Source organism: Isoptericola hypogeus (assembly GCF_039531145.1).
GTDB lineage: Bacteria > Actinomycetota > Actinomycetes > Actinomycetales > Cellulomonadaceae > Isoptericola > Isoptericola hypogeus.
Genome location: NZ_BAAAPM010000008.1, coordinates 212384 through 253939, shown reverse-complemented (window position 1 = coordinate 253939; position 41556 = coordinate 212384). Strand labels below are relative to the sequence as shown.

The 41556-nt window shown below is 73.8% G+C and carries 32 protein-coding genes and 1 pseudogene (1 of these 33 running past the window's edge); 21 read left to right on the top strand and 12 right to left on the bottom strand.

From position 1 onward, the window contains the following. Nucleotides 1–589: GAF and ANTAR domain-containing protein (locus ABD254_RS16830; RefSeq protein WP_344249766.1), on the top strand; the 589-nt coding region annotated here is incomplete at its 5' end. Between the two features lie 15 nt (nucleotides 590–604). On the opposite strand, the gene ABD254_RS16825 is transcribed toward ABD254_RS16830, so the two are convergent. From ABD254_RS16825 to ABD254_RS16815, 3 genes are all read right to left on the bottom strand, one after another. Then, nucleotides 605–2674 (bottom strand): CocE/NonD family hydrolase, encoded by a 2070-nt coding sequence (locus ABD254_RS16825; protein ID WP_344249765.1) that lies wholly within the window; start codon nucleotides 2672–2674, stop codon nucleotides 605–607. Then, the gene (locus tag ABD254_RS16820; protein WP_344249763.1) at nucleotides 2671–3990 is read right to left on the bottom strand and encodes an ATP-binding protein; all 1320 of its coding nucleotides are present in this window, start codon (nucleotides 3988–3990) and stop codon (nucleotides 2671–2673) included. Before ABD254_RS16820 ends, ABD254_RS16825 begins: the two co-directional genes overlap by 4 nt. Before the next feature lie 146 nt (nucleotides 3991–4136). After that, nucleotides 4137–5714 carry an NAD-dependent epimerase/dehydratase family protein gene (locus ABD254_RS16815; protein ID WP_344249762.1) on the bottom strand — a complete coding sequence of 526 codons (1578 nt, stop codon included), beginning with the start codon at nucleotides 5712–5714 and terminating at the stop codon, nucleotides 4137–4139. A gap of 252 nt (nucleotides 5715–5966) precedes the next feature. On the opposite strand from ABD254_RS16815, the gene ABD254_RS16810 reads away from it, so the two are divergent. The 8 genes and pseudogenes from ABD254_RS16810 (at nucleotide 5967) to ABD254_RS16775 (ending at nucleotide 12686) form a co-directional block, all read left to right on the top strand. Beyond that, a complete protein-coding gene (locus tag ABD254_RS16810) occupies nucleotides 5967–6386 on the top strand; it encodes a YybH family protein (RefSeq protein WP_344249760.1) in 420 nt (139 codons plus the stop codon). Nucleotides 6387–6616: 230 nt separating this feature from the next. Continuing rightward, on the top strand, nucleotides 6617–7282 hold the full coding sequence (locus ABD254_RS16805) for a fasciclin domain-containing protein (protein WP_344249758.1): 666 nt from the start codon (nucleotides 6617–6619) through the stop codon (nucleotides 7280–7282). Nucleotides 7283–7480: 198 nt separating this feature from the next. Then, nucleotides 7481–8383, top strand: coding sequence for a DUF4397 domain-containing protein (locus ABD254_RS16800; RefSeq protein ID WP_344249757.1), 903 nt, complete (start codon nucleotides 7481–7483; stop codon nucleotides 8381–8383). After that, nucleotides 8380–9084: a class F sortase gene (locus tag ABD254_RS16795; RefSeq protein WP_344249756.1), complete on the top strand. Its 705-nt coding sequence runs from the start codon at nucleotides 8380–8382 to the stop codon at nucleotides 9082–9084. The genes ABD254_RS16800 and ABD254_RS16795 overlap by 4 nt, the downstream gene beginning before the upstream one ends. 153 nt (nucleotides 9085–9237) lie before the next feature. Beyond that, nucleotides 9238–9786, top strand: a complete 549-nt coding sequence (locus ABD254_RS16790) for an RNA polymerase sigma factor (RefSeq protein WP_344249755.1) — start codon at nucleotides 9238–9240, stop codon at nucleotides 9784–9786. Beyond that, on the top strand, nucleotides 9770–10543 hold the full coding sequence (locus ABD254_RS16785) for an anti-sigma factor (RefSeq protein ID WP_344249754.1): 774 nt from the start codon (nucleotides 9770–9772) through the stop codon (nucleotides 10541–10543). The genes ABD254_RS16790 and ABD254_RS16785 overlap by 17 nt, the downstream gene beginning before the upstream one ends. Before the next feature lie 220 nt (nucleotides 10544–10763). Beyond that, nucleotides 10764–11195 (top strand): Hsp20/alpha crystallin family protein, encoded by a 432-nt coding sequence (locus ABD254_RS16780; protein ID WP_344249753.1) that lies wholly within the window; start codon nucleotides 10764–10766, stop codon nucleotides 11193–11195. A 154-nt stretch (nucleotides 11196–11349) separates the two neighbouring features. Next, nucleotides 11350–12686: pseudogene (locus ABD254_RS16775) on the top strand (APC family permease). A gap of 81 nt (nucleotides 12687–12767) precedes the next feature. Here the strand turns inward: ABD254_RS16775 and ABD254_RS16770 are convergent. From ABD254_RS16770 to ABD254_RS16750, 5 genes are read right to left on the bottom strand one after another with little or no spacing between them, the layout of a single operon-like run. Then, nucleotides 12768–14885 carry an alpha-galactosidase gene (locus ABD254_RS16770; protein ID WP_344249752.1) on the bottom strand — a complete coding sequence of 706 codons (2118 nt, stop codon included), beginning with the start codon at nucleotides 14883–14885 and terminating at the stop codon, nucleotides 12768–12770. 7 nt (nucleotides 14886–14892) lie between these two features. Then, entirely contained in the window at nucleotides 14893–16236 is a 1344-nt protein-coding gene (locus ABD254_RS16765) for an extracellular solute-binding protein (protein WP_344249751.1), read from the bottom strand. A gap of 49 nt (nucleotides 16237–16285) precedes the next feature. Next, complete coding sequence (locus ABD254_RS16760; protein WP_344249750.1) at nucleotides 16286–17188, bottom strand: carbohydrate ABC transporter permease; 903 nt, start codon at nucleotides 17186–17188, stop codon at nucleotides 16286–16288. Further along, entirely contained in the window at nucleotides 17185–18117 is a 933-nt protein-coding gene (locus tag ABD254_RS16755) for a carbohydrate ABC transporter permease (protein ID WP_344249749.1), read from the bottom strand. The genes ABD254_RS16760 and ABD254_RS16755 overlap by 4 nt, the downstream gene beginning before the upstream one ends. Continuing rightward, nucleotides 18114–20180, bottom strand: coding sequence for a beta-galactosidase (locus ABD254_RS16750; RefSeq protein WP_344249748.1), 2067 nt, complete (start codon nucleotides 20178–20180; stop codon nucleotides 18114–18116). Before ABD254_RS16750 ends, ABD254_RS16755 begins: the two co-directional genes overlap by 4 nt. Before the next feature lie 105 nt (nucleotides 20181–20285). Between ABD254_RS16750 and ABD254_RS16745 the strand changes: the two genes are divergently transcribed. The 11 genes from ABD254_RS16745 (at nucleotide 20286) to ABD254_RS16695 (ending at nucleotide 35579) form a co-directional block, all read left to right on the top strand. Beyond that, complete coding sequence (locus ABD254_RS16745; protein ID WP_344249747.1) at nucleotides 20286–21299, top strand: LacI family DNA-binding transcriptional regulator; 1014 nt, start codon at nucleotides 20286–20288, stop codon at nucleotides 21297–21299. A gap of 162 nt (nucleotides 21300–21461) precedes the next feature. Beyond that, entirely contained in the window at nucleotides 21462–22781 is a 1320-nt protein-coding gene (locus tag ABD254_RS16740; RefSeq protein WP_344249746.1) for an ABC transporter substrate-binding protein, read from the top strand. Between the two features lie 62 nt (nucleotides 22782–22843). After that, a complete protein-coding gene (locus ABD254_RS16735) occupies nucleotides 22844–23719 on the top strand; it encodes a carbohydrate ABC transporter permease (RefSeq protein WP_344249744.1) in 876 nt (291 codons plus the stop codon). Beyond that, nucleotides 23716–24603: a carbohydrate ABC transporter permease gene (locus ABD254_RS16730; RefSeq protein WP_344249743.1), complete on the top strand. Its 888-nt coding sequence runs from the start codon at nucleotides 23716–23718 to the stop codon at nucleotides 24601–24603. Before ABD254_RS16735 ends, ABD254_RS16730 begins: the two co-directional genes overlap by 4 nt. Then, nucleotides 24600–25325 (top strand): GntR family transcriptional regulator, encoded by a 726-nt coding sequence (locus ABD254_RS16725; protein WP_344249742.1) that lies wholly within the window; start codon nucleotides 24600–24602, stop codon nucleotides 25323–25325. Before ABD254_RS16730 ends, ABD254_RS16725 begins: the two co-directional genes overlap by 4 nt. Beyond that, nucleotides 25322–26302 (top strand): ROK family protein, encoded by a 981-nt coding sequence (locus ABD254_RS16720; RefSeq protein ID WP_344249741.1) that lies wholly within the window; start codon nucleotides 25322–25324, stop codon nucleotides 26300–26302. The genes ABD254_RS16725 and ABD254_RS16720 overlap by 4 nt, the downstream gene beginning before the upstream one ends. Beyond that, nucleotides 26290–27816 carry a DUF4127 family protein gene (locus tag ABD254_RS16715; protein WP_344249740.1) on the top strand — a complete coding sequence of 509 codons (1527 nt, stop codon included), beginning with the start codon at nucleotides 26290–26292 and terminating at the stop codon, nucleotides 27814–27816. Before ABD254_RS16720 ends, ABD254_RS16715 begins: the two co-directional genes overlap by 13 nt. Further along, nucleotides 27813–29612: an FAD-dependent oxidoreductase gene (locus ABD254_RS16710; RefSeq protein WP_344249739.1), complete on the top strand. Its 1800-nt coding sequence runs from the start codon at nucleotides 27813–27815 to the stop codon at nucleotides 29610–29612. Before ABD254_RS16715 ends, ABD254_RS16710 begins: the two co-directional genes overlap by 4 nt. Further along, nucleotides 29609–30349 carry an N-acetylmannosamine-6-phosphate 2-epimerase gene (locus tag ABD254_RS16705; RefSeq protein ID WP_344249738.1) on the top strand — a complete coding sequence of 247 codons (741 nt, stop codon included), beginning with the start codon at nucleotides 29609–29611 and terminating at the stop codon, nucleotides 30347–30349. The genes ABD254_RS16710 and ABD254_RS16705 overlap by 4 nt, the downstream gene beginning before the upstream one ends. Then, nucleotides 30346–33042, top strand: coding sequence for a glycoside hydrolase family 38 N-terminal domain-containing protein (locus ABD254_RS16700; RefSeq protein ID WP_344249736.1), 2697 nt, complete (start codon nucleotides 30346–30348; stop codon nucleotides 33040–33042). Before ABD254_RS16705 ends, ABD254_RS16700 begins: the two co-directional genes overlap by 4 nt. A gap of 83 nt (nucleotides 33043–33125) precedes the next feature. Then, nucleotides 33126–35579, top strand: a complete 2454-nt coding sequence (locus ABD254_RS16695) for a glycoside hydrolase family 10-like protein (protein ID WP_344249735.1) — start codon at nucleotides 33126–33128, stop codon at nucleotides 35577–35579. An 81-nt stretch (nucleotides 35580–35660) separates the two neighbouring features. Here ABD254_RS16695 and ABD254_RS16690 read toward each other — a convergent pair whose 3' ends face one another. The 4 genes from ABD254_RS16690 to ABD254_RS16675 are packed head-to-tail and all read right to left on the bottom strand — an operon-like array spanning nucleotide 35661 to nucleotide 39900. After that, a complete protein-coding gene (locus ABD254_RS16690) occupies nucleotides 35661–36497 on the bottom strand; it encodes a carbohydrate ABC transporter permease (RefSeq protein ID WP_344249734.1) in 837 nt (278 codons plus the stop codon). Then, nucleotides 36494–37600: a carbohydrate ABC transporter permease gene (locus ABD254_RS16685; RefSeq protein WP_344249732.1), complete on the bottom strand. Its 1107-nt coding sequence runs from the start codon at nucleotides 37598–37600 to the stop codon at nucleotides 36494–36496. The genes ABD254_RS16690 and ABD254_RS16685 overlap by 4 nt, the downstream gene beginning before the upstream one ends. Continuing rightward, nucleotides 37597–38835, bottom strand: a complete 1239-nt coding sequence (locus ABD254_RS16680; protein WP_344249731.1) for a sugar ABC transporter substrate-binding protein — start codon at nucleotides 38833–38835, stop codon at nucleotides 37597–37599. The genes ABD254_RS16685 and ABD254_RS16680 overlap by 4 nt, the downstream gene beginning before the upstream one ends. Nucleotides 38836–38871: 36 nt before the next feature. Then, nucleotides 38872–39900, bottom strand: coding sequence for a LacI family DNA-binding transcriptional regulator (locus ABD254_RS16675; RefSeq protein WP_344249730.1), 1029 nt, complete (start codon nucleotides 39898–39900; stop codon nucleotides 38872–38874). A gap of 122 nt (nucleotides 39901–40022) precedes the next feature. Here ABD254_RS16675 and ABD254_RS16670 point away from each other — a divergent pair, with 122 nt between their 5' ends. After that, a protein-coding gene (locus ABD254_RS16670) for an amylo-alpha-1,6-glucosidase (RefSeq protein ID WP_344249729.1) crosses the window boundary here: on the top strand, nucleotides 40023–41556 show its 5' portion. The gene runs 485 nt beyond the window's last position; only the first 1534 of its 2019 coding nucleotides appear in the window; the start codon lies at nucleotides 40023–40025; its stop codon lies beyond the right edge, outside the window.

Sequence of the window (41556 nt, the reverse complement as noted above, 5' to 3'; positions counted from 1 at the left end):
GGACGGCGCCGCCGCTGGGCTGCTGGTGCGGCCGTCCGACGACGCCCCTCTCGAGGTGCTGGCCGCGACCGACCACGTCACGACGCACCTCGAGATCTACCAGGCCCAGCGCGACGAGGGGCCGTGCGTGGACGTGTGCACCACCGGCCGGCCCGTGGTCGCGGTCGGTTCCTCGACGATCCTCGAGCGCTGGCCCGTCGTCGGTCGCGCGATCGTGGACGCCGGCTTCCGGCGCGTGCACGCCTACCCTCTCGCTTGGCAGGGCCGGGCCCTCGGCGGTCTCAACCTCTTCGGCCGCGAGGCGCGCACCCTCGACGAGGCGAGCGGACGCGCGGCACGCGCGATCGCGGACATGCTCACGCTCGTCGTCGCGCAGCCCGAGCGGGTCCTGGACGACGAGATCACCCGCCGCCTGACGCGGGTCCTCGAGGGCCGGGTAGTGATCGAGCAGGCCAAGGGTGTGCTTGCCCAGAGCATGGGCGTCGACACGGCCGACGCCTACGCCGTCCTGCTCGCCATGCGCGACCGGGACGGCACGACACTGAGTGCGACCGCGCGCTCCGTGATCAAGGCCGCGCACCGGCGCTGAGGGCGACCGGTCGGCTCAGGCGAGGTCGCGGGCGATCCGCCGCCGCCAGTTCTGCGAGTAGACCCGCGGGTTCCCCTGCTCCTCGTCCAGCTCGTACGCGTCGAGCTGCGCGTTGATCAGGAACTCGGACGCCGTGCACGTCATGACGGTGCGCGTGACGACCTCGACGCGCCAGTCGTCGCCGTTGTCCAGCCGGCGGACCGTGCGGGTCTCGCCGCGCGCGGACGTGACGTCGTTCCAGCGGAAGCTGTACCACTCACGCGTGTCGCGGTGGATCACGGTCCCGGTTTCCTCGAGCCGGAAGGTCCCCTGGTCGTTGACGATCTGCAACGTCGAGACGTCGCTGGCGAGGTCTCGGGTGACACGCCACGAGTGCTGGCCGGTGGCGAGCACCGTCGTCTCCTCCTCCGGCGCGGCCTCCGGTGGGCCGAGGGGCGAGAGGCGCTCGTCCTCGGGCCGGGGACGGCGGACCGGCAGGTACAGCGCGCTGCTGCCGGTCGTGATCGTCACGGTCACCGGCTCGGGGGCCGGCCAGACCAACGGCCAGTACGACGTCGAGATCGACACCCGCAGCCGGTGCCCGGCCGGCAGGGACTGGGCGATGCCGTTGAGCTGGACGGTGACCGGGTAGGTGCGGCCCGGCTCGAGCGCCCGCGGGTGCTCGCTGCCCTCGCGGTGGGTGAGGTTCAGCACCCCGTACGTCACGCGCGTCGCCTCCCCGTCAGGAGCGACGTCGGACAGCCGGACCGCAAGCTGGGCCACCGGACGGTCGGCGGAGACCTCGAGCTCCACGCGGGGCAGACCGAGGATCTCCAGGGGCTCGGTCAGCGGCTCGGTGTCGAACACGAGGGCGCCGCCGTCCTCCTCACGCTGGTCGTACGGCAGGTCGGGCACTGCGGAGTAGGACGCCCACTTGCCCGCGAACATCCCGACGCTGAGCGGCGAGCTCAGGCTCACCCGGTGCTCGCCGGCCTCGTCCTCGTCGCCGCTGGGCGCGGCGGGCCCGGCGCCCGCCGGCACGAGGCGATGGGGCGTGAACCGGTACTCGTGGTCGGCGATCTCGGGCGCCGGCCAGCTCGGCTCGGCGACCCAGCGGCCGGGACGGTCCTCGTACGAGGCGCTGGGCGGGACGCTGTCCTGCATCCACGCACGCAGCATCGGCTCCTCGTCGAGGCCGGTGTCGCGGCCCTTGAGCCAGTGGTCCCACCAGCGCACGACCTCCTGGAGGAAGCCGACGGCCGGGCCCGGCACGCCGAGGTGCGGGTAGCGGTGCCCCCAGGGGCCGATGAGGCCCTTGCGGGGGACGTCGAGGTGCTCCAGGAGCCGGAAGATCGCGTTGGTGTACCCGTCGGCCCAGCCGCCGACGGCCATCACCGGGCACCGCACCCGGGAGTAGTCCTCGCAGACCGACGCCGGCTTCCAGTAGTCGTCGCGGCGCTGGTGCCGGAGCCAGGTGTCCAGCCAGAGCCCGCTGCCCTCGAGGCGTTCGCGCCACATCTCGCGCCAGCGGTCCCCGACGACGGCAGGGTCGGGCGGCAGGCTGTTGAACGCGAACATGACCGTGGCCTCGGACAGGTTGTCCGCGAGCAGGCAGCCGCCCATGTAGTGCATGTTGTCGACGTACAGGTCGTCGGTCGCCGACGCGCTGATGACCGCCTTGAGCGCGGGTGGTGCGGCGGCCGCCACCTGCAGGCCGTTGAAGCCTCCCCAGGAGATGCCCATCATCCCGACGTTGCCGTCGCACCACGGCTGCTCCGCGATCCAGGCGATGACGTCCTCCGCGTCGCGGAGCTCCTGCGGGCGGTACTCGTCCACCAGCACGCCGTCGGAGTCGCCGCTGCCGCGCAGGTCCACCCGCAGGCAGGCGTACCCGTGGCCGGCGATGTAGGGATGGTTGGCCGCGTCCCGGCCGCGGGTCGCGTCCCGTTTGCGGTACGGGATGTACTCCACGACGGCCGGCACCGGACGCGTCGCGGCGTCGACGGGCGCCCACATCCGTGCGGCGACCCGCTGACCGTCGCGGACGGGGATGAACACGTTCTCGACGGTCTCGACCTGGTGGGGCAGGTCGGTGACGGTCCTCATCCAGGGACCTCCTTCTCCTCGGGGACGGGATCGAGCTCGAAGGGCAGCAGCTCCATCGCCTGGCGGAACCGGTCGGCGAGCTGGGCGTGGTCGTCGGCCCCGAGGTAGACGCTGCCCAGCTTGAACCGGTAGCTGTCCTGGTGCGGCAGGTCGGCCAGGCGGTCGCCGGGCGCCACCTGCAGCGTGACCTTGGTGTCGGGGAGGGCACGCTCGAGCGCGGCCAGGTGCTCCTTCCCGGGGACGCTGCGCACGATCGCGTCCGCGTCGTGGAAGACGTGCCACTGGCCGGCGACGGCGAACCGGCCCTCCCGGTGCGGCATCTGCGGGGCCTCGCCCAGCGCGACGTCGATGGCCACCTCGTGGTTGGACGTGCCGTCGACCTTGAGGAAGAGCTCGGTGTGGGACTGGGAGATGCGGGTGTTGACCTCGATGAGCCGCAGGAGGTCGGTCTCGCGGTCCCACATGTACTCGACGTTGAAGGCGCCGTCGTCGTAGCCGATGTGGTGCAGGAAGCGCTCCGCCGTGTCGACCATCCGCTGCTGCACCTCCGCCGGGACCGTCACGGCGGGATAGTCCAGGTGGTCGATGCTGTGCCCGTCCCTGTGCATGTCGACGATGCCGTGCACGCTGAACCTGCCGCGGGCGACCACGCCCTCGGGAGCGACCTGGATCCCGGTGATGACCTCCTCCGCGAGGCAGGTGTTCCCGCCCGCTCCTCGGAGGCTCTCCGGCAGCTCCACCCGGCGCAGCACCTGGTTGAAGGCGTCACCGACGTCGGTGATCTCTGCCCGGATCTCGTCGAGGGCCGCCGTGAACTCCGTCTCGTCGTGGATCTCGAACCCCAGGTTCGACGAGTGCGCCTTGACCGGCTTCACCCAGAACGGGAAGGGCAGGTCGACCTGGCCCAGGGCGTCGTCGGCGAACGGGTCGAACGCGGCGAAGCCGGGAACCACCTCGGGCACCGCCCGCCGCTGCTCCAACCGGCTCCAGTACTTGTGCTCGCACCTGAGGACGCTCGTGACGGACGGGGCCGGGATGCCGTGCTCGTGGGCCAGGATCGGGGCCAGCAGCGAGCTCGGGAAGTCCCAGTGGCACACGATGGCGTCGACCGGGCTCGGGAAGTCGGCGAGCTGTGCGCGCGCCGCCTCGAGCAGGGCGTCGAAGTCGGGGTCCGTGTCGCGGACGAGCGTTCCGTAGTCGAGCAGCGGGTGGAACGCGTAGCGCGAGGCGCGCCGCATCCGCCCCAGCTCCTGGCGCTGCAGGTCGGTCATGCCGAGCACGAACACGTTGCGTGTCCGGTCCTCGGGGGCGCTCATGTGGTCCTCCCTGGTCGTGGTGCACCGCCACTGCTCGACGCGAGACCGTCCAGGCTCCGCCGGAACCAGCGTGCCCGCACGTCCGGCAGGAGACGTCGGGCGTGGCGGACCCGGAGCGGCCGCCGGGCAGCACGGGGCCGGCGGCGTCATGCCGGGTCGCGGAAGGCGCGCCGTCTGGCGTACTCGTGGAAGCGGTCGAGCGTCGCGAGCTGGCGCTGGACGAGCTCGGCGAGCTCGCGGAAACGCACCGGGTCCAGGCCGAGGGCGTCGGCATGCTCCTCGAGCGTCTGCCAGCCACCCAGCTTGCCGACCACCGCGGACCGCATGAGCTCGGTCTCCAGCACCACCGACATCGGCGACCGCCGCACGACGCGCCCGTTGAGCTTGAGGCGGCCGAGCCGCTCCGCCACCCCGGCGGCGAGCTGGCGGTGCCGGCGCGGCGGCAGCCCGAGCGTCTGAAGGAGCCCGCGATACAGCTCGCGCTCGCCGCGGACCTGCTCGGCCAGCTCGACGAGCTCGGCGTGCAGCGGCAGGTCGCCGTAGTCGCCGACCATCCGCTCCGCGCGGCCGAGGCCGGCCGTGGCGCCGGTCAGGTGGTCGGACAAGTACAGCCCGAGCAGCTCCCGGTCGATCTCCGGGGGCACCGACGCCCCGCCCGGCGCCCGCACCGGCACGACGGACCCGTCCGGCGGCCGCGTGGGCGCCGGACGCAGCGGGGCCGAGCCGATCCCCCGGCCCTCCGCCATCCCGCGCACGACCTCCTCGAGCGCCTCGGCCGCCGTGAACCGGGGCTGCCAGCCGAGCTCGGTCGTCAGCCGGGCGGTGTCCATGACCGGCACGGCCATCCCCATGTCGAGCCAGCCCGGGTCGGACGCCACCACCCGCGCGTCGTAGGCGAGCCGGAGGGCGGCCCGCACGAGCCGGGGCGGCAGCTCGACGACACTGCCGTGGTCGACCACGCGGGCGATGTCGTGCCCCCGCAGCTGGTCGGGCGCGGCGACGTTGAACGCACCGCCCGCCCGGTGCAGCAGCACCCGCAGGTAGGCGTCCGCCGCGTCGTCGGCGTGCACCGCCTGGAGGCGCAGCCCCGCCGGGAGCGGGACGAGGGGAGGTCGTACGTGGCGCAGCAGCCCGACGGGCAGGACCGGACCGACGAACAGCCGCGTCACCTCCGCCCCGGCGTCGTCCTGGAACACCAGCGCCATGCGCATCCGCGCGACGACCACCTCCCGGTGGTCGCGCTCGAGCTCGTCCAGCACGTCCTCCTGGGCGGCCTTGTCGACGCTGTAGTGCGACGTGGGGATGCCTCGTGCCGGCCAGTCCTCGGCCCGCGGCACGTCGCCGCCGCCGGGCGAGTAGGCGCCTACGGACGACGCGACGACGAGGTGCGGGACGCCGGCGCGCACCACAGCCCGCGCGACCCGGCGGGTGCCCTCCACGTTCGTCACGCGCAGCAGGTCGCGGTCGCGGTTGGGCTGGATCAGCCAGGCGAGGTGCACGACGGCGTCGGCCCCGCGGAACAGCGTCGAGAGCCGCTCGACCACCTCGGTCTCGTCCCCCGCCAGGTCGAGGGCCGCCCACTCGGCGTCCCGGTACGGCTGGGCGGCTCGGTCCGGAAGGCGGCGGGCGACCCCCAGGACGGAGGTGATCTCCGGTGCGGCCGCCAACGCCCTGAGGACGGCGGTGCCGACGTTCCCGGTCTGTCCGACGACGACGATGCGCATGCCTCACCGTGGCATCGAGAGCGGATGCACGCAGGCGAGACCCAGGGCGGCGACGCCACCGGCGACCATGACGACCACCACCACGACGGAGCACGGCGGGGCTGACCGCGGCGCGCCCCACGCCGAGGACCTCGACCCCACCCTGGCCCCCTCACGGTCGACGAGGTGCTCGACGCCGGCGGGAGCCCTGTCGAACGGGACTACCGTGACGACACGGCCGACTACCGGACGAACGACGAAGGAGGCTCCGCGATGGACCGCGAGCAGGTCATGAGCTGGGTGGAGGGCTACGAGCGCGCGTGGCGCGACGGCGACGCCTCGGCAGTCCCGAGGTTGTTCACCGAGGAGGCGAGCTACGCCCGCTCGCCCTACGACCAGGCGTTGCAGGGGCACGCGGCGATCGAGGACTTCTGGACCGTCGACGCCGGGTCGACGTTCACCATGACGGCGGAGCCGGTGGCGGTCGAGGGCCGTTCTGCCGTCGTCCGCGTGGGGGTGCAGTACACGGCGCCCGAGGCCCAGGAGTACAAGGACCTCTGGGTGCTGCGGTTCGACGAGGACGGACGGGTCGAGGACTTCGAGGAATGGGCCTACTGGCCCGGCAAGCCGTACACGGCCGCGAGCACGCCGGCGTGGCCCCCGGCCGCCCAGGGGCCCACCTCGGAGATCTGACCGGCGGCGGGCCCGCCGGTCAGCGCGCGGGCGGCGCCGGCAGTCCGTCCGTCGGGACGGCGACGCCCCACGCCTCCCAGCCCTGGGCGCCGCGCTCGAGCAGCCCGGCTGCCGGTGAGACCGGGTGCATCCGCGACGGCCCCGCGGGCCGAAGAGTGGATGGGCGTCGACGTACGCCCCGCGGCCCGTGCGGGCCGTGACCCAGGTGATCCACGAAGGAGTCGACGACGATGAAGCTTCGACAGTTCCTCCGGACCTCGGTAGCTGCCACGAGCGCCGTGGGACTCGCCGCGGTCGGCATGGCCCTGGCCGCCCCGGCCGCCTCTGCGGCACCCGCCGCACCGCCGTCCGGGACGACGAGCCTCGCCGAGGTGCTGGCGGCCGACGGCGACACGTTCGACCGCCACTGGTACGACTTCGACGTGGCCGACCAGGCGGTCGCCGCGGTGCTCGCCGCCAAGCCGGACAGCCCGGTCGCCGTGCTCGCCGACGGGTCCGTGCCGCTGACCGCGTTCCTGCCCAACGACCGCGCCTTCCAGCTGCTGGCGTTCGACCTCACGCACCGGTGGGAACGCACCGAGCGGGGCGTCCTGAACCGGATCGCCGGGGCGGTGGGCATCGACGCCGTCGAGCAGGTGCTGCTCTACCACGTCGTCCCCGGCGCCACGATCACGGCGCGCCAGGCGCTGCGGTCGGACGACGCCGAGCTGACGACCGCCCAGGGTGCGACGTTCCGGGTGGACGTGCTGAGCAGGTGGTTCCCGCTGGTCCGTCTCGTGGACCAGGACCGCGACGACTTCAACCCGTTCCTCGTCGCCAGCAAGCTCGACCTCAACAAGGGCAACGCGCAGATCGCGCACGGCATCACCGCCGTGCTCCGGCCGCTCGACCTCTGAGGATCACGACGGAGGGCCCCGGCGATCGCCGGGGACCTCCGTCGTGCCGCCCGCTCGGTGGCCGCCACGACGAGAGACGCTAGCCAGGCGACTTTTCCGGGTTTCAACTTTCTTGCATCCGTCCGGCCGCCGCGGGGCGAAGAGGGGGTGTCAGGACACGCAGGTCCTGGCGGAGGACGTCGAGACCCGGAGGACACCATGGAACGCACCCCACGACGCAGCGCAGCGCTGGTGGGCGCATCGGCCGCCGCCCTGATCGGCCTCACGGCGCTGGCAGCGGCACCCTCGGCAGCGGCGGACACCGCCGACGGCGCCGTCCTGTCCGTCATGCACGGCGTCCCCGACACCCCGGTGGACGTGTGGGTGGACGACGAGCTCACCGTCGACGACTTCGAGCCGGGTGACATGGCGGGGCCGCTGGACCTTCCCGCCGGGACCTACGCCGTCGCCGTGACGGCCGCGGACGCCGAGGACGCGAGCGACCCGGTGATCGGGCCGATCGACCTCGAGCTCGAGGCCGGCGGGAACTACACCGCCGTCGCGCACCTGGACGCGGACGGGCAGCCGACCGCGACGCTGTTCACGAACGACATCTCCGCCACCGCCGCGGGCGAGGGGCGGCTCACGGTCCGACACGTGGCTGCCGCACCGGCCGTGGACGTGCTCGCCGGCGGCGACGCCGTGATCTCCGGCCTGGAGAACCCGGACGAGGAGGCCCTCGACCTGCCCGCCGGCACGGTCTCGGCGTCGGTCGCCGCTGCGGGCACCACCGAACCGGTCCTCGGGCCGGCGGACGTCGAGGTCGCCGACGGCGTCAGCACGATCGCATACGCCTGGGGCAGCCTGGAGGACGACAACCTGGCGCTGGCCACCCAGACCATCGAGGGCCTGCACTCGTCGCCCGGCGGCGTGCCTGCCGGGACGTCCGGGCTCGCCGCCGGTGTCGAGGCGCCGAGCAGCGGGTTCAGCACGGGGGCGATCGCGGTCGGCCTCTCGATCGTCGGGTTCTTCCTCGTCGCGTCGGTCGCGATGCTCTTCGGGGCGCGTCGTGAGCGCGCGCGGCAGGCGGCCGGCGGTTCGCGCCACACGCGGCGCGGATGACGCCGCTTCCTCGCACGATCGTGGCGCGGGCGGCCTGCAAGGGTGCCGTCCGCGCCGCGGTCGTGGCGGCCGCCCTGGCGCTGGCCGGTTGCGCGGCCGACGACGCGGCGCCCACGTCGCGCGCCGGGGACGGTCCTGCGCACGGCGTCGGTGCCGCACCGCAGCGCACCCCGGGCGCGACGGAGGGCCGGCGCGCCGCCACCCCCGCGGCCGACGTCCCGGTCCGACCCGCCAAGGACTCCCCCGACCCGGCACCGCCCGCTCCCGTGCGCGTCGAGGTGCCCGCGCTCGGGATCACCGTGCCGGTCCGGGCCACCGGCGTGGACGACCGGGGCGCCATGGCCCTGCCCGGCTCGGCCGACGTCGCGGGCTGGTACAGGTTCGGCGCCGCGCCCGCGAGCCCCGCCGGCACCACCGTCGTCGCCGCGCACGTGGACGACGAGGACAGCGTCGGCCCGTTCGCGCGGCTGAACGGTGCCGAGACCGGCACCGTCGTGCGCGTCCGCACCGAGGACGGCACCACGCACAACTACACAGTGACGAACCTCCGCGCGACCGCGAAGCACGAGCTGTCGCCCGACGCGGTCTTCGACCGCTCCGGGCCGTCGCGGCTCGTCCTCGTGACGTGCGGCGGCGAGTGGGACGCAGAGGCGCGCTCGTACGCGCAGAACGTCGTGGTGACGGCGGTCCCTGCGCGCTGACCACGCCGGACCGTCCGCGCGGGTGGTCCGGACGGGCGCCCTCCCCCTACGATCGGCACTAACCGACCGCGGTGTCGCCTACCGGCCGCCGCCAGAGCCCGAGGACGAGCCCTGAACGCCGACGACGCCACGCTCGACGACGCCGAGCTCGACGTGCGGGAGCTGGGGCGGCGCTTCGCCGACGGGGACGAGTCCGCGCTCGCCGAGGCCTATGCACGCTGGTCGGCCCTCGTGCACACGATGGCGCTGCGGTCGCTCGGGTCGCGTGCCGACGCTGAGGACGTGACGCAGCAGGTCTTCGTCGCCGCCTGGCGCAGCCGCACCCGGTACGACCCCGACCGGTCCCGGCTGCCGGCCTGGCTGGTCGGCGTCACCCGCCACGCCGTCGCCGACGCCCACCAGGCCCGAGCCCGGGCCCACCGTGCCGAGGACGCGGCGACCGCCCTGGCCGCGACCGCCCCCGCGCCCGGCCCGGACCCCTCGGTGGAGCGGGTCGCCGACCAGGTCCTCATCGAGGACGAGCTGCGCCGCCTCGGCGACCCCGCGCGTACCATCCTGCGCCTGGCCTTCTTCCGCGACCTCACGCACGTCCAGATCGCGGAAGAGCTCGACCTGCCGCTCGGCACGGTCAAGAGTCACGTCCGACGAAGCCTGATCAGGCTCCGCGACCGATTGGAGGTGGACGGTGCCCCACATCGATGACGAGACGCTCGCACTCCGCGCGCTCGGCGAGGACGTGCTCGACCCCGGGCAGCGCCTCCACCTCGACGACTGCCCGGCGTGCGCCCGCACGGTCGCGGACCTCGCGCGCGCGGTCGACAGCGCCCGGTCGCCGTCCGCGGCGCCGGAGCTGGTCCCCCCGGCTCCCGAGGTCTGGTCGCGCGTGCACCGCGAGCTGGGGCTCACCGAGGTTCCGGACACGCTCGCGCCGGGCGGTGCGAGCGGGGCGTCGGAGCACGCCGACGCCGGCGGGGACGACGAGGCGCCGCGGGCCGACGTGGTCGAGCTCGCCCCCGCACGGGAGCGGCGCGCGTGGTGGCCGGCGCTCGTGGCGGCGTGCGCGGCGCTGGTCCTCGGGATCGCCGGGGGTGTGCTCTGGGAGCGCCGGTCCGTCGAGCCGGCGGAGACCACGGTCGCCAGCGCGGTGCTGGATCCCCTGCCGGCATGGCCCGACGCGTCGGGCGAGGCCGTCGTGCAGGAGACGGCGGACGGGCGACGGCAGATCGTCGTCTCCGTCGACGCGCCTGCGCCCGAGGGCACGTACCGGGAGGTGTGGCTCCTGAGGGCCGACGTGAGCGGTCTGGTCAGCCTCGGCATCCTCGAGGGCACCGAAGGGCGGTTCGACGTCCCCGACGGGCTCGACCTGGCCGCCTACCCCGTCGTCGACGTCTCCGAGGAGCCCCTGGACGGCGACCCGGCCCACTCGGGCGACTCCGTGGTGCGCGGCCCGCTCGCCTGAGAACGGGCCGCGCTCCGCGCCGAGGCCGTGCACGCGGCGGACCAGCGGGTGCCCCTCGTTGAACGCGTGCCCGCGGCGTTCGCCCACGGCGATCGGGATGGGCTGGCACTCTCGGGGGCCGAGTGCTAAAACCATGGTGTAGCCAGCGTGCCGGAAGGCCCGGCACGTCGCTCGCGGACAGGGCCGCGCGTCGCGGCCCTCATCGAGGAGGTGATGCGCGATGGCTACCTACTGGGACCCGTTCCAGGAGATGGATCGACTGTTCGGCTCGTTGGCGCTCAACACCCGCAACGCGCCCGCCATGCCGATGGACCTCTTCCGAGAGGGCGACCACTACGTCCTCGCGGTCGACCTGCCCGGCATCGATCCCGGCAGCGTCGACGTCTCGTGCGAGGACCGCACGCTGACGATCCGGGCCGAGCGCACGCCCCGGTCCGCCGAGGGTCAGTGGCTCCTGCGAGAGCGCCCGTCGGGCACCGTGGCCCGCCAGCTCACCCTCGGACGCGGCCTGGCGCTCGACCGGATCAGCGCTTCGTACGCGGACGGGGTGCTCACCCTCACCATCCCGGTGTCGGAGGAGGCCAAGCCGCGTCGGATCGAGGTCAGCCACGCCGCCGGCTCGCCGACGGCGATCGAGGCCGGCGGCAGCTGATCGTTGCCGCGAGCCGGTGATGCCCGCGGACGGCGACCTGCGGGCGTCGCCGGCTCACCCGCCTCGTCGGCCTCCCGCACGGACCCGGAAGGACCCGACCGTGTCGACGAACGCCCGCCGGGCGAGAAGGCGCCTCCGACCCCAGACTCGGCAGATGTCCGACACCGACACCGACACCAGGTCCATGCCATTGCGTCGCGCCGTGACCGGGCGGCTGCTCTTCCTGTTCATCCTGGGCGACGTGCTCGGCGCCGGCGTCTACGCGCTCATCGGCGAGATGGCGGGCTCGGCGGGCGGGCTCGTGTGGCTGTCTTCGCGGCCGCTCTCGCGATGGCGCTGCTGACCGCGTTCTCGTACGCGGAGCTCGTCACCAAGTACCCACGCGCGGGAGGGTCGGCGGTGTATGCCGAGAAGGCGTTCCGCAGCCCGCTCGTCGCCTTCCTGGTCGGTTTCTGCATGCTTGCCGCGGGCGTGGTGAGCGCCGCGGGCCTCTCTCTGGCGTTCACGGGTGACTACCTGACCGCGTTCCTCGACGTCCCCCAGATCCCCGCCGCAGTCGTGTTCCTGGTGGTGGTGGCGCTCGTCAACGCGTGGGGCATCAAGGAGTCGTTGCGGGCCAACGTCGTGATGACGGTCATCGAGTCCGCCGGCCTGGTGCTCGTCATCGTGCTGGGCGCGTGGGTGATCGGACGCGGCGACGCCGACCTCGGCGGGGCGTTCACCCCGCCAGAGGGCACGTCCGCCGGGCTCGCCGTCCTGAGCAGCGCGCTGGTCGCGTTCTACTCGTTCGTCGGCTTCGAGACGTCGGCCAACCTGGCCGAGGAGATCCGCGACGTCTCCCGCGTCTACCCGCGCGCGCTCTTCGCCGCGCTCGCCACCGCCGGCGTCGCCTACATGCTGCTCGGCTTCGTCGCGCCGGCGGTCGTGCCGCCGGACGAGCTCGCCGAGTCCTCGGGCCCGCTGCTGGAGGTCGTGCGGGCCGCGGGCTTCGTGGCACCCGAGATGTTCGCAGCCGTCGCGCTCGTCGCCGTCGCCAACGGTGCGCTCCTGACGATGATCATGGCGAGCCGCCTCGCGTACGGCATGGCCCGCCAGCGCCTGCTGCCGTCGTCGCTCGCCCGCGTGCTCCCGGGTCGCCGCACCCCGGGCGTGGCGATCGCGGTGACCACCGTCCTCGCCGTCGTGCTCGCCGTCACCGGGGAGCTGGTCGACCTGGCCTCGACGGTGGTGCTGCTCCTGCTCTTCGTGTTCCTGTCGACCAACGTCGCGGCGCTCGTGCTGCGCCGCGACCACGTCGAGCACGATCATTTCCGGTCCCCTACGGCGATGCCGGTGCTCGCCGTCCTCACCTGCCTCGTGCTGCTGACCCAGCAGGAGCCGCAGCACTGGCTGCTCGCCGCCGTGCTGCTGGCCGTCGGGGTCGTCGTCCACCTCCTGACCCGGTGGACCTCGCGCGCCGGGCACGCCGCGCACACCGACGAGGAGGCCTGACGGCGTGCCGAGCCCTGACGGCTGATCGTCGTACCCGTCGATGCGCCGGCGCGGGACCGCGCCCGGAGCCCCGCCGGGACGTCAGCGGACCCGGACCCTGATCAACGTGGCCTGCTCCGGCGCGAGCGGCGGCAGGGGCAGGCCGACTTCGGCCAGCACTGAGCCAGGGAGCTCGGCGCCGCCTCCGGTCCACCACGGGGGCGGGACGTCGCCGACCACCATCGGCGGGCCGGCGAGGTCGACCCGCTCGACCCGGTAGGTCTGCCGCGGGTCGAGGCCCGGCAGCAGCAGGGGCGACGGGACCGCGGCGGGCGACGAGGACGTGGTGACGACGGCGTAAATCGCCTCGCTCGCGTCCGGCGCGACGAGCCCGTGCACCCAGCAGTCGTCGGAGCGGTCGGCGCGGACGGTGGTTCCCGTGCTCACGAGCCTCCGCACGTCCTTGACCGTACGCACCCAGCGGGCGAGGGCGTCGAGCACCTCGGGGGACGCGCGGGTGAGGTCGGCCTCGATGCCGCTGTGCCCGAACGTGGCGGTGACGAGCCGGACCGCCAGGTCGTGCGTCCGACCCGTGGTGTGCGAGCGGGTGTCGCCGACGTGCGACCCGACCAGCTCGGGCGGCACGAGGAGCCCGGTCCAGCGCTGGATCGACTGGCGCTCCAGCGCGTCGTTGGTGTCCGAGGCCCACACCCGGTCGGCGCGGTCCAGCACGTCGAGGTCCACCTTGCCGCCGCCGGACGAGCAGGACTCGATCTCCAGCGCCGGGAAGCGGGCGCGCAGCTCGTCCATGAGACGACGGGTCGCGAGCACCTGGGGGCGCGACGGCGCGTCGATCACGTCGCGGTTCTGGTCCCACTTCAGGGAGGCGACCGGGTACTCGTCGAGCAGCGCGACCAGAGCGTCGCGCACGTGCGCGTAGGCGTCAGGGTTGGCCAGGTCGAGCACCTGCTGGTGTCGCCACCCGACCGGGTCGCGGCCCGGCGCGCCACGCAGGACCCATTCCGGGTGCCGGCGCGCGACCTCGGAGTCGAGGTTCACCATCTCGGGCTCCACCCACAGCCCGAACTCCATCCCGAGCCCCGTGACGTGGCGGATCAGCGGGTGCAGCCCGTCCGGCCAGACGTCGCGGTCGACCGTCCAGTCGCCGAGCCCGCGGCGGTCGTCGCGGCGTCCGCGGAACCAACCGTCGTCGAGCACGAACCGTTCGACGCCGGCCCGCGCGGCCGCGTCGGCCAGCGCCCGCAACCGATCGAGGTCGTGCGCGAAGTAGACGGCCTCCCACGTGTTCAGGGTGACGGGCCGCGGCCGGGTCGCGCGCCCGGGGCGGCCACGCACCCAGCGGTGGAAGCGCTCGGAGACGCCGTCGAGCCCGCGGTCCGACCAGCACGCGAGGGTGCGGGGCGACTCGTACGTCTCCCCCGGCTCCAGGACCACGTCTCCCGGCCCCCACAGCTCTCCGGCGCCCGTGAGCGTGTGTCCGGTGGCCAGCCGTTCGACGCGGACGGCGGCGTCGCCGCTCCACGCGTGATGGAGCGCCCAGACCTCGCCGGTGCGGAACGCGAACCCCGAGGTTCCCGTGACGGTCACGAAGGGCGCGTCGTGGCCCGGGCGGCCGTGGCGGGTCTCCCGCGACCAGGTGCCGTCACGCAGGCTCGAGCGCTGCGGCCGGCGCTCCCCCGACCAGCGGCCCGAGAGGTCGAGGATCTCCGTGGCACGTGCCGGGAGCGGCAGCGACGACACGACGCGCTCGAGCAAGTAGGGCGTCGTGCCGAGGTTCGTCACCGACGTCCGGCTCTCGAGCACGCCGTGGCCGCCGAGCGCCAGGGCGACGACGACGCGCAGCCCGGCGTCGGGATCGGTCAGCTCGACCCGCAGCGTGCCGGACGTCGCGACGGTCCGCGCGTGGCGCAGGGCCGGTCGACGGTCGGCCCCGCCGGACGCCGCCTCGGGCCGCCATCCGGCGAGGCCGGACAGCCCCGGCCACCCGTCGGCCGCCGACGGCACGAGCGTCGCGTGCAGCGGCACGTCGATCGAGCTCGCGGTCACCGCCGGCACCTGCACGTCGGCCAAGTCCTCGAGCTGACGGTCGGTCAGCGCACCGAGGTCGGCACCCCAGTGCAGGACGGTGGGTACCGCGGTGCCGCGGGCGTCGAGCACGAGGCTCGAGCCCGCGGCACGCAGGTGGTGGACCCGGTTCACCGACGGATCACTCGTTCACCGGGATCGACTGCGACGTCAGCGTCTCCTTGGTGGCGTCCTCGCCGGCCTGGAGCGCGTCGAGGAGCGTCCCCGACCCGCCGAGCGCGGTGCCGAAGCCGTCGGCCACGTCGTTGTAGGTCTGCGCCATCGTCGGGCCCCAGGTGAAGCTCGGGTCGGTCGCGGCGGCGGCCTCGGCGAACACGTCGAAGATCGGCTGCCCGCCGTAGAACTCGAGGCCCTCCTTCAGCGCGGGCAGCTCGAGGCCGGCGGTCGTGGCCGGGTACAGCCCGCCGCCCTTGTTGAGCGCGGTCAGCGCCTCCTCGGAGGTGTTCAGCCACAGCGCGAACTGCGCGGCCTCGTACGGGTGCTCGCTGCCCTTGAGCACCGCGACGGACGACCCGCCCCAGTTGCCCGCGGCGTTCTGCCCGGCCTCCCACTGCGGCATCGGCGCCACGGCCCATTTCCCGGACGTGTCGGGCGCGCCGGACGAGATCGAGTTGCTGCCCCAGACCGCACTGACCCAGGTCCACAGCTCACCGGTGTTGAGCTCGTTGTTCCACTCGTCGGAGAAGCCGGGGGTGTCCTTGACGAGGCCCTCGTCGATCAGGCCCTGCCAGTACTCGGCCACCTCGGTGGACTCCGGGCCCGTCAGGTCGACCGTCCACGCCTCGCCGTCGTTGGCGAACCAGCGGCCCTGGTCCTGCCAGACGAGCCCGGCGAACCAGTTGACGTCCGTGCGCGGGAAGTGGGTGATGTACGCGCCCTCCTCCCTGATGGTGCGCGCCGCGTCGGCGTACTCGTCCCAGGTGGACGGAACATCGATGCCGGCCTTGGCGAACAGGTCCTTGCGGTAGAACATCGCCATCGGGCCGGTGTCCTGTGGGATCGCGTAGACCGCGTCCTGCTCGCCGAAGGTGACCTGCTGCCAGGTCCAGTCGACGAACTGCTCGCCCGACTCCATGACGCCCTCGCACCCGGCGATGTTCACCAGTCCGTCCTGGACGCGGAAGTTCGGCAGCGTGTCGTACTCGATCTGGCCGAGGTCGGGGGCCTCCCCCGCCTCGAGCTGGTTGAAGAAGTCCTGATAGGTGCCGGCGTTGCCCGACGGGCCGGTGTTGTAGGTGACCTGGACGTCGGGGTTCGCCTCGTTCCACATCGCGATGGCGTCCTCCATCCCGGGGACCCAGCCGGTGTACGTGAGCTCGACGGGGCCCTCGGACGGTGCGCAGGCGGCGGCCTCGGGCGCGGCGCCCTCGCCGTCCTCGGCCGCGCCGGAGCAGCCGGCGAGGACGGCGGTCCCGGCGAGAGCGACGGCGACGGCGCCCGCGCGGACCTGGGTGTGGCGACTCATGGTGTTCCTCCTTGAACGGGGTGGGTCGTGCTTCCGAGAGCCGGGGGCGTCATGCCTTGACGCCCCCGGCGGCGAGGCCGCCGCGCCAGAAGCGCTGGAGGCCGAGGAAGGCGAGGATCAGCGGCACGATCGCGACGAAGGCCCCCACGACGACGGCCGTGCGCAGCTCCGGCACGGCGTTCGTCTGGGAATTCCACGCGTACAGACCGAGCGTGACGGGGTAGAGCTTGTCGTTCGACAGCATCACCAGGGGCAGGAAGAAGTTGTTCCAGATGGTGACGAACTGGAACAGGAAGATCGTCACGAGCGCCGGCGCCATGAGCCGCACCGAGACGGTGAAGAACGTGCGCACCTCTCCCGAGCCGTCGAGCCGCGCGGCCTCGAGGAGCTCGGCGGGCACGCTGGCCGCGGCGTAGATCCGGGCGAGGTAGACGCCGAACGGGCTCACCAGGCTGGGCAGGAAGACGGACCAGTAGGAGTTGGTGAGGTTGGCGGCGCTGAAGATCAGGAACAGGGGCAGCGCGAGCGCGGTGACCGGCACGAGGACGCCGCCGAGGATGACGTTGAAGAGCGCGTCGCGCCCCCGGAACGCGTACTTGGCGAGCGCGTAGCCGCACATCGACGCGAGCAGCGTGCCCAGGAGCGCGCCGACGCCCGCGTAGAGCACGGCGTTGCCGAGCCACCGCAGGTAGACGCCTCCGTCGTAGGTGAAGACGAACCCAAGGTTCTCCCACAGGTTCCAGTCCGCGAACCACAGCCCTGCGGTCGACGCGATCTGTCCCCGCGACTTGGTGGACGCGACGAACAGCCACCAGATCGGCACCAGGAAGTAGAGGGTGAAGGCGCCCATGACGACGAACGCCACCAGCCGCGACATCGGGTGCTCGCGCACGCCCCGCCGCTCACGGGCCGTGGTCGGGCCGTACCCGTCGGTCCGGGTCAGGATGCTCACGCGAAGGCCCTCCTGTTCGTCAGGCGCAGGAAGACGAACGACAGCGCGAACGTCAGCAGCGCGAGCACCACGGAGAACGCCGCGGCGAGGTTGAAGTTGGGCACCGTCGACGTCGTGTAGACGACGAGGTTCGGCGTGAAGGTCGAGCTGATCGACGTCGTGAACGAGCGGAACACCTGGGGCTCGGTCAGCAGCTGCAGCGTGCCGATGATCGAGAAGACCCCGGTCAGCACCAGGGCCGGCACGACGAGCGGGATCTTGACCGACCAGGCGATGCGGAGCTGTCCGGCGCCGTCGATGCGCGCGGCCTCGTAGATCTCGCCGGGGATGGCCTGCAGCGCCGAGTAGATGATCAGCATGTTGTAGCCGGCGTAGACCCAGGTCACGACGTTCGCGATCGACCACAGGACCGCGCCGCTGCCCAGCAGGTCGACGTTGCCGGTCACGAACGTGAACGGCGAGAGGCCCGGCGAGTAGAGGAAGCCCCACATGATGGCGGCGATGACGCCGGGCACGGCGTACGGGGCGAAGAAGGCGAGGCGGTAGAACCTCTTGCCCTTGACCAGCGGCGAGTCGATCAGCAGCGCGAACAGCAGCGCGAGACCGAGCATGACCGGCACCTGCACGGCGCCGAAGGCCAGCACGCGACCGAGCGACGACCAGAAGGCCTCCGAGGCGAACACCTGCTCGTACTGCGTGAGACCGCCGAACACCTCGGTGGCGGGCCCGAACGTGCCCTCCCGCTCGACCGTGCGGAACGACCGGAACACGGCGTAGCCGATCGGCAGCAGGTAGAAGAGGGCGAACAGGAGGAAGAACGGGACGACGAAGACCGTGATCGCCCCGCCGTGGCGGGATCGTCGCCGCCCGGACGACGCCGCCTCCCGCGTCGTCGGGGCAGCACGCCCCGAGCCGGTCGTGGTGCTCATGCCGGTGCCTCCTCGCTGGGTCGCCGTCGACCCGTCGGCTGCTCCCGGACGACGGCGACACCGCCGGCCGGTACCTCGTGCGCGTCCGCGCGCCGGCCCGTGACCAGGTCGACGCCCGGCGCTCGGGCGACGAAGGCGTCGTCGCCGTGGTTCACGACGAACAGGTAGGACCCCGCGTCGCCGTCGCGGCGCACGACGTCGACGTCGCCGCCCGCCCCGGGCAGGACCGGGCGCACCCCGGCGCCCTCCAGGACGTCGGTCACCAGGGCGTCGCGCCCCCCGGTCCCGAGCCGCGTCGCGACGTACCACGCGGCGCCGCGGCCGTGCTCGTGCCGGGTCACCGCGGCACCGCCCGCGACGGGTCCGTCCGTGAACCGGGCCCGCACGGTCGCGCCTCGTGGCTCGAGCCGCTCCGTCCACACCCGGCCGACGCCGCCGTCGTCGAGCGCGACGCTCTCGCCGTCGTCGAGCGGGAAGAACTCGTCGGACCGCGCGCCGAGCACCTCGCGGAACGCGCCGGGATAGCCGCCGAGGCGGACGTGGTCGTTCTCGTCGACGATCCCGGAGAAGTACGTGACGAGGAGATGCCCGCCGCCGACGACGAACCGTTCGACGCTGCGCGCCGCCTCGTCCGAGACGAGGTACAGGGTGGGCACGACGACGAGCCGATACCCGGAGAGGTCGGTGTCCGGGGATACGACGTCCACCCCGACGCCGGCGCGCCGCAGCGCGGCGTGCATGGCGTGGACCTCGTCGAGGTAGCGGACGTCCTGCGTGGGATGGCCGCCGGCGTCGACCGCCCACCACGCCTGCCAGTCGAAGACCACGGCGACGTCGCTGGTCGGCCTCGTGCCCACGACCTCGTCCAACGCGTCCAGCAGGGCGCCGAGGCGGAGCGTCGCCCGCCACTGCTCCGAGTCCGTCCCCGCGTGCGGGAGCAGGGCCGAGTGGAACCGCTCGGCGCCCGCGCGCGAGGCGCGCCACTGGAAGAAGCACACGGCGTCGGCGCCGCGGGCGACGTGCGTGAGCACCATGCGCTCGAGCTCGCCGGGCGCCTTCGCCAGGTTGCGCGGCTGCCAGTTCACCGCGCCGTGCGAGGCCTCCATGAGCATCCACGGGGCGCCGCCCGCGAGGCCACGGGTGGCGTCGGCGGCGAACGCGAGCTCTGCCCAGGGGTCGTCCAGCCGGTGGTCGAGGTAGTGGTCGTTCGCGACGACGTCCATGTCCGGCGCCCACGACCAGTAGTCCTGGGTGTCGATGTGCGCGGTGACCATGAAGTTCGTCGTGACCGGCGTCGTCGTCGACGCACGCAGGACCTGCGCCTCGGCGCGGTACCACTCGAGCAGCTCGTCGGAGCTGAAGCGGCGGAAGTCCAGCAGCTGCGTCGGGTTCTCGGCCGAGGCCGTCAGGCGGGGCGGGAGCACCTCGTCGAACGAGCCGTACCGCTGGCTCCAGAAGCTCGTGCCCCACGCGGCGTTGAGCGCGTCGGCCGTGCCGTAGCGCCGCTCGAGCCAGCGGCGAAAGGCGCTCGCGGACTCGTCGCAGTAGCACAGCGCGTTGTGGCAGCCCAGCTCGTTGGACACGTGCCACAGCGCGAGCGCGGGATGGTCGCCGTACCGCTCGGCCGTCGCGCGGACCAGCCGCAGGGCGTGCTCCCGCACCACCGGGGAGCTGGGGCACCACGCCTGGCGCCCGCCCGGGCTCACGGTCTCCCCCTCGCGCGTCACCGGCAGCACCTCCGGGTGTGCGGTGGTGAGCCACGGCGGCGGCGTGGAGGTCCCCGTGCCCAGGTTCACCGCGATGCCGTGCTCGTGGAGCAGGTCCATGACCGAGTCGAGCTCCTCGAAGGAGTACACCCCGGGCGAGCGCTCGATCTCGGCCCACCCGAACACGTTCACGGCGACGAGGTCGACGCCGGCCTCGCGCATCAGGCGGGCATCCTGCGCCCAGGTCTCCCGCGGCCACTGCTCGGGGTTGTAGTCGCCTCCGAACGCGATCCCCCGGTGCGGGAGGGGAAGGCGTCCTCGGCGTGCCGGTTCGTCCACGTCGACGGTGATCCTCATCCTCGAAGGTCTATGTGTGCACGTGCACACAGCGGGGAACAGTACACGCGTCCCGGCATTCTGTACACGTGCACACACGAGGTCCTGGGCGGATACCCTGAGCGCATGACCTCCCCACGCCGCGTCCGGGCGACCGTCCACGACGTCGCGGCCCGGGCCGGGGTGTCCCGGGGCACGGTCTCCCGCGTCCTCAACGGCGTCGGGTACGTGTCGGCCGAGGCACGCGTCCGGATCGAGGCCGCCGTCGCCGAGGTCGGATACGTGCGCAACAACGCCGCGCGCAACCTGGTGATGCGCAAGACCTGGGCGATCGGTTTCGTCGTGCACGAGCCGCACCAGCTCTTCCTCGAAGACCCGAACATCGGCGCGATCCTGCTCGGCACCAACGCCGTCGTCGCGGAGGCGGACCACCAGCTCGTGGTGCTCGTCGTCGACTCGGAGAGCGACGCCGCCCGCGTCTCGAGCTACCTGCGCGGCGGCTTCGTCGACGGCGCCGTCCTGGTCTCGGCACGTTCGCACGACGCGGTGGCCGACGCCGTCGAGGAGGTCCGCCTGCCGGCTGCCTTCGTCGGCCACCCCGAGGGCCGGCCGAGCGTTCCCTTCGTGGGCATCGACAACCGCACCGCCGCACGGACGCTCACCCAGCGGCTCCTCGGCACCGGGCGCCGGCGCGTCGGCATGCTCGCGAGCGCCCTGGACCGCGACTCCGGTGCCGACCGCCTCGAGGGGTTCAAGGACGCGCTCGGCGCCCGGTTCGACGAGCGGCTGGTCGTGGCCGACCCGCTGTACTCCTACCGGGCCGGCGTCGACGGCATGGCCGAGCTCCTGCGCCGCGAACCCGGCGTCGACGGCGTCTTCGCGGCGTCAGACGCCGTCGCCGCAGGCGCACTGGAGACCCTGCGCTCGTCGGGTCGCGCGGTGCCCGACGACGTGGGCCTCGTCGGCTTCGACGACAGCGCCTGGGCGCTCCGTTGCCACCCGGCGCTGTCCACCGTGCGCCAGCCCGCCGCAGACATGGGCCGGGCGGCCGCCACGCTCGTGCTCAAGCAGCTCTCCGACCGCACGGACGTCACCAGCGTCACGCTGCCCACCGAGATCGTCTGGCGCGACTCCGCCTGACCGCGGCACGGCGGCCCGCGGAGCGGCGGCACACAGCGCGAGAAGTGGTACGGACCAAATCGCTCGTCGGTCTTGACGGGGTGCAGATGCGCGGCTAACTTCCTCGCTATTGGTACGGACCACTTGCCTCGCCCGAGGCGTCAACGTCGACCCAGGAGTGACATGACCCCCACTCGTCGCCGCCGCGCGACACTCCCCGCGATCGCGCTCCTCGCGCTCTCGCTCACCGCGTGCGGCCTGAGCGGCAGCGCGACCTCCCCCGAACCGGACGCCGCGAGCGACCAGCCCGCCGAGGTCACCGGGAAGATCACCTTCTCGACGCTGCAGCTCAAGCCGACCTTCACCGAGTACATCGAGGGAGTCATCGACGACTTCGAGGCCGAGCACCCGGGCACCGAGGTCGAGTGGATCGACGTCCCGTTCGAGGGCGCCCAGGAGAAGATCGCCGCCGACGCGGCCGCCGGGACCCTCCCCGACGTCATCAACCTCAACCCGAACTTCGCGCAGCCGCTCGAGGCCGAGGGGATCTTCCTCGACCTCGAGCAGGAGGTCCCCGACCTGCGCGACGCGTACGTGCCGGGCGCCTGGGACACCTTCCAGGTGCCCGAGCAGGAGGGCTCCTTCGGCTTCCCGTGGTACCTGACCTCCGAGGTCACCATGTACAACACGGCGATGTTCGAGCAGGCCGGGCTCGACCCCGAGACGCCGCCCGCGACGTTCGACGAGCTCTACGCCGCGGCCGAGCAGATCGCCTCGACGTCGGACGGCAAGGTGTGGGGCATGCACCCGGCGCTCGAGAACCGGTTCCTGCTCGACCTCGCCAAGGAGGGCGTGCCGCTGCTGTCCGAGGACGGCACCGAGTGGGTCTTCAACACGCCCGAGGCCGTGGCCCACGTCGAGCGGCTCACCAAGGCCTACCAGGACGGCGTCTTCCCGCCCGACTCCCTCACCGAGGACCACACCAAGGAGACCGAGGCCTACCAGGCCGGCCGCGTCGCCCTGTTCCCGTCCGGTCCCAACTTCCTCACCATCGTCGAGGAGAACGCGCCGGACATCGCCAAGGCGACCGGCGTCGGCCCGCAGATCACCGGCGCGTCCGACGCCGCGAACATGTCCGTCATGGGCCTGCTCGTGCCGAAGACCACCGAGAACAAGGCCACGGCCCTCGCGTTCGCCGAGTTCATGACGAACGCCGAGAACCAGCTCGAGTTCTCCAAGATCGTCACGATCTTCCCGTCGGTGACCGAGGCGCTGCAGGACCCGTACTTCACCGACGACTCCGACGGCACCGTCGAGTCCCACGCGCGACGCCTCTCGGCCGAGCAGCTCGAGAACGCCCGCAACCTGCTGCCCGTGCAGTACGACGACCGGGTCAAGGCCGCCGTCGTCGGCAAGGTCCAGCTCGCGATGAAGGGCGAGCTGAGCGCCCAGGAGGCCATGGACCAGGCCGTCGCCGAGGCCAACGCCATCACCGGCCGATGACCGTCGCCGGGGCGGTCGGGCGCACGCCCGTCCGCCCCGGCCGCCCGAAGGACGAAGATCCCGTGACCCGTCGTCTCCGACTCACCCCCTGGCTGTTCCTCGCTCCCGCGCTGATCGTCGCCGTCGTCTTCCACGTCTGGCCGTTCCTCAACACCGTCGTGCTGTCGTTCACCGACGCGCGCGCCCTCGGCGGCGGGACCTTCGTCGGCGGCGACAACTACGTGCGGCTCGCGCAGGACCCGAGCTTCTGGCTCGCGACCCGCAACACCCTCGTGTACGTGGCGGTCGTCGTGCCGCTCCTGGTGCTGCTGCCCCTGCTGCTCGCGGTGCTGGTCCAGCCGCAGATCCGCGCCATGGGGTTCTTCCGCTCGGTCTACTACTCCCCCGTCGTCGCGTCGATGGTCGTCGTCGGACTCATCTGGACGTGGATGCTCGCGAGCGACGGCGTGGTGAACCAGGTGCTCGAGGCGATGCGCGTCATCGACGGCCCGCTGCCGTTCCTCACCGACTCGACGCTCCTGCTCGTCAGCTGCATGCTCGTCACCGTCTGGAAGGGTCTGGGCTACTACATGGTCGTCTACCTGGCCGCCCTGGGGAACGTCTCGAAGGAGTATCACGAGGCGGCCCAGGTCGACGGCGCAAGCCCCGCCCGCCGGTTCTGGTCGGTCACCGTCCCCGGCGTCCGGGCCACGATGTTCCTCGTCGGCCTGCTGTCCGCCATCGCCGCGATGAAGGTCTTCGCCGAGGTCTACGTCATGAGCTACGGGAGCGCCGGTCCGGGCGGCCAGGCGCGGACGCTGGTCTACACCATCCGCGAGGTCGGGCTCGGGCTCGGCGGCGAGATCGGCTACGCCTCGGCGATGAGCCTCGCGCTGTTCGTCCTCACCATCGGGTTCTCCGCGGGCTACCTGCGGGCGCAGCGGGCGGAGGCGCGATGACCACCACCCTCGTGCCCGACCGCACCACCCGACCGGCGCCGCAGAGCCTGCGACCCGACCGCTCGAAGCACACCCGCGCGGGGCTCGTGCTGCGGTACACCCTGCTCGCCCTGATGCTCGTTCTCCTCGTCGGGCCCTTCCTGTGGCAGCTCTCGACGTCCCTCAAGGGCGCCGGCGAGTCCATCTACTCCGCCTCGCCGGTCCCGAGCCAGCCGACCCTCGACAACTACCGCACGGTCGCCGAGACCATCCCCGTGTTCCGGTACGTCGGGAACTCCCTCCTGGTGGCGTCCGCGTCCGCGGTGCTCAACGTCGTGCTCGGATCGATGGCGGGGTACGCCCTCGCCCGGCTGCCGTTCCGGGGCCGCGCCGCGGCCGATCTGACGTTCCTCGCGACGATCGTCATCCCGTTCGAGGTCATCATGGTGTCGGTCTTCCTCACCATGCGCTCGATCGGTCTCGTCGACTCGCTCGCCGGCGTCGTCCTCCCTGCCGCCGCGTCGGGCCTGTCGATCGTGCTGATGCGGACCGCCTTCCTCGGCCTGCCCCGGGAGACGGAGGAGGCGGCGAAGCTCGACGGCGCAAACGCCTGGCAGCGGTACCGCCACATCGCGATGCCGTCCGTCAAGGGGACCCTCACCGTGGTGGCCATCTTCGCGTTCGTCTTCGCGTGGGACGACTTCCTGTGGCCGCTCGTCATCCTCAAGAACCCCGACAACTACACCTTGACCGTCGGGATCCAGTACCTGTCCGGCACGTTCAGCGCCAACCAGCGCGTCATCGCCGCCGGCACCATGATCGCGGTGATCCCCCTGCTGGCGCTCTTCTTCTCCCTGCAGCGCTGGTTCTTCCGGGGCGTCGGCGAAGGAGGCATCAAGGGATGACGACCGAGACCCACGAACCGAAGTACGAGGCGCTGCGGGCACAGCTCGAGGCGGACATCCGCACCGGCCTGCGGCCCCACGACCCGCTGCCGTCGGAGCGCAAGCTCATGGCCACCTACGAGGTCTCGCGCATGACGGTGCGCCAGGCGCTGCGCCTGCTCGCCGAGGAGGGCCTCGTCTACCGGGTGCAGGGCTCGGGCACGTTCGTGTCCGACCCGACGATGATCAGCAAGTCCCTCACCCTCACATCGTTCAGCGAGGACATCGCGTCCCGCGGGATGCGGCCCGGATCACGCTCGCAGCACGTGGAGCGGATCGAGGCCGAGGCGGAGGTCGCCCAGGACCTGGGGCTGTCCCCCGGCGCGCCGGTGGTGCACGTCGAGCGGGTGCGCACCGCCGACGGCTCCCCGATGTGCATCGAGAACGTGTGGGTCCCGGCCGACCTGCTCCCGACCGACTTCGGCAGCGAGGCCGTGCCGAGCCTGTACGCGACGTTCGAGTCGCTCGGTCACGTGCCCGACGTCGCGGAGCAGACGATCCGCGCGACGGTGGTGGACGCCGCCCAGGCCGCGCTGCTCGACGTCGCGCCGCACTCGCCGGCGTTCATGGTCTCCCGCGTCACCTACACCGCAGACGCCCGCCCCCTGGAGCGCGGTCGCAGCATCTACCGCGCCGACCGGTACGACTTCCGCGTCTCCGTCCAGCGACGGAGGCGCCCGTGAGCGCCCCGCCCGCGGCCGCCGTCGGGCTCGACATCGGCGGGACGAAGATGTGCGCGGTGGCGGTGACGGCAGCCGGCACCGTGCTCGCGTCGCGCGAGGTGCCGACGCCCGCGTCCCAGGGTCCCGACGCGATCCTCGACGCCGGGGCCGCGCTGGTGCGCGGGGTCGTCGGCATGGTCGCCGCGATCTCCGGCACCACGGGGCCGGTACGTCGGCTGGGCGTCGGCACGGCCGGGGTGGTCGACCGCCGCACCGGGACCATCGTCGCGGCCACGTCGGCGCTCCCCGGGTGGGCGGGCACGGCCGTCCGGGCCGAGCTCGCCCACAGGCTCGGTGGCATCCCGGTCACCCTGGTGAACGACGTGCACGCCGTGGCGCTCGCCGAGGGCCTGTGGGGTGCCGCCGCCGGCGCTCGGGGCTACCTCACCGTGACGGTCGGCACCGGCGTCGGGGGCGCGGTGGTCGTGGACGGCTCCGTCGTGGTGGGCCGGCGTCATCTCGCCGGTCACGTCGGCCACGTCAGCGTCCCGGAGGCCGTCGGCGAGCCCTGCCCGTGCGGACGCAGCGGCCACCTCGAGGCCGTGGCCTCCGGCCCGGCCATGGTCGCGGCCTACCGGGGGCTCGGCGGCCAGGCCCGCACGGGGCACGACCTCGCCCGGGCCGTCGCGCGCGGCGACGACCGGGCCCGGCAGGTCGTGCGGCACGCCGGCGCCGCGCTGGGAACGGCGCTCGGGTCGCTGGCCGCGGCTCTGGACCCGGAGGTCGTGGTGGTCGGCGGAGGCGCGCTCGACATCGGCGACGACCTGCTCGACGCCGCCCGCGCCTCGCTCGCCGTGTCGGCACTGCCTGGGCTGGCCGGCCTACCGGTCCTGCGTGCCACCGTCCGGGACGCGGGCGCCGTCGGCGCCGCGTCGCTGGTCCTCGAGCCCGCCGGGTCCTCGTCCGGCCACGCCACGGGGGTGCCGTGCTCCGCCTGACCCTCCTGCCCCTGGACGACCGGCCCGTCAGCCGGCGCCTTCCCGTCCAGCTCGCGCAGGTCGCGGGTGCGACCGTCGAGTCCCCGCCGCCCGCGTTGCTCCCCCGCCTCCGCCGGGCGCCCGACGTGACGGCCCTGTCCACGTGGTTCGCCGCCTCCCGCGAGCGCGCCGACGCGAGCGTCGTCAGCCTGGACGCCCTCGGGTTCGGTTCGCTCATCGCGTCCCGCACAGGAACGCAGCGGGTCGACGAGGTGCTCGCCTCCTGGGCGCCCGTCGCCCGCCCGGGCCCGCCCGTGCACGCGGCGATCGTCGTCCCGCGTACCCCGGACAGCGCCGACGCCACCGAGGAGCCTCCCTACTGGGACCCGCACGGTCCCGCGCTGCACCGGCTGTCCGCCGAGCTGAGCGACCGGGAGCCCGACCTGGCCGGCGCTCGCGCACGGGTCGCGGCGAACGTCCCGGCCGACGTCGTCGCGGACTGGGTCGGACGACGGTTGCGTCAGCACGCGCTGGCCCTCGCCGCGCTCGACCTCCACCGTCGCGACCTGCTGACGACGCTGGTCGTCGGGGTCGACGACGCCGCCGAGCGGTCCCTGTCCGCGGCCGCGCAGCACGACCTCGCTCGATGGGTGCAGGTCCTCGGCACCGGCGACCGTGCGCTCGTGCACCCCGGCGCGGACGAGACGGGCGCGGTGCTCGTGGCCCGCGCCGTCCTCGCCGCCTCGGACGCCGCGCCGCCGCGCGTCGTGCTTCGATGCGCCGTCGCGGGTGGGCTCGACCGTGTCGCGCCGTACGAGACGGGGCCTGTGCGGCACACCGCCGTCCGCCAGCTCGAGGCCGCGGGCGCGGTCGTCGTCCACGCCGGACCGTCCGACGCCGGGCCGTCCGACGCCGGTTCGTCCGACGTCGACTGTCATGTCGTCGTGCACGCGCCGGCGGTAGGGCCGTCGCGCGGCGACTGGGCCGTCACGCCCCCCGACGTGCTCGACCACGAGGCGGCAGCCGCGACCGCCCGCATTGTTGCCCGCCTGGTCTCGGCGGGACACCGGGTCGCCGTCGCCGACGTCGCGCACCCCAACGGGGCGGACCCCGCGCTCGTGGCCGCGCTCGCCGCCGTCGACGCCTGGCCGCACCTGGCGGGCTACGCCGCATGGAACACGGCGGGCAACACGCTCGGGACCGTCGCAGCCCAGGTCGTCGTCACGACCCTCGCGCAGCGGGCGGGGACGTTCGACGCTGCTGCACACCGGCGCATGCTCGCGCACCGCGTCGCGGAGGACGCCGGCTGGATGAGCCGCGTGCGGGCCCAGGTGCGGGCCGAGCTCGGCTCCGACCCCTCCCGGCACGACGTGGTGCACCCGACCCCCGACCAGCGATCCGCATGGGAGGCGCGGCTCACGTCCGTGCTCGCCGCCACGCGCGGCCTCGAGGACCTGCACGTCGCCCCCGGCAGCCTGGCGCTGCCGTGGGACCGCACGTTCGAGATCGACATGGACGTGGAGGCGGCGCCGTGACCGCACCAGTCACCGCGCCCCTGGCCGGCCTGCGCCTCGCCGTCATCGGCGGCGGCCTGGGCGGCATCGCCGCGACCCTCGCCGCCGCCGACGCGGGCGCCACCGTGACGCTCGCCGCGGCCGAGCCCGTGCTCGGCGGGCAGGTCACGGCCCAGGCCACCAGCCCGCTCGACGAGCACCCGCTCATCGAGTCCACGGGCGCCCCCGGCAGCTACCACGAGTTCCGGCGCCGGGTCCGCGAGCGCCTCGGCGGGCGCACCAACCCCGGCGGCGGCTGGGTCTCGCGGCTGTGCTTCGAGCCCGACGTCGGGCGCCGGGTGCTGGACGACATGCTCGCGGCGCACGTGGCGGCCGGTCGGGTGCGCGTGCTGCTGGACCGCGAGCCGGTCGCGGCACGCACGGGCATTGACGCCGCCGGACGGCACGTGATCGAGGCGCTCGAGCTCGCCGGTCCGGGAGGTGTCCGGGAGGTCGTCGCGGCGGACACGTTCGTCGACGCCACCGAGCTGGGCGACCTGCTGCCGCTCGCTGGCGCCGACTGGGTGATCGGGTCCGAGGGCTCGGACGCCTTCGGGGAGCCGCACGCCCTGCCCGGCGGGCCGGACCCGCGCGCCGAGCAGTCGTGCACCTGGGTCGCCGGGCTCCGCCTCGACGACGTCGCCGGGCCGGTCGGTCCCGCCCCGCACGGGTACGCCGGGCACGTGACCGGTCAGCCGTTCGGGCTGGACATCGCCGGATGGGACGGCGGCGTCCACCGCTACGCGATGTTCCGCGACTCCGTGTCCGGCAACCCGCCGTTCTGGACCTACCGCCGGGTGCGGGACGCCGCGCAGCTCGGCGGCCGCGACGCCGTCGTCCTCAACTGGGCCGGGAACGACTACGCGACGACCGGGCTGGTCGCCGACCGCGAGCGCACGATGCGCGGCGCGCGCGAGCTCACGCTCGCCTTCGTCCACTGGCTGCGCACCGAGGCCCCGCGCGACGATGGCGGGCGCGGGTACCCCGAGGTCGCGCTCGCCCCGGAGATCACCGGCACGCCCGACGGCCTGGCCCTCGCCCCGTACGTGCGCGAGTCCCGCCGTCTCGCGTCGAGCGACCCGGTGACCGAGCACGACATCGCCGCCCGGGACGGCGTCGAGCGCGCGGTCGGGATGCGGGACTCCCTGGGGACGGCGTGGTACCACGCCGACCTGCACCCCCGGGTCGGCCATCCGTCGAGCGTGTACGCGCCCACGGCGCCGTTCCAGGTGCCTGCGCGAGCCCTGGTGCCGGACGTCGGCCGGGGGCCGGTCAACCTGATCGCCGGGGCCAAGAACCTCGCGGCCACACAGGTCGCGGCCGCCGCCTACCGGGTTCACCCGGGCGAGTGGTCCGTCGGGGAGGCGGCGGGCGTCCTCGCCGTCGAGGCGCACGCAGCGGCGATCGCCCCCGCCGGCGCAGCCTCGTCCCCGGGTGCGGTGCGCCGAGCCCAGGAGCGGCTGCTCGCACGCGGCACACCGCTCGTGTGGGCGCGCGACCTGCCCACCGACCACCCCGCGTTCAGGGCCGCGACCCGCGCCGTCCTCGCCGGCGGAACCACCGGCGAACGGGCCAGGAGCCTCGACCTGCGCCCCGACGACACGCTCGTTGCCGCCGAGCGAGGCGCCCTGGCCCGGGCGTTCCGCCTCGTCTCGCCCCCGGAGGGGCGCACGTGGGGCGAGGCCGCCCGAGCTGCCCTGGCCGCGTCACCCCATCCCGGCCCTTCGCCCACCCCCGTTGCTAGCGCCCACCAGCACCACCGTCAGGAGACCAGATGACGACGGCCCTACCCTCCGCCTCGCGCGACGTGATCGGCGCCCTGCGGGGCCGGCTCGTCGTGTCCTGCCAGGCGCGCGAGGGCGAGCCCCTGCACGGTCCGGTGCACATGCGGGCCATGGCGCTGTCCGCCCTCGCGGGCGGCGCGGCGGGGCTGCGCCTCGAGGGCCCGGACGACATCGCGGCCGTCCGGGCCGTGACGGACGTCCCGGTGATCGGCCTGTGGAAGGTCGGCGGCTCCGCCGTCTACATCACGCCCACGATGGCGGCGGTGCACGCCGTCGCGGACGCCGGCGCCGACATCGTGGCCGTCGACGCGACGGGCCGCGCCCGACCTGACGGGAGCACGCTGGCCGACGTCGTCCTCGCGGTGCACGAGAGCTACGAACGTCTCGTCATGGCGGACGTGGCGACCGTCGAGCAGGGCCTCGCCGCCCAGGCGGCGGGAGTCGACCTCGTGGGGTCGACGCTCTCGGGCTACACGGGCGCCGGCCCGGTGCCCCTGGGCCCCGACCTGGACCTCGTCGCGGGGCTCGCCGCCGCGCTGACGGTGCCGGTGGTCGCGGAGGGGCGGATCTCCTCGCCCTCCGAGGCGGCCGAGGCGCTGCGCCGTGGCGCGACGACCGTCGTCGTGGGCGGGGCGATCACCCGCCCGGCGTCGATCACCGCCCGGTTCGCGGGCGCGCTCGATGCCGTCCGCGCGTCTCGTCCCGGCGCCGAGCCGGAGGTCGCGCGATGACCGCGTGTCACGTCGTCTCGCACGTCCACTGGGACCGCGAGTGGTACCGGCCCTTCGAGGGATTCCGCTCGCGGCTGCTCGAGCTCGTCGAGCGCATCTGCGACGATCTCGACTCCGGGCGGCTCGAGTCCTTCCACCTCGACGGCCAGACGGTCACGCTCGACGACGTCTCGGCCCTGCGGCCCGACCTGGCCGACCGCGTCCGAAAGCTCGCCGCGGACGGGCGGCTGACGATCGGCCCGTGGCACGTCCTGGCGGACAACCAGCTCGTCTCCGCGGAGAACCTCGTGCGCAACCTGCACCTCGCGCGCCGCACGGCGGGCGACCTGCTCAGCGACATCGGCTACTCCCCCGACGCCTTCGGCCACCCGGCCGACCTGCCGCGCATCCTCAACGGCTTCGGCATCGACACCGCCCTCGTGTGGCGCGGCGCCCCGCCCGAGCACGCCCGCTTCCGATGGCGAGGCCCGGACGGCTCCGAGGTCTTCACCGTCAACCAGGCGTACCACCAGGCGGAGGTGCTGTGGCCCGCCGACCCCGACGCGGCACGAGACGCCTTGGAGAGCTTCGTCGCGCGGGAGACCGAGCGCGCGCCCGCCGGGCCGCTGCTCCTGCTCAACGGTGGGGACCACCTGCTGCCGAAGGCGCCGGCGGACCGCGCCGAGGCGATCGACGCCGTCGTCGAGGCGACCGGGGTCGCGGTGGGCGCCTCCACGCTGCCGGAGTTCTTCGCGGCCGCCAGGGTCGCGGCGACGGGCACGGCGCTGCCCGTGGTCGACGGCGAGCTGCGGTACCTGGGCGACCGGCTCACCTTCCTGCTGCCGGGCACGCTGTCGGCGCGCGCGTACGTCAAGGCCCTCAACGACCGGGCGCAAGCACTCCTGGAACGGTTCGTCGAGCCCGCCGTCGCGGTCGCGGCGGCCAGCGGCCGGGCCCCCGCGAACGCCGGCGAGACCCTCGCCCACGCCTGGGACCTGCTGGTGAAGAACGCCCCGCACGACTCGATCTGCGGCTGCTCCGTCGACGAGGTGCACCGCGAGACCACCGTCCGGGCGGAGCGGGTGCTGGAGGCCGGCGACCAGCTGCTGCGCCGGGCCGCGCTGTCCGACGGGCTCGACGTCCGCGGGCGCGGCAAGCCCGCCGCCGACACCGTGAACCTGCTCGTGCGGTCCGGCGACGGCGACACGGGCGGCGGCCCGGTCGTGGTCGTGGTCGTCACGGCGCCCGGCCGGTACGTCGTCGCCCTGCGGGACCCCGACGGGAACGAGGTGCCCGTCGAGGCGGAGCACCTCGGCGACGACCAGTGGTTCGAGGCCGACCTGGACCTGCTCCCCGACACCCTGCGCGGCGCGCGGCACCGCCTCGCGTTCCGCGCGGACTCCATTCCTGCCTTTGGCTGGGCCGTGTACACGGCGCTGCTCGGCGACGCCCCGGTGTGCGAGCCCGCGCGCGAGGAGCGCCGGGACGCCGAGGTGGACGGGGTGCGGATCGTCGTGGACGACGACGCCTCCGTGACCCTCCACGGCCGCGACGGGCGAGTGCGGCGCGGGCTCGGCCGGCTGGTCGACGGCGGCGACCGCGGGGACAGCTACACCTACGACCCGCCGCGCGACGACGCGCTAGTGAGCCCTGCCGTCCGGACCGTCACGGCTGTCGCCTCCACGGTGCGCTCCCGGCTGGTCGTGGACGCCGCGATGGCGCTCCCGGCAGGGCTCGGCGACGACCGCGACTCGCGCTCCGCGACGACCGTCGACACGCCGGTGCGCGTCATCGTCGAGCGCTGGGCGGGCGACCCCGTGCTGCGCTGGACCATCGAGGTCGACAACGCCGCCGACGACCACCGGCTCCGCTTCCACGTCCCCGTGGCGGGCCGTCCGAGCACCTGGCGCGCGGACACCCACTGGTCGGTGCAGCAGCGGGACTTCGGCCCCGTCGTCGGCGCCCTGCCCACCGGGCCCGGGCTCGAGGCCGCGATCGGCACGTCACCCGCCCACACGTTCGCCGCGGCGGGCGAGGGCGAGGACGCCGTCGCCGTCCTCCTCGACGCCCTGCCCGAGGTGCAGGGCCTCGACGCCGGCGCTGCTGGCGGCGTCCACGAGATCGCCGTGACGCTCCTGCGCGCCGTCGGCTGGCTCTCGCGCTTCGACCTGCGCACCCGCACGACCGGCGCCGGGCCGGCGTTCGAGGTGCCCGAGGGGCAGTGCCACGGCACGCGCCGCGTGCGGCTCGGCGTGCTCGTCGGCGACGACGTGGCCGGCAACGACGCGGACGGCGACCCGGCCTCTCGGGACGGGTTCGGGCTCGCCCGCACGGCCGCCGCGCACCACGTGCCGCTGCGGGCGGAGCAGCTGCGCACGCCGGCGCCGGCCCGACGATCCGCGGCGGACGCTGCGCCGGTCGTGCGCGGGGCCCTCGTCTCCGCGCTCAAGCCGGCGGAGTCCGGCGCGGGGGTGGTCGTGCGCGTCGTCAACCCGACCGGCGAGGCGCGGGTCGCCGACGTTCGCCTGCCCGGCTGGGCCGGCGCGGTGACCGAGGTGCGGCTCGACGAGACCCCGACGGGGACCTCGACCGAGCCCCTGGCCCAGCGCACCGCCCACGGCACCGACGGCGGCCCGCGACTCGAGCTGCCGCTCGGGCCGTACGCCGTGCGCACGCTGCACCTGGCCCCGACCCCGAGAGCCGACGAGCGCTGAGCGGTGCCCGCACGGCGCGGGCGCCGCCGCCGGTGGGGCACTCGGTCCCGCCGCTACCCGAAGTCACGAGGAAAGGATCGACGATGATCGGATTCCGACGACGCACCGGCCGGGCGGCCGCGGCGCTCGCCTGCGGCCTGCTGGTCGGCGCGGGCCTGGCGGCCAGCCCCGCGGGCGCGGTCGACGAGGGCGGCGTGCCCGAGGTCGGCGACATGCTGGTCGCGGCGGGCGGCGAGGAGCTCGCCGTCGCGGCCGTGGACCCGCCCAGCCGCACGTCGGGAACCGTCGCGGTGTACACGCCCGCGTTCGGCGCGACCACCCGCACCAACGCGTTCGGCGGCGAGGCCGTCCTGGTCCCCGCCGAGGAGGCCGGGGCCTGGGAGGTCGCGAGCGTCTGCACCGCGCTCGCCGCGTGCGCCGACGCCTCCTTGGCGCCGGGCGACAACGCCATCCCCGACGACGGGCTCGTGCTGTCCGTCTCTCCGGGCGGCACGCCCGACGCACGGGCGTTCCTGCGCGACCGCCTCGCCGCCGGGGACGTCGTGGAGTTCCGCGAGGTCGTCTCGCGCACCGCCACGACCACCCTCGACGCCGTCGACCCGACCGTCGCGAGCAACCCGCCCGGCGTCGACCCGGGCAGCGGCGAGTGCTACCCCGGCTGCCGCGGCGCCGAGCAGCTCGTGCAGTACACCGCGGCCTCCGGGCGCGCGACGACCGGCACCAACGACTTCGGGTTCGAGGTGACCGTCGCGGACGGCATCGTCGTCGAGGCCGGCGGCAACGACCGCGAGATCCCCACGGACGGCTTCGTGCTGTCCGGGCACGGCTCGCGCGGCACGTGGCTGCAGGCCAACGCGCCCGTGGGCGCGCACGTCGAGGTCGACGGCTCCACCGTCGTCGCGACCGTGGACGAGCGCGCGGCGATCTACGGCGCCGAGCAGGGCCTCGCCGCGGCGCGCACCGCCGTCGCCGGCGCCCGCGACGCGTGCCTCGCGTTCCCGCAGGACGAGGCGGACGCCGCGCTCGCCGAGTCGCAGACCGCGCTCGCGGACGCCCAGGCGGCCGCCGCGGCCGACAACGCCGCCGGGGCGACGGACCTGGCCCGGCGCGCGGCCGACGCCGCCTCCCTCGCCGGGTACCGCGCCGCCGAGTCGCGGCCGGCCGAGGGCCGCCCCGTGTGGGTGCGTCCGGAGGAGACCACGCCCGGGCAGATCCGTGCCACGCTCGACCGCATCGACGCCGCCGGCTTCAACGTCGTGTTCCTCGAGACGTTCTTCCAGGGCACCACGATCTACCCGTCGCAGGTGGCTGAGGAGGCCGGGATCGCCGCGCAGCGCCCGGAGATGGTCGGGTTCGACCCGCTCGCGGTGTGGCTCGACGAGGCGCACGTCCGCGGCATCGAGGTGCACCCGTGGATCCACACGTTCTTCGTCGGGTCGGAGGGAGCCACCGGCGGCCCGGGCCCGATCCTGGACGTGCACCCGGAGTGGGCCGCCGTCGAGCGGGAGGACGTCGGCGCCGAGGGACCCATGCCGTCCTCGCAGGAGGTCGGCTACTACTTCGTCGACCCCGCGATCCCGGAGGCGCGCGCGTACGTCGCCGCGGTGCTCGAGGAGCTCGTCACCGGCTACGGCGTCGACGGGCTGCACCTCGACTACATCCGCTACCCCGTCTCGCAGCCGTGGGAGACCGCCGGCTACTCGTACAGCGACTTCTCGCGCGAGGCTTTCGAGGCCGAGGCCGGCCTCGACCCGTACACGCTGACGCCGTCCGACCCGCAGTGGGAGACCTGGACGGCGTGGCGCGAGCGCAACGTCACCTCCTTCGTCGCCGAGATCCGCGCCATGCAGCGCGAGGTCGCGCCGGACGTCCCCCTGTCAGCGGCCGTCTTCCCGGACCCGAGCGACGGCCTGGCGAAGAAGTTCCAAAACTGGGGCGACTGGGTCGACAAGGGCTACGTCGACGTCCTCACCGGCATGTCCTTTGGCACGTCGGCCACCTCGGTGGCCGCCGACACCGTCGCGATGCGCGAGCGCGTCGGGGAGGGCAACCTCTTGTACACCGCCACGTACGGGCCGTTCCGGGGCTCCACCCCACGCACGATGCTCGACCAGGTGGCAGCGGTCGCCGACGCAGGGTCGGACGGCGAGGCGCTGTTCGCCTACAACCAGCTCACCGACGCCCAGGCCGACGCGCTGGCCGAAGGCCCGTTCCGCGAGCACGCCGTCGTGCCACACGCCGACCGGGTTGCCGCCGCCCGCGTGGGCCTCGACGACCTGCGCGCCGACCTGCGCGCCGCCCACGGCGAGTGCGTGGCCATCGGGCCCGCCGTCGCCGCACGGGTCCAGCTCGGGATCGCCGATCGTGCTCTGCAGCACGACCGCCCCGGAGCGGCGCTGAAGGCCGTCCGAATGGCGTCGAGCACCGTGGAGCGCGGCGTCCTCGACGGCGCCGGCCCGGAGCTGTTCGCGGCCCGAACGCAGCGTGATCTGGCCATGTACGAGCGGTGGCTCGAACAGGTGCGCGCCGGACGTTAGTGCCGCTGGGCCGGGTGCCGGTCGATCCACGAACCGGCACCCGGCCCATCGTCGTCGCCCAACGGCCCGCGGAGTCCGCCGTCAGCCCTTGACCGCCCCGGCGCTGGAGTTCATGATCCGCCGCTGGAAGACGAAGAAGAGCACGGCGACGGGGATGGTCATGACGACCGCGGCGCCGAGCTTGAGCGGGTACTGGGTGCCCTGGCTCAGGGCGCCCGACGACAGCTGCGCCACGCCCTTGGTGAGGGTGAACAGCTCCGGGCTCTGCGACGCGACGATGAAGTGCGACAGCTCGTTCCAGGAGCCTTGGAAGGACAGGATCACGATCGTCACGAGGGCGGGCCGGGCCATCGGCAGCACGACGGACCAGAACACGCGGAACGTCCCGGCGCCATCGAGGCGGGCGGCCTCCTCGACGCTCGGCGGTACGGACTCGAAGAAGTTCTTCATGATGAAGATGCCGGCCGCGTCGGCGAGCAGCGGGATGATGAGCCCCGAGTACGAGTCGTACATGCTCAGCGCGTTGATCACGAGGAACTTCGGGATCAGCAGCACCACGCCCGGCACGGCCATCACCGCGACCAGGCCCGCGAACACCACGCCACGCCCGCGGAACGGCAGGCGGGCGAGCGCGTAGCCGGCGAGCGAGTCGAAGAAGACCCGCCCGATCGTCACCACCACCGTGACGACCACGGAGTTGGTGAACCACAGCGGGAAGTCCGAGTTGAGGAACAGTCGCTCGTAGGCCGCGGTGGTGAACGTCGACGGCACGAGCGCGAGCGGGTGGGCCGCGGCGTCCGCGTCGGTCTTGAACGACGTCGAGATCGAGATGAGGAACGGGAAGATGTAGACGACGGCGAGGGACACCAGCACGGCGTACAGCGCAGAGGTCGTCACGAGGCCTCGGGTGCTTCTCATCGCTGTGCCCCCGCTTCGACCGGCGCGCGGTGGAACCGCTTGCGCCGCGGTATCGCGTCGCGCTCCCGCAGCACCACGCGCTGCAGGATCGTCATCGCGACGATGATCGCGAACAGGATGAACGCGATCGCGGCGCCCTGACCCCACTCCTGAGAGCTGAACGACGTCTGGTAGGAGAGGTAGGCCGGCGTCAGCGTGGTCTTGGCGGGCGAGCCCTGGCTGCCGGCGTAGATCTGGTCGAACACCTGCCACGTGCCGATCAGGCCCAGCGTCACGACGGTGAAGATCGTGGGCCGCAGCATCGGGATCGTCACGTGCCGCAGGCGCTGCCATCCGGTGGTGCCGTCCATCATCGCGGCCTCCTCGACCTCGCCGTCGATGTTCTGCAGGGCCGCGATGAACAGCAGCATGAACGTGCCCGAGGTGGTGAAGATCGCCATGACGATGAAGACGCTCATGGCGACGCTGGGACCGGCCAGCCAGTCCCACCAGGACAGGCCGAGGAAGGGCGCGGCCTCCAGCGCGGCGGGCGCGTCCTGGACGCCGACGGCGCTCAGCAGGATGTGCAGCACGCCGCGCGGGTCGTTGAGCCAGTTGGGCCCCTCGATGCTGAGGTAGCCCAGCAGCCGGTTGACGGCGCCGGACGCGGTGAACAGGAACAGGAAGACGACGGTGATGGCCACCGAGCTGGTCACGGACGGGAAGTAGAACGCGGTGCGGAAGAAGCCGCGGCCGCGCAGCACCTTGCGGTTGACGAGGACGGCGAGCCCGAGCGCGACGGCGGTCTGGATCGGCACCACGAGGAGCACGTAGTAGCCGTTGTTGCGCAGCGACGTGGCGAAGTCGCGCTGTGCGAGCCCGCCGCCGGTGAGCAGCTCGCCGTAGTTGGCCGCGCCGACGAAGCTCGCGGCGCCGGTGAACGGGTTGCCGCGGCCCGACCAGTCGGACACGCTCACCCACGCCGCCATCGCGATCGGCACGACGAGGAAGAGCCCGAGCAGCACGAGCGCGGGGGCGATGAACAGCCAGCCCGCGGCCTGTTGCCCCGACCGGATCCCGCGGCCCGCCCCGCGCCTCGTCACCCGGCTGGTCGCCCGGCTCACGGGGCCACCGCCTCGAGCGAGGACTGGACGGAGCTCAGGACGTCCTGCGGGTCTCCCCCGGCGGCCAGGCCCTCGAGCTGCGCGTTGAAGTCGGCGATCACGTCCGCGATCCCGTCGACCGGCGGGAAGCCCTGGGCATGGTCGGCGCCCGCCATGAACGGCGCCTGCCCGGGGAACTCCGCGGTCCAGCGGTCGGCCACGGACTCGACCGACGGCATCACGCCGAAGTCCTCGGCGAACATCATCTGCTGGTCGTCGGAGACGAGGTCGCGCACCAGGTCGACCGCGGCCTCCTTGTTGCCGGAGTCCGCGGCGACGCCCCAGCAGTTGGTGAACTGCAGGGTGCCCGGTCCCCCCGGCCCCTCGGGCAGTGGCACCACGGTGTACTCCACGTCCGGGTAGTCGTTGGCGAGGGAGCCTGTGATCCAGTTGCCCTCGATCGTCATCGCCGCCGCGCCTGTGCCGAACGCCTCACCGCCCCACCCGGCGCCGATGTCGGCCGGGTAGGCCGCGACGCCGTCGGCGAGCAGCTCCTGCACGAACGCGAGCGCCTCGGCATTCTCGGGGGTGTCGACGTCCGCCGAACCGCCGGAGTCGACGAGGTGGCCGCCGGCCTGCGCCATGAAGCCGCCCACCCGCTGCCACTCCGGCCCGAAGGTGAGCCCGACCCGGTCGTCGGTGGTCAGCCGGTCGGCCACGGAGCGCAGCTCCTCCCAGGTGGTCGGGTAGTCGTCCGGCGTGAGGCCGGCCTGCTCCCAGGCGGCGTCGTTGACGATCAGCGCGAGGGTCGAGAAGTCCTTGGGCGCGCAGTAGAAGGTGTCCTCGTAGGTGAACGAGTCGACGAGCGTCGGGTAGAACGCGGCGTCGACCTGGTCGCCGTACGGCTCCAGCGACCCGTTGGCGGCGTACCCGGCGAAGTGGTCGGTGCTCACGTAGAACACGTCCGGCGGGTTCCCCGCGGCGAAGCCCTGGCTGAGCTGCTGCGGCATGTCGGCGGCCGCGCGGACCGTGGCCTTCGTGCCCGACTGTGTCGACCACTGGCGGACGGCCTCCTTCACGGAGGCGGCCTCGGCGTCCCCGGAGGGGGCGATGAGCACGTCCAGCGGGCCCCCGCCCGGCCCGTCGCCCGCGGCGCCGTCGTCGAACCCCGTGCCGCAGGCGGTGAGGGCGAGCAGTGCCACGGTCAACGCCGTGGCGGTCACCGCCCGGTGCGGGGTGCGATGAATCGTCGACATGGTGGAACTCCTCGGGTACGGATGCGCCGGCACGGATCAGTGCCGGGCGGGGCTCGTGGCACGCACCACGAGCCGAGGCTCGATCAGGACCTGGCGGTCCGTGTCGACCGGATCGCCGTGGATCTGGGCGCGCACCAGGGCGACGGCGCGGGCCGCGACGTCCTCGACGGGCTGGGCCACGCTGGTGAGACCGACGGCGGCCGCCACGGGCGTGTCGTCGAACCCGCTGATCGCGACGATCCGGGCAGGATCGGCGAGGTCGGCCTCCCGCACGGCGGTCATCGCGCCGAGGGCGACGGAGTCGCTCACGCACACGAGCGCGGTGACGTCGTCGCGGACCAGGGCGCGCCTCGCCGCGGCCTCGCCCTCCGGCACGCCGTCCTCGCACCGCTCGACGACGCCGCCGGGGCCGAGCCCGGCGGCGTCCAGCGCCGCGAGGAATCCGGCGAGCCGGTCGTCGCCGACGCCCGAGCCCTCCGGCCAGCCGAGGAACGCGATGCGGCGGTGACCCGCGTCGAGCAGGTGGCGCGTCGCGGCGCGCGTGCCCTCGCGGCCGTCGATGTCGACCCACGGATGGCTCGACGCGCCGCGGTCCCACGGGCGGCCGAAGCTCACGAACGGCACGCCGTGCGCGGCGAGCCACGCCGTGCGCGGGTCCCGCGGGTGGGTGTTGGCGAGGACGAACCCGTCGACGCCCGTCGTCGCGCGAAGGTTCTCGTACTCGCGGATCTCGGCCTCGTCGTCGGGTGCCGTGAAGAGCATGATCCGCAGCCCGCCCCGCTGCGCCTCCTCGGTCAGCGCGTGCAGGAACCGGTCGAGGACCTGACCGCTGATGCCGTCCGCCGCCGGCGGCACGCAAAGCCCGAGCACGGACGACCTGCGCGTGCGCAGCTGCCGCGCCGCGACGTTGGGGCGGTAGTCGAGCTCGGCGATCACCCGCAGCACACGCTCGCGCGTCTCTGGCCGGACGATCTCGGGCGTGTTGAGCACGTTCGAGACCGTCTGCCGCGACACCTGCGCACGCTGCGCCACGGTGGTCAGCGTCGGGCGCCGGTCCTCCGTCATGCCGCCTCCTCGCGTCGGTCCGCACCAGGTTTGAACGATCTAGTGCGGGACGGTACCGTCCTGGATTAGATCGTTCAAGTCGTCGACCGCGAGCACCCCCCTCGCGCCGAAGGAGTCGCTCCATGTCCGGCCTTCAGCCCCTGCTGCACGACCTGCTCGTCACGCTCCGCGCGCCCAGCCAGGTCTGGTGCGCCCCGGACGGCCAGGTCAGGCCCTCCGGCGCCCAGGGCGCCTACCACGCCGACGTCCGGGTGCTCAGCGCCGCGCTCGTGCGCGTCGACGGCGCCGAGCCGGAGCCGATCGGCGCCGGGCGCGTCACCGGCGGCGCCCTCGAGGCCACGTCCCTGCTGCGCATGATCGACGGCCCCGGTCCGGACCCGACGGCGATGCTGCGCCGCCGCCGCACCGTCGCCCCCGGCGAGGTGACCGAGGAGCTCGAGCTGACGTGCGCCACGGCCGAGCCGGTGGCCGGGCGCCTCACGGTGCGCCTCGAGTCCGACCTCGCGCCGATGGAGTCGATCAAGCAGGGCCGGTCGCATGCCGCCCGCACGCCGGAGGTCGACGGCGACACCGTGCGCTGGGTCGACGGCGCCACGCGCGTCGAGGTGCGCGCCGAGGGCGCCTCGGTCGAGGCCGACGACTCCGGGGCGACGCTCGGCTGGGATGTCACCGTCGAGCCGGGTGCCACCGTGACGCTGCGCTGGACGGCGCGCTCCGAGGTCCCCGCCGTCGTGACGGCGCCCGCGCGGCCCGAGCCGGAGTGGTCGGTGCCGACCGTCGTGGCGGACGACTCGCGCCTCGCTCCCCTGCTGCGCCGCTCGCTGGAGGACCTCGCCGGGCTGCGGATGAGCGCCGGCTTCGCGCCGGACGAGACGTTCCTCGCCGCGGGCGCGCCGTGGTTCTTCACGCTGTTCGGGCGCGACTCGCTGTGGGCCGCGCGCCTGCTGCTGCCGCTCGGCACGGACCTCGCGCGCGGCACCCTGCGCACCCTCGCCGCCCGCCAGGGCACGACGACCGACGTCGACACCGCCGAGCAGCCGGGCAAGATCCTGCACGAGGTGCGGGCCGGCGACCTGCACGTCGACGACGACACCACCCTCCCGCCCGTCTACTACGGCACCGTCGACGCCACCAGCCTGTGGGTCTGCCTGCTGCACGACGCGTGGCGCTGGGGCATGGAAGACGACGACGTCGAGGCGCTGCTGCCCGCCCTCGAGCGCGCCCTCGCCTGGATGCGCGAGTTCGGCGACGCCGACGGCGACGGCTTCCTCGACTACGCCGACGCCTCCGGCCACGGCCTGAGCAACCAGGGCTGGAAGGACTCCGGCGACTCCATCCAGTGGCGCGACGGCTCCCTCGCCGAGGGGCCCATCGCCCTCAGCGAGGTCCAGGCCTACGCGTACGAGGCGGCGATCGGCGGAGCGGCCCTGCTCGACGCCTTCGGCCGTCCCGGGGCGGACGCGTGGCGGTCGTGGGCCGCCGAGCTCAAGTCCCGGTTCCGCTCGTCGTTCTGGTTGACTGACGAGGACGGCCCGTACGTCGCGATCGCCCTCGACCGGCGCGGCGCCGCCGTCGACACCGTCACGTCCAACATGGGGCACCTGCTCGGCACGGGGCTGCTCGACGCCGACGAGGAGAGGGCCGTCGCCCGGCGCC

Bases quoted from the DNA above. Each gene is read 5' to 3' on its own strand.
- ABD254_RS16730 (WP_344249743.1), top strand. From the start codon at position 23,716: ATGACCACCACCCTCGTGCCCGACCGCACCACCCGACCGGCGCCGCAG.
- ABD254_RS16680 (WP_344249731.1), bottom strand. From the start codon at position 38,835: ATGTCGACGATTCATCGCACCCCGCACCGGGCGGTGACCGCCACGGCG.
- ABD254_RS16795 (WP_344249756.1), top strand. From the start codon at position 8,380: ATGACGCCGCTTCCTCGCACGATCGTGGCGCGGGCGGCCTGCAAGGGT.
- ABD254_RS16705 (WP_344249738.1), top strand. From the start codon at position 29,609: ATGACGACGGCCCTACCCTCCGCCTCGCGCGACGTGATCGGCGCCCTG.
- ABD254_RS16745 (WP_344249747.1), top strand. From the start codon at position 20,286: ATGACCTCCCCACGCCGCGTCCGGGCGACCGTCCACGACGTCGCGGCC.
- ABD254_RS16825 (WP_344249765.1), bottom strand. From the start codon at position 2,674: ATGAGGACCGTCACCGACCTGCCCCACCAGGTCGAGACCGTCGAGAAC.
- ABD254_RS16755 (WP_344249749.1), bottom strand. From the start codon at position 18,117: ATGAGCACCACGACCGGCTCGGGGCGTGCTGCCCCGACGACGCGGGAG.
- ABD254_RS16820 (WP_344249763.1), bottom strand. From the start codon at position 3,990: ATGAGCGCCCCCGAGGACCGGACACGCAACGTGTTCGTGCTCGGCATG.
- ABD254_RS16695 (WP_344249735.1), top strand. From the start codon at position 33,126: ATGATCGGATTCCGACGACGCACCGGCCGGGCGGCCGCGGCGCTCGCC.
- ABD254_RS16815 (WP_344249762.1), bottom strand. From the start codon at position 5,714: ATGCGCATCGTCGTCGTCGGACAGACCGGGAACGTCGGCACCGCCGTC.
- ABD254_RS16810 (WP_344249760.1), top strand. From the start codon at position 5,967: ATGGACCGCGAGCAGGTCATGAGCTGGGTGGAGGGCTACGAGCGCGCG.
- ABD254_RS16805 (WP_344249758.1), top strand. From the start codon at position 6,617: ATGAAGCTTCGACAGTTCCTCCGGACCTCGGTAGCTGCCACGAGCGCC.
- ABD254_RS16675 (WP_344249730.1), bottom strand. From the start codon at position 39,900: ATGACGGAGGACCGGCGCCCGACGCTGACCACCGTGGCGCAGCGTGCG.
- ABD254_RS16765 (WP_344249751.1), bottom strand. From the start codon at position 16,236: ATGAGTCGCCACACCCAGGTCCGCGCGGGCGCCGTCGCCGTCGCTCTC.
- ABD254_RS16740 (WP_344249746.1), top strand. From the start codon at position 21,462: ATGACCCCCACTCGTCGCCGCCGCGCGACACTCCCCGCGATCGCGCTC.
- ABD254_RS16700 (WP_344249736.1), top strand. From the start codon at position 30,346: ATGACCGCGTGTCACGTCGTCTCGCACGTCCACTGGGACCGCGAGTGG.
- ABD254_RS16690 (WP_344249734.1), bottom strand. From the start codon at position 36,497: ATGAGAAGCACCCGAGGCCTCGTGACGACCTCTGCGCTGTACGCCGTG.
- ABD254_RS16780 (WP_344249753.1), top strand. From the start codon at position 10,764: ATGGCTACCTACTGGGACCCGTTCCAGGAGATGGATCGACTGTTCGGC.
- ABD254_RS16800 (WP_344249757.1), top strand. From the start codon at position 7,481: ATGGAACGCACCCCACGACGCAGCGCAGCGCTGGTGGGCGCATCGGCC.
- ABD254_RS16725 (WP_344249742.1), top strand. From the start codon at position 24,600: ATGACGACCGAGACCCACGAACCGAAGTACGAGGCGCTGCGGGCACAG.
- ABD254_RS16750 (WP_344249748.1), bottom strand. From the start codon at position 20,180: ATGAGGATCACCGTCGACGTGGACGAACCGGCACGCCGAGGACGCCTT.